48 protein-coding genes and 1 pseudogene (2 of these 49 running past the window's edge) are annotated in these 57,671 nt (G+C 49.3%); 17 read left to right on the forward strand and 32 right to left on the reverse strand.

All coding sequences use genetic code 11. The features are described 5' to 3' along the window. From DMN77_RS15715 to DMN77_RS15730, 4 genes are all read right to left on the reverse strand, one after another. A protein-coding gene (locus tag DMN77_RS15715; RefSeq protein WP_179015637.1) for a DMT family transporter crosses the window boundary here: on the reverse strand, positions 1 to 102 show its start. 378 nt of this gene lie to the left of the window's left edge; only the first 102 of its 480 coding nucleotides appear in the window; the start codon lies at positions 100 to 102; its stop codon lies off the left edge, out of view. Between the two features lie 12 nt (positions 103 to 114). Next, the gene (locus DMN77_RS15720; RefSeq protein WP_179015638.1) at positions 115 to 816 is read right to left on the reverse strand and encodes a Crp/Fnr family transcriptional regulator; all 702 of its coding nucleotides are present in this window, start codon (positions 814 to 816) and stop codon (positions 115 to 117) included. Between the two features lie 26 nt (positions 817 to 842). Continuing rightward, positions 843 to 1,268 carry a DMT family transporter gene (locus DMN77_RS15725; RefSeq protein WP_068780596.1) on the reverse strand — a complete coding sequence of 142 codons (426 nt, stop codon included), beginning with the start codon at positions 1,266 to 1,268 and terminating at the stop codon, positions 843 to 845. A gap of 434 nt (positions 1,269 to 1,702) precedes the next feature. Continuing rightward, on the reverse strand, positions 1,703 to 2,302 hold the full coding sequence (locus DMN77_RS15730) for a TetR/AcrR family transcriptional regulator (protein WP_068780595.1): 600 nt from the start codon (positions 2,300 to 2,302) through the stop codon (positions 1,703 to 1,705). A 137-nt stretch (positions 2,303 to 2,439) separates the two neighbouring features. Here DMN77_RS15730 and DMN77_RS15735 point away from each other — a divergent pair, with 137 nt between their 5' ends. Next, a complete protein-coding gene (locus tag DMN77_RS15735) occupies positions 2,440 to 3,876 on the forward strand; it encodes an MDR family MFS transporter (RefSeq protein ID WP_218652998.1) in 1,437 nt (478 codons plus the stop codon). A 219-nt stretch (positions 3,877 to 4,095) separates the two neighbouring features. On the opposite strand, the gene DMN77_RS15740 is transcribed toward DMN77_RS15735, so the two are convergent. From DMN77_RS15740 to DMN77_RS15755, 4 genes are all read right to left on the reverse strand, one after another. After that, complete coding sequence (locus tag DMN77_RS15740; RefSeq protein WP_068780593.1) at positions 4,096 to 4,929, reverse strand: carbohydrate ABC transporter permease; 834 nt, start codon at positions 4,927 to 4,929, stop codon at positions 4,096 to 4,098. A gap of 12 nt (positions 4,930 to 4,941) precedes the next feature. Next, complete coding sequence (locus tag DMN77_RS15745) at positions 4,942 to 5,832, reverse strand: carbohydrate ABC transporter permease (RefSeq protein WP_068780592.1); 891 nt, start codon at positions 5,830 to 5,832, stop codon at positions 4,942 to 4,944. 84 nt (positions 5,833 to 5,916) lie between these two features. Beyond that, positions 5,917 to 7,296, reverse strand: coding sequence for an ABC transporter substrate-binding protein (locus DMN77_RS15750; RefSeq protein ID WP_179015698.1), 1,380 nt, complete (start codon positions 7,294 to 7,296; stop codon positions 5,917 to 5,919). A 257-nt stretch (positions 7,297 to 7,553) separates the two neighbouring features. Continuing rightward, a complete protein-coding gene (locus DMN77_RS15755) occupies positions 7,554 to 10,148 on the reverse strand; it encodes an adenosylcobalamin-dependent ribonucleoside-diphosphate reductase (RefSeq protein ID WP_179015639.1) in 2,595 nt (864 codons plus the stop codon). A gap of 500 nt (positions 10,149 to 10,648) precedes the next feature. On the opposite strand from DMN77_RS15755, the gene DMN77_RS15760 reads away from it, so the two are divergent. The 3 genes from DMN77_RS15760 to DMN77_RS15770 all read left to right on the forward strand — a co-directional run bounded on the left by DMN77_RS15760 (position 10,649) and on the right by DMN77_RS15770 (position 14,594). Beyond that, entirely contained in the window at positions 10,649 to 12,412 is a 1,764-nt protein-coding gene (locus tag DMN77_RS15760) for a DEAD/DEAH box helicase (protein ID WP_179015640.1), read from the forward strand. Positions 12,413 to 12,419: 7 nt separating this feature from the next. Continuing rightward, positions 12,420 to 13,427 carry a YqhG family protein gene (locus tag DMN77_RS15765; protein WP_179015641.1) on the forward strand — a complete coding sequence of 336 codons (1,008 nt, stop codon included), beginning with the start codon at positions 12,420 to 12,422 and terminating at the stop codon, positions 13,425 to 13,427. A gap of 159 nt (positions 13,428 to 13,586) precedes the next feature. Beyond that, the gene (locus DMN77_RS15770; protein ID WP_068780587.1) at positions 13,587 to 14,594 is read left to right on the forward strand and encodes a hypothetical protein; all 1,008 of its coding nucleotides are present in this window, start codon (positions 13,587 to 13,589) and stop codon (positions 14,592 to 14,594) included. Positions 14,595 to 14,694: 100 nt separating this feature from the next. Here the strand turns inward: DMN77_RS15770 and DMN77_RS15775 are convergent, their stop codons facing one another. After that, a complete protein-coding gene (locus DMN77_RS15775) occupies positions 14,695 to 14,937 on the reverse strand; it encodes a YqzE family protein (protein WP_068780586.1) in 243 nt (80 codons plus the stop codon). A 557-nt stretch (positions 14,938 to 15,494) separates the two neighbouring features. Between DMN77_RS15775 and DMN77_RS15780 the strand changes: the two genes are divergently transcribed. Further along, on the forward strand, positions 15,495 to 16,184 hold the full coding sequence (locus DMN77_RS15780; RefSeq protein WP_179015642.1) for an N-acetylmuramoyl-L-alanine amidase family protein: 690 nt from the start codon (positions 15,495 to 15,497) through the stop codon (positions 16,182 to 16,184). On the opposite strand, the gene DMN77_RS15785 is transcribed toward DMN77_RS15780, so the two are convergent. From DMN77_RS15785 to DMN77_RS15805, 5 genes are all read right to left on the reverse strand, one after another. Further along, a complete protein-coding gene (locus DMN77_RS15785; protein ID WP_068780584.1) occupies positions 16,171 to 17,037 on the reverse strand; it encodes a divergent polysaccharide deacetylase family protein in 867 nt (288 codons plus the stop codon). The two genes, DMN77_RS15780 and DMN77_RS15785, sit on opposite strands and share 14 nt — an antisense overlap. A gap of 27 nt (positions 17,038 to 17,064) precedes the next feature. Beyond that, positions 17,065 to 17,583 (reverse strand): putative ABC transporter permease, encoded by a 519-nt coding sequence (locus DMN77_RS15790; RefSeq protein ID WP_179015643.1) that lies wholly within the window; start codon positions 17,581 to 17,583, stop codon positions 17,065 to 17,067. A 168-nt stretch (positions 17,584 to 17,751) separates the two neighbouring features. Continuing rightward, positions 17,752 to 18,627: an ROK family protein gene (locus tag DMN77_RS15795; RefSeq protein WP_068780582.1), complete on the reverse strand. Its 876-nt coding sequence runs from the start codon at positions 18,625 to 18,627 to the stop codon at positions 17,752 to 17,754. A gap of 171 nt (positions 18,628 to 18,798) precedes the next feature. After that, a complete protein-coding gene (locus DMN77_RS15800) occupies positions 18,799 to 21,483 on the reverse strand; it encodes an alpha-mannosidase (protein ID WP_179015644.1) in 2,685 nt (894 codons plus the stop codon). Between the two features lie 153 nt (positions 21,484 to 21,636). Beyond that, positions 21,637 to 22,926 carry a glycoside hydrolase family 125 protein gene (locus tag DMN77_RS15805; protein WP_179015645.1) on the reverse strand — a complete coding sequence of 430 codons (1,290 nt, stop codon included), beginning with the start codon at positions 22,924 to 22,926 and terminating at the stop codon, positions 21,637 to 21,639. 300 nt (positions 22,927 to 23,226) lie between these two features. Here DMN77_RS15805 and DMN77_RS15810 point away from each other — a divergent pair, with 300 nt between their 5' ends. Together DMN77_RS15810 and DMN77_RS15815 are read left to right on the forward strand one after the other, a co-directional pair. Then, positions 23,227 to 24,318 (forward strand): GntR family transcriptional regulator, encoded by a 1,092-nt coding sequence (locus tag DMN77_RS15810; RefSeq protein ID WP_068780579.1) that lies wholly within the window; start codon positions 23,227 to 23,229, stop codon positions 24,316 to 24,318. 35 nt (positions 24,319 to 24,353) lie between these two features. Continuing rightward, positions 24,354 to 26,543, forward strand: coding sequence for a GH92 family glycosyl hydrolase (locus tag DMN77_RS15815; protein WP_179015646.1), 2,190 nt, complete (start codon positions 24,354 to 24,356; stop codon positions 26,541 to 26,543). Between the two features lie 1,019 nt (positions 26,544 to 27,562). Here DMN77_RS15815 and DMN77_RS15820 read toward each other — a convergent pair. Together DMN77_RS15820 and DMN77_RS15825 are read right to left on the reverse strand one after the other, a co-directional pair. Next, positions 27,563 to 28,432, reverse strand: coding sequence for an AraC family transcriptional regulator (locus DMN77_RS15820; RefSeq protein WP_179015647.1), 870 nt, complete (start codon positions 28,430 to 28,432; stop codon positions 27,563 to 27,565). 160 nt (positions 28,433 to 28,592) lie between these two features. Beyond that, the gene (locus DMN77_RS15825) at positions 28,593 to 29,318 is read right to left on the reverse strand and encodes a ThuA domain-containing protein (RefSeq protein WP_068780576.1); all 726 of its coding nucleotides are present in this window, start codon (positions 29,316 to 29,318) and stop codon (positions 28,593 to 28,595) included. A 692-nt stretch (positions 29,319 to 30,010) separates the two neighbouring features. On the opposite strand from DMN77_RS15825, the gene DMN77_RS23975 reads away from it, so the two are divergent. The 4 genes from DMN77_RS23975 (at position 30,011) to DMN77_RS15840 (ending at position 32,499) form a co-directional block, all read left to right on the forward strand. Then, a complete protein-coding gene (locus DMN77_RS23975; RefSeq protein WP_256872427.1) occupies positions 30,011 to 30,142 on the forward strand; it encodes a hypothetical protein in 132 nt (43 codons plus the stop codon). A 306-nt stretch (positions 30,143 to 30,448) separates the two neighbouring features. Then, a complete protein-coding gene (locus DMN77_RS15830; protein WP_179015648.1) occupies positions 30,449 to 30,886 on the forward strand; it encodes a MerR family transcriptional regulator in 438 nt (145 codons plus the stop codon). After that, the gene (locus DMN77_RS15835; RefSeq protein WP_179015649.1) at positions 30,879 to 31,655 is read left to right on the forward strand and encodes an SDR family NAD(P)-dependent oxidoreductase; all 777 of its coding nucleotides are present in this window, start codon (positions 30,879 to 30,881) and stop codon (positions 31,653 to 31,655) included. Before DMN77_RS15830 ends, DMN77_RS15835 begins: the two co-directional genes overlap by 8 nt. Before the next feature lie 181 nt (positions 31,656 to 31,836). Then, positions 31,837 to 32,499, forward strand: coding sequence for an aminotransferase-like domain-containing protein (locus DMN77_RS15840; protein WP_372776025.1), 663 nt, complete (start codon positions 31,837 to 31,839; stop codon positions 32,497 to 32,499). A gap of 107 nt (positions 32,500 to 32,606) precedes the next feature. On the opposite strand, the gene DMN77_RS15845 is transcribed toward DMN77_RS15840, so the two are convergent. Then, positions 32,607 to 32,966 carry a PH domain-containing protein gene (locus DMN77_RS15845; RefSeq protein WP_179015651.1) on the reverse strand — a complete coding sequence of 120 codons (360 nt, stop codon included), beginning with the start codon at positions 32,964 to 32,966 and terminating at the stop codon, positions 32,607 to 32,609. A 13-nt stretch (positions 32,967 to 32,979) separates the two neighbouring features. Continuing rightward, positions 32,980 to 33,522, reverse strand: coding sequence for a helix-turn-helix domain-containing protein (locus DMN77_RS15850; protein ID WP_179015652.1), 543 nt, complete (start codon positions 33,520 to 33,522; stop codon positions 32,980 to 32,982). 224 nt (positions 33,523 to 33,746) lie between these two features. On the opposite strand from DMN77_RS15850, the gene DMN77_RS15855 reads away from it, so the two are divergent. Further along, positions 33,747 to 34,478, forward strand: a complete 732-nt coding sequence (locus DMN77_RS15855) for a class I SAM-dependent methyltransferase (protein WP_179015699.1) — start codon at positions 33,747 to 33,749, stop codon at positions 34,476 to 34,478. Between the two features lie 274 nt (positions 34,479 to 34,752). Here the strand turns inward: DMN77_RS15855 and DMN77_RS15860 are convergent, their stop codons facing one another. Both DMN77_RS15860 and DMN77_RS15865 read right to left on the reverse strand, forming a co-directional pair. Further along, on the reverse strand, positions 34,753 to 35,325 hold the full coding sequence (locus DMN77_RS15860) for an HDIG domain-containing metalloprotein (RefSeq protein WP_068780570.1): 573 nt from the start codon (positions 35,323 to 35,325) through the stop codon (positions 34,753 to 34,755). A 42-nt stretch (positions 35,326 to 35,367) separates the two neighbouring features. Continuing rightward, a complete protein-coding gene (locus tag DMN77_RS15865) occupies positions 35,368 to 36,318 on the reverse strand; it encodes a carbon-nitrogen hydrolase family protein (RefSeq protein WP_179015653.1) in 951 nt (316 codons plus the stop codon). 571 nt (positions 36,319 to 36,889) lie between these two features. Between DMN77_RS15865 and csaA the strand changes: the two genes are divergently transcribed. Continuing rightward, a complete protein-coding gene (gene csaA / locus DMN77_RS15870) occupies positions 36,890 to 37,219 on the forward strand; it encodes a chaperone CsaA (protein WP_068780568.1) in 330 nt (109 codons plus the stop codon). Positions 37,220 to 38,683: 1,464 nt separating this feature from the next. Next, entirely contained in the window at positions 38,684 to 40,120 is a 1,437-nt protein-coding gene (pdxR, locus tag DMN77_RS15875) for a MocR-like pyridoxine biosynthesis transcription factor PdxR (protein ID WP_179015654.1), read from the forward strand. Positions 40,121 to 40,193: 73 nt separating this feature from the next. Here pdxR and DMN77_RS15880 read toward each other — a convergent pair. Then, positions 40,194 to 41,021: pseudogene (locus DMN77_RS15880) on the reverse strand (COX15/CtaA family protein); the annotation flags it as partial. A gap of 246 nt (positions 41,022 to 41,267) precedes the next feature. Here DMN77_RS15880 and DMN77_RS15885 point away from each other — a divergent pair. Next, entirely contained in the window at positions 41,268 to 41,408 is a 141-nt protein-coding gene (locus DMN77_RS15885) for a hypothetical protein (RefSeq protein WP_179015655.1), read from the forward strand. Positions 41,409 to 41,448: 40 nt separating this feature from the next. Here the strand turns inward: DMN77_RS15885 and DMN77_RS15890 are convergent, their stop codons facing one another. The 5 genes from DMN77_RS15890 to DMN77_RS15910 form a co-directional block, all read right to left on the reverse strand. After that, positions 41,449 to 42,018 carry a putative ABC transporter permease gene (locus tag DMN77_RS15890; RefSeq protein ID WP_179015656.1) on the reverse strand — a complete coding sequence of 190 codons (570 nt, stop codon included), beginning with the start codon at positions 42,016 to 42,018 and terminating at the stop codon, positions 41,449 to 41,451. Between the two features lie 68 nt (positions 42,019 to 42,086). Further along, the gene (locus tag DMN77_RS15895) at positions 42,087 to 42,887 is read right to left on the reverse strand and encodes a patatin-like phospholipase family protein (protein WP_179015700.1); all 801 of its coding nucleotides are present in this window, start codon (positions 42,885 to 42,887) and stop codon (positions 42,087 to 42,089) included. 97 nt (positions 42,888 to 42,984) lie between these two features. Further along, positions 42,985 to 43,662, reverse strand: coding sequence for an Lrp/AsnC family transcriptional regulator (locus DMN77_RS15900; protein WP_179015657.1), 678 nt, complete (start codon positions 43,660 to 43,662; stop codon positions 42,985 to 42,987). 1,323 nt (positions 43,663 to 44,985) lie between these two features. Next, the gene (locus DMN77_RS15905) at positions 44,986 to 45,396 is read right to left on the reverse strand and encodes a NusG domain II-containing protein (RefSeq protein WP_179015658.1); all 411 of its coding nucleotides are present in this window, start codon (positions 45,394 to 45,396) and stop codon (positions 44,986 to 44,988) included. Between the two features lie 78 nt (positions 45,397 to 45,474). Then, positions 45,475 to 45,969: a Fur family transcriptional regulator gene (locus DMN77_RS15910; protein ID WP_068780563.1), complete on the reverse strand. Its 495-nt coding sequence runs from the start codon at positions 45,967 to 45,969 to the stop codon at positions 45,475 to 45,477. A gap of 276 nt (positions 45,970 to 46,245) precedes the next feature. Here DMN77_RS15910 and DMN77_RS15915 point away from each other — a divergent pair, with 276 nt between their 5' ends. Further along, positions 46,246 to 47,256 (forward strand): permease, encoded by a 1,011-nt coding sequence (locus DMN77_RS15915; RefSeq protein WP_068780562.1) that lies wholly within the window; start codon positions 46,246 to 46,248, stop codon positions 47,254 to 47,256. Positions 47,257 to 47,271: 15 nt separating this feature from the next. After that, a complete protein-coding gene (locus DMN77_RS15920) occupies positions 47,272 to 48,234 on the forward strand; it encodes a TIGR03943 family putative permease subunit (RefSeq protein WP_179015659.1) in 963 nt (320 codons plus the stop codon). Between the two features lie 114 nt (positions 48,235 to 48,348). Here the strand turns inward: DMN77_RS15920 and DMN77_RS15925 are convergent, their stop codons facing one another. The 6 genes in view from DMN77_RS15925 to DMN77_RS15950 are tightly spaced (at most 25 nt apart) and all read right to left on the reverse strand, a layout consistent with a single transcriptional unit that may run on beyond the window. Further along, positions 48,349 to 52,047: a cobaltochelatase subunit CobN gene (locus tag DMN77_RS15925; RefSeq protein ID WP_179015660.1), complete on the reverse strand. Its 3,699-nt coding sequence runs from the start codon at positions 52,045 to 52,047 to the stop codon at positions 48,349 to 48,351. 21 nt (positions 52,048 to 52,068) lie between these two features. After that, complete coding sequence (locus tag DMN77_RS15930; protein WP_179015661.1) at positions 52,069 to 54,102, reverse strand: VWA domain-containing protein; 2,034 nt, start codon at positions 54,100 to 54,102, stop codon at positions 52,069 to 52,071. Then, positions 54,092 to 55,030: a magnesium chelatase ATPase subunit I gene (locus DMN77_RS15935; RefSeq protein ID WP_179015662.1), complete on the reverse strand. Its 939-nt coding sequence runs from the start codon at positions 55,028 to 55,030 to the stop codon at positions 54,092 to 54,094. Before DMN77_RS15935 ends, DMN77_RS15930 begins: the two co-directional genes overlap by 11 nt. 25 nt (positions 55,031 to 55,055) lie before the next feature. Next, a complete protein-coding gene (locus DMN77_RS15940; protein WP_179015663.1) occupies positions 55,056 to 55,871 on the reverse strand; it encodes an ABC transporter ATP-binding protein in 816 nt (271 codons plus the stop codon). Next, a complete protein-coding gene (locus DMN77_RS15945) occupies positions 55,868 to 56,869 on the reverse strand; it encodes a FecCD family ABC transporter permease (protein ID WP_179015664.1) in 1,002 nt (333 codons plus the stop codon). The genes DMN77_RS15940 and DMN77_RS15945 overlap by 4 nt, the downstream gene beginning before the upstream one ends. Continuing rightward, positions 56,859 to 57,671, reverse strand: the 3' portion of a protein-coding gene (locus tag DMN77_RS15950) for an ABC transporter substrate-binding protein (RefSeq protein ID WP_179015665.1). The gene runs 210 nt beyond the window's last position; the window shows 813 of its 1,023 coding nt (coding positions 211–1,023); its start codon lies beyond the right edge, outside the window; it ends in the stop codon at positions 56,859 to 56,861. Before DMN77_RS15950 ends, DMN77_RS15945 begins: the two co-directional genes overlap by 11 nt.

Raw genomic sequence — 57,671 nt, forward strand, 5'->3', positions numbered from 1 at the left:
TGTCGTCCATATGCCCACGCCCTCATTCACTTTGCTGTTAAATACATTTTGAATCCCCACAAGCGAGCCAGCAAGAAGTGCCAATATCAAGCCTGCAATCATAAGCTTCTCCTCTCATGTCTCATATATATTATGACCTGCCAATGCACGCAATCGTTCCCGATCCTTCACATAAATAAATCCGCGATTGCGTTCAACCAAGCCCTCTTCGCAAAATTTATGAATAACCCGGTTTAGGTGTCTGTAGCTGGTCCCGAGAAAGTTGGCTACATCCCGCAAGCTGACCGTACTGAGCTGACCATTAAATCGCGGATCCGAATCGTCATACGACATGGATAAGAGATAACTGGCCAAGCGCGCCTCCACCGGATACATCAGATTAAAGTTTAATGAATCGGATTTCGTGCAAAACTTCGTCGTAATGATCTTGAGCAGAAAACGAAGCAGCTCTGCGTCATTGGCTCCGTATTGATGCAGCCAGCGATTGTGAACAGCAATCAAATGAACAGACGATACAGCCTCGACCGAATTCATAAAGTCGATCCCTTGCACATATTCAATATCCCCAATCACCTCCAGCGCTGTTTTGAACGATATGATCAGCGCCTTTCCTTCCGCTGAGGTGTTATGAACCTTCACCTTCCCTTTTACTAGAACGTACAAGTACTCGGCAGGATCGCCCTGCGAGCAGATGTGTTCCCCCTGATCATAGCTGTAAAGGGCCAAATGCGGCATGATATTCGCGTTAAATGTCGAGGCAATCTGATGTATCTGCATATAGTGAGCCAGTTGCTCACGATCCTTAATCTCTTTCATCACATGCCCTCCCCTCTACTGCAAAATTACATCTTCATGATGATCACACCGGCGACCATCATCGCGATGCCTATGAAGTGCGATAGCTTCATCTTTTGCTTCACTACCCCGAACCATCCCCTGCTGTCGATTATAAAGGTTATACCTAGCTGAGCAATCAATACGACGGCTATTGTCAATGTAACGCCGATGTGATGAATGGACGTGATATTGCCGGAAATGATGATTGCCGCCAAGGCTCCACTAGTCAAATAGAGCGGCTTCACTTGCCTCACCCTTCTCCACAGTCCGTCCCGGACGATAAGCAGAAGAAGAAAAGCCAGCAAAAATCCGGTGAACTGGGTAATCGTCGCCGCTTGCCAAGTGCCGATATCTTGACTGATCCGGGAGTTCGCCACGCCTTGCAGCGTAATAAGCGCTCCGCCTAACAATGCAAATATGATTCCTGCCATCTCTCGCTCCCCCAACCCTAAATATCGATTCACTATGTTATTATTTAAAATCAGATTGGAGCATCCGGGGAAGGACATATGTCCCAAGTGATCAAAAAAGAAAAACTGACCGCCAGCCCTTTATTAGTACATGTACAGAAACTCCCGTGTGCAGCACCGAAGCTTATGCTTCTGATGTTCGTTTTTCCAAAATACCCAGTAGGATAGAGCCAGGGGTCGAGGATGGAGCTACACGTTTTCATAGAAAACAACCACGGAAGCATGTGCATATGCATATGGCATCTGTATTTGGCAGTTGGCATAGCTTGTTTTGAAGCACGAGCCCTGAGATGTGTCCGCAAGAAACATAACTTGGTATTCCATTTGCCTAGGCCCGGCTGAATTCAAAATTTGATGCCTGGATACTTCAAAAACGGACTTTGGAACAACCTCTATTATAATTGGGCTTGTCCCGAGAAAATCGGTAAAAGGACCTCATCGACCAATTGGATCTGATACTCCTTCGTTACAGCTCCACCACGAATTATATTTTCAACCCGTAAAAAATCAAAGGGCAAACTCATTTGCATGGTTGTAAAATCATGTTGTATCTCTCCTCGTTTTTTGGCAAAACCTTCGACCTTCTTCATGACCTGCATATTGCTGTTACGCGCACCTCTTAACCATTCTCTGACACTCTCATTCTTCTGACTTAACACCAATAAAGTCGCACTAAGAACCTCTGAACTTATGGTTTCAAAAAATTGCTGATAAATTTCGACAACACTTAATAAATCCTGACGCAAACTTCCTTGATCCCGGACCAGATCAATCATATCTCCGCCAATCACCTGTCTGGATTTATAACTTACCAAAGCATGCAGCAGATCGACCTGCGTCTCATAACGACGATAGATAACTGTACGACTGGTTTCCGCCTGTTTTGCCACATTTTGAAATGTCATACTTTCATAACCTGATTTATGAATAATTTCGTAGGCCGCCTCGAGAATGGCCTCTTCTAACTCTTCGCCGCGTCTTCGTTCATTTACCATGGTAGATCCTCCCGCTTCATTACTATCCATTATTTTAACATATTTTAAGGTACATATTGTACTTTATTTAATTCGGGTGTATACTCCTAAAGCAAGATACAAATTGCATCTTATTTTGAAGGAGTGTGCAAACCTGGATGACAACAAAAATGGAAGAGAAGCTGCCAAAAGAACTGATCCGCATGGCGCTGATTCTTGTTCTTGGTGCCGTTGCACCCATGCTCGATACAACGATGGTAAACATTGCAGTCAATCAATTTGCTTATGACTTTCATAGCTCGCTTGATACTATTCAATGGGTCATTACCGGTTATGTCCTGGCAACAGCGATTGCCGTTCCCTTTTCCGGATGGCTCATCAACAGGTTTGATGGAAAACATATTTATTTAGCGGCTGAATTGCTATTTTTAATAAGCTCCATCCTTTCAGGTATTTCCTGGAGTATCGAAAGCCTAATTGCTTTCCGTCTGATTCAAGGTTTTAGTGCCGGACTGATTATCCCGTTATTAACCACATTACTAGTTAAAGCAGCCGGACAAGAAAACATGGGGAAATTGATGTCTATTGTTGGTTTGCCTATTATTCTTGGACCTATATTAGGGCCAGTCATCGGTGGGGGCATTGTCGAATATTTCTCTTGGCGCTGGATTTTCTTTGTAAACATTCCGTTTGGAGTGATTGCATTATACTTTATTCATAAAAAGCTGCCCAGCTTTCCTGCTGCCAATAAACAAGCCAAGCTTGATGGGTTCGGCAACATCTTGTTAGGTGCTCTTTCAGTCAGCTATATTTATGGAATTACCCAAGCAGCATCGGGCTCTGGATTCGGCAATGCGAAAGCCATTGCGTTTATTATCATAGGTGTAATTTTGACGGTAGTTTATGTCATTTACGCATTTTTAAAACCGAAGAAGGTCGTGGTTCCTTTAAACCTGTTTAAATATAGAAGCTTCTCTGCATCTATTATCTCATTGGTCTTAGCCGGAATTGGAACGAACGGAGCTATGCTGCTTCTGCCTTTATTCTTCCAAAATATTAGAAATGACTCCGTAGTTCTCACAGGCCTTTCCCTCATTCCGCAGGGACTGGGCATGCTGGTGGCGAGGCCGGTGATCGGAAAAATGATAGATAAAATTGGAGCAAAAATCGTGGTGATGATCGCGATCGTCATTACTTTGATTGGAACAATACCGTTCCTTTGGTTCACACAAAACACAAACTACGGGGTCATGGCGGTTGTTCTATTTATTCGCGGAATGGGTGTAGGCGGAATCACGATTCCAATCATGACGGATTCTTATACCGGTCTTTCCAAAAATCAAATACCTCAAGCCAGTATTGCGACGCGTATTATCCAAAATATTGGCGGAGCGTTTGGTTCAGCATTATTAGCGACCATTGTAGCCCAGCAAATGAATCATTTGGAACCCAGCCTTTCTAATCTAACGTCCGCTTATCATGCTGCCTTTTTGGTTTCCAGTGCCTTGACATTGGTCATGTTCATTCCTTCCCTCTTCTTAACCAATAAGGTGACCAGGAAAGCGAAGATACTAACAATAAACAATAAGTCTTAGATACACTTTGGGGCGGTTTCCTGAATTGGAAATCGCCCAGAACATAAGAAAGACGAAGCTAGAAAGCGGCAGGGCTGGTTATATTCTGTTTCAAAGATGATGTATTGCAAGCAATACAAAAAGGCCGCTGCCCATGGAGTTCCGGACAAAGGCCCAACATTTCTATTTGGGTATCGTCTATTTGATGGTGTAAAGTTCAACTTTGTGCTAAACCATTCTTCACCCCTTCGTCCCCCCCTGCATGCTGAACCCTTTGGACATAAATCGCTGAGAAAGGATGTACAGCACGATCGACGGGATCGCGTAAAGCACAGAAAATGAAGCTAATCGTCCGTAATCCACCATGCCGTATTGGCCAAAAAACTGGTACAGTTTCAAGGAGGCAGGGAAATTCTCCGGAGTTTGCAGCAAAATGTATGGAACGAAGAAATTGCCCCAGCTCCCAGAGAACGTAAAGATGGCTACTGTACAAATCCCGGGCACCATCAGGGGGGCGATGATTTTTCGTATACTAGTGAACACGGATGCGCCATCTACCCACGCCGCTTCCTCCAAATCTTCGGGAACGGAATCCATAAAATTTTTAGTCATCCAGATGCCATAAGGCATAGAAGAAGCTACATAAAAGAGCACAACCCCAAAAACATTGTCATACAGTTTAAGGCTCAGAAACAGCTGATACACCGGTACCATCACAGCCGTAATAGGCAGCGAGGTCATAAAGAGAATGGTGAGCATAAACGGCTTCTTAAACTTCAGCTGGTAACGAGACAACGGATAAGCCGCCAATAGCGCCAGCACAACCACGATAGCGGCTTGACCCAAAGACATCAAGAGACCAATGACAAAAGAACGTTGATTCTCAGGGCTGGTAAGCACATCTACATAATTTATCATCGTTAACTGCTTGGGCATTTTTAGAGATTGCATCGCATTGAGATCAACGGATGCCACCAGCACCCATAGAAGCGGCAGCAGAAAACAAATCCCTATCAACGATAAAATGGCATACGGAAGGATGCGATATATAAGCTTGCGCTGTATCGTATTCATGCGAAGTCCCCTTTACTCTTTTAACGAACGGATATAGAACAGACTGAGCACGATCCCCAGGAGCAGTAGAAGGAGTGAAATCGCCGTGCCATAACCAAGCTGATAATTCACAAAAGCCTGGTTGTACATAAAAATCGGCAATGTCGTCGTTTTGGTTCCCGGGCCGCCCCCTGTCATAGCATAAATGAGTCCAAACACGCCCAGCGTCTGCAGCGTAACAAGCATCATATTGGTGGTGATCGTCTGCTTGATATAAGGAATTGTAATCCGAAATAATATTTGCAGTTTCGATGCACCGTCCACGACCGCAGCCTCTTCGATCTCGCTTGGCACATTATCAAGCGCCGCCTGAAAGACAATCATAGAAAAGGCGGTTCCATGCCAGATATTCCCCAAAACAATAGCTAACATCGGAACGGTAAACAGCCAGGTAACCTGAGGAATAGCAAAAAGGGATAAAATCATATTCAGTGTCCCTTCATCGCCAAAAAAACTATACAAACAAAGGGCGCACACAATTTCAGGCGTAACCCACCCGGCCAACACAATCGTACCTATAAAACGCCGAAACGTCTTATTTTTATGTTTCATGAGCAAAGCGATTAGAAAACCAAGCACCTGCTGACCAATCACCGCAGAGCCGATCAAGAAAACCAATGTATTCCAAATACTGATTCTGACCGTAGGGTCATGAAACATTCGGGTGTAATTAGCAAGTCCAACAAATTTCAGCTCTTTGGCTGCCTCTCCGGTTAATGCCAGATTCGTGAAAGAATAAAAAAACGTCAGCAGGATCGGATAGATAAAAAACAGCAGCATTATCGCAATGGATGGCAGCAGAAAATAAAGCCATGTCCAATTTTTTCTTCGTAATGTCCGGGACGGGATAGAGACGACGCTCATGAATGTTTCTCCTTTCTCGGATGAATGAGACACCACATGCCCGCACTTCGCAAATTACAGCTAAGCGCAGGCATGCGGAGCTATTTATTTTTCCAGGATATGATCCTGACCGACAATTCGGGTGACGTCTTGCGCATACTTTTGAGCAGCATCTGCAGCGGAAGTACCCGAGGCAACCGATTCAACCATCGTTTGAATTTGTGTCGACACTTCCGGATATTTATCCTGGGCTGGTCTGAATTCTGCGTTTTTCAAATATTCCGTTGCAATTTCGTTAAATGGCATTTTCGTATATTCAGCATCTTTGCCCACATCAGCCCGCACCGTTATATTCCCGGACGCTATAACCAGCTTTTGAGTGTTCTCCTTATTTAGAGCAAATTGGATAAAGTCCCAGGCTTCATCCTTATGCTGTGCGTTGGCTGGAATGGACAGAGCCCAGCCTCCTGCGAGCGTAATCGAACCTGGAGCCTGCCCGTTGTTCGTAGGCATCGGCGCAAATCCAAGGACATCTTTGTATTCCGGCCACGGAGCCGCTCCATTATCCAGATAGTTGCCTGTAATCCACGATCCGTCCAACAATATGCCAAGCTTGCCTTTTGGCAAGTATTCCCGAGTTGCTGTATTGCCGGCCTGCCCGTTCAATACTTTGGATAGCGGCGGTCCCAGCTTTTCCTTTATAATCGTCTCAATAAAAGATAACGCTTCGGTGATTCCTTCACTTTTCACGATCCATTTACCGCTTGCTTCATCATATAGTCGTTCCCCTGTTCCATACAGCAGCATTTCGTAGGTTTGCATCGAGGTTGCTTCCCCCGTCGCTTTCCCCATGTTCATCCAGATAGGCACGACATCGCTGCCCGCTTTTTCTTTGATGACTCTGGCAGCCGACAGAACTTCTTCCCATGTTTTGGGGTTCCAATCTTCTGGAAGTCCCACCGACTTAAAGATCTCCTTGTTATACCAAAGTCCCCTTGAATCCGTATTGTAAGGAACACCATATATTTTTCCATCGCTAGCGGTAACGCCCTTCTTCATAGCTTCGATAAACGAACCGTTGCTCCAATCCTCCCAGCCTTTCAATCGCTCATCGAGCGGTTCGAGGAACCCCGCGCTAGCATCCGAATTCAGCATTAACGTATCCTCTGTGACGATATCCGGGGCCGTATCTTTCGATTTGAGGGCCAGGGCGATTTTAGCAAAATAGTCCCCTTCCGATGCCTGAATCGGTGTAGGTTTGATCTCTACCTCCTGATTTGGATACCTTGAAGCCACATCTTTAATCCATTGGTACAAAACTCCTTTTTCACCAATACCATCGTCGCGATAGGTAATCGTAATCGTCTTCTTGGCAGTCGCCGTTGTCCCTTTGTCGCTGCCTTCCTTCACCGGAGCCTCTGCATTGCCCTTGTCATTTGACGTTGTGCCTGAACCCCGACTTGAACCGGAACAGCCAACCGTCATCGCTAACAAAAGCGTTAGTGATAGGAGTCCCCATTTACGAGTTGCTTTCCCCATCTGTATCCCTCCTCCATAGAAAGCGTTTCCATATAAACTTATTCGCTTCTTCCGCAAATATTCAGACAAACAGTAAGTGATTCTTTTTGCAAACTAACGCTGTAGCTCTGTACCAGGGTATAATCACTTTTGGGTAAATAAAAAAGAAACCAGGCCTATCAAATAGAATAGGCCTGGTTTCTTTTTGCTTTAGTTTTACTTTCTTATCCGCACTTGCTATATCCGCAGCTGCTGCAGGTCTTGCAGCCCTCGATATTGATCAGCGAGGCCGAGCCGCAGGATGGGCACAGGTCGCGCGAGGCGGCTGGCGCATTATACCGTTGGTCGTTATCGTGATTATGGTCCTGGGTCTGCTCGTCATGCTGATGAGCTAACGTAGCAGCAACCGGAGCCGGATCATGGTCTCCGCCGAAATGGTCGCTTTGCACATGAATTTCCAACGCCTTGGCAACGGCGTCAGCAATGGATTCAACGCGATTCGGACCGAAACCGATCGCACCGGAGCCGCCGATTCCCTTCAGATGCTTGATCAGCAATTCTACCTTCTCCCCATGATCCCCATAACGGAGGAACAAGGAGCAGACACGGCCCAGCGCTTCGGCCATCGCGAATACGTCAGAACCCGCCTTGCCGACATTCAGGAAGATCTCGCCCGGAATTCCGTTCAGATCGTTAATCGTAATGTAGGCCATGCCAAACGGCGTGTTGATCTTGTACGTAGCACCGCGAAGCACTTGGGGACGTTTCTTATATTGCTTATCCTCCACCGCTTTCTTACCAACAGCGATACTAGGATTGTTGTCCTCTGCCGATCCGCCAGTCGATGCAGCTTCACTCACAGCAGTGGCCTTGGCCTCCTTGTCTTCCTTCTTCTCGGTCTGCAGAACTTGCACATCACGGCTGCCATCGCGGTAGATCGTAACCCCTTTGCACCCGAGATCGAAGGCAAGCTCATACAAACGCTTCGTATCTTCAACTGTGAAATCGGACGGGCAGTTCGCCGTCTTGGAGATCGAGCTGTCTACCCAGCGTTGGATCGCCGCTTGCACGCGGATGTGATCCTCTGCAGACAAGCTCATCGCCGTCACGTAATAATCGGGCAGTTCTTCACCCGGATGCGCATCCATCCATTCCTGAGCGATTGGCACAAATTGCTCGTCGAAGCCAAGCCGGCTTTGACGATAATATTTGAAAGCAAAATAAGGTTCAATGCCTGTCGATGTACCCACCATCGTACCTGTACTTCCGGTCGGAGCCTGTGTAATCAGGGTTACATTGCGAACCCCTTGCTCACGAATCGCCTCTTCCACCTCCGGATATACCTCCGTCATCACCTTCATAAAGCCGCTTTGCAAATATTTGTCCGCTTCAAATGCAGGGAAAGATCCTTTCTCAGCAGCAATCTCGGCAGATGCAAGATAGGCTTCCTTGGCGATAAAACCGTACAATTTATCAAGGAATTCCAGCGATTCCGGACTGCCGTAACGGATACGAAGCTTGATCATAAGCTCGGCCAGTCCCATCGTTCCCAAACCTACGCGGCGTTCCTTCTTCTGATTCTGCTCATTTTCTTCAAAGTGATAGGGCGTCCTGGTGATCACATTATCCAGAAAACGCACAGAATAACGCGTCGTAACCGCCAGTTCGTCCCAATCCACTTCATGGTTCTCTCCATCATAAAACTTGGACAAATTAATCGCCGACAGATTGCATACGCCCCAGCCAGGCAAACCTTGCTCTCCGCACGGGTTCGTGCAGATGATCGGGTTAAAATACCAGCTGTTCGACATTTGATTGTAGTATTCCATGAATACAACCCCAGGCTCAGCCGATTTCCAAGCCGATTCGATGATCGTATGCCAAATTTTCCGAGCCTTCACTGTCCGGTAATGGACAACTTTACGTCCGGCAGCTTTCCATTTATCAAGATCGCCATCCCAGACTTCAGTGTAATCGTCATCAGTGGTGTCCGGGAAGACCAATTCCCAATCCAAATCCTCTTTGACAGCCTTCATAAAGGCGTTGCTTACGCATACCGACAGGTTCGCGTTCGTGACTTGTCCCATTGTCTGCTTAACCGTAATGAAATCAAGCACATCCGGATGCCAGTCGTTGATCATAAGCATCAAAGCGCCGCGACGGCTGCCCCCTTGCTCGATCAGTCCTGTCGTATAGCTGAACAATCCGCCCCAGGATACCGCACCGCTCGATGAACCGTTAACGCCTTTAACCACCGCACGACGCGGACGAAGCGAACTGAGATTGATTCCGACACCGCCGCCGCGGGCCATAATCTCCGTCATTTCACTCAAAGTCTCCATAATACCGCCACGGCTATCCTTCGGAGAAGGAATGACGTAGCAGTTGAACAAGGTGAGCTCATCGCTGGCTCCTGCCCCTGCGGCAATCCGCCCGCCTGGAACAAGCTTCCAATCTTCCAATATACCACGAAATTTATCTGACCACTCCGCTTGCTTCTCTGGCGTTTCCTCCACCGAAGCCATCGCATGAGCCAATCGATCCCACATTTCTTCCGGTGTCTTCTCAATATTCAACGTCAGCTTCTCGACATCTGCTTCTACCAGCGCACCGCTGCGTGTCTTGACAGTAACCGACTGGCCGTCGCGAGCGATCACTTCGCCAACTTCCTTCGTCGGGAATTTAGGGTCATCCTTGGTCAGGACAAGAACAACGTCTCCAACCTTGGCATGGCTCGGATCAGGATTCTTCCAAGCGTACCTATCCAAGAAGATTTTCTCGCTTAGCCCTTCCAGGCGCTGATTTTGCTTCGTTTTCAAAGAAAACACCCTCCTAATTTATCAAAACTGTTCTGCACCTTTCAGCCGATTCTTGTCCGATTCCATCGGAATCATAAATAATAACAACTGATATAGTGTTAGCAAATTTCAACAAAAACACAAAAAAACAAGCTCAAAAAAGTAATACCGCTTAGCGGAGCTGCCGCTGACAGGAATATAACCGGAATCAAGCAGTAATTACGAGATTGAACCCTTCAAACATGGTTCCTGTTATGCATTTGCACACCTGGAATTGTTACAATAATATGTACAAATCTCAATATGTAGTGTGCTTAGTCCATTATACTACACTACATATGGTTGTCACAACGATCATTAGTTTAATTCAGACTATTATAGCTCCCCCTTCCTGTCCAAACTTCTAAATGCTCCAAATTGCTATCTATTTGGGCCCAAGTTATATCCTTTTTGTTTTTCGTCCATACTACCTACAGCAACTAGACAACGAGTCGTTAGACAAAAGGGAGGTTATATTATCAATGAACCCTCATCCCCCAAATCCGGACATGAAGCCTATGTTAGCCGGTGTTCCCATCGAATTTGAACGGAATTGGTATGAAGATCTTGATATGAGATTGAAAAAAGGCGGCCCCTGGGATGATTGGAGATTGTTCAATCTGGGTACCCAGGCCGAAGCTTCCCTGCTCGTTACCAGTTTTGAAGAGATGTTATGCCTCGGCCATCTTCAGCAATTTGACCCGCTGCCCCATCAGATTGATACGGCACAGAAGGTGATGTTCGAGATGCGCGGCAGAGCTATTCTTGCCGATGAGGTTGGGCTGGGCAAGACGATCGAAGCTGGACTGATTCTGAAAGAATATATCATTCGCGGACTTGTCAAGAAGGTTCTCATTCTCGTTCCAGCCTCGCTGGTTCTGCAATGGGTGAGAGAATTAAATCAGAAGTTCGGTATCTCTGCGGTAGCCCAGAAGAAAGAGCATTCCTGGCATAACGATATCGTCGTGGCTTCGATGGATACGGCCAAGCGCGACCCTCACAAGAAAATTCTGACTGATTATGAGTATGATATGGTCATTGTCGATGAAGCGCATAAACTAAAAAACAAAAAATCAACCAACTATCAGTTCATGCTGCAATTGCGCAAAAAATACTGCCTGCTCCTGACCGCAACCCCGATCCAGAACGACTTGAGCGAACTGTTCAACCTGATTACCTTGCTTAAGCCAGGTCAGCTTGGGGGGCAAAGCGATTTTGCGGCTAATTTTGTTCTCGACAAACGCATTGCCAAGAACGAGCAAGCCCTCAAGGGCGAGCTGTCAAAAGTATTGATCCGAAATCGTCGCGGTGAAGGCCAATTGGACTTCAAGAAGAGAATCGTGCGCAATGTGCATGTTGAGCTCTCTCCCGAGGAGAAGAACCTCTACAATGGCGTAACTTCCTTTATCAAGAACCAATATCGGGCAGCAGGCGGTGATATGGGCAGTATGTTCTCTCTGGTTACTCTGCAGAGGGAAGTATGCAGCAGCCGCGATGCCGTCTTCGTCACGCTGGTCAATCTGTCCAAGAAGCTGGCCCCGGATTCTCCACTGCGTGACGTTATCTGGGATCTGGTCGGAATTATTAAGACAATTCAAGCGAACAGCAAAGCGGAGAAGACGATGGAACTGATCCGTGAGATGAATGAGAAAGTGATCGTATTTACGGAATATCGGGCGACCCAGGAATATTTATTGAAATATTTCAGCGAGCGCAATCTTGTCTGCGTTCCTTACCGTGGCGGTATGAACCGGGGCAAAAAGGACTGGATGATGGATCTGTTCCGCGGTAAGGCCCAGGTGATGATCGCCACCGAAGCTGGGGGAGAAGGGATCAACCTGCAATTCTGCCACAATATGATCAACTTCGATCTGCCCTGGAATCCGATGCGGGTCGAGCAGCGAATTGGACGGGTACATCGGCTAGGTCAGCAAAACGATGTGAATATATACAATTTATCGACCAAAGGCACAATTGAAGAGCATATCGTGAACCTGCTGCATGAGAAAATCAATTTGTTCGAATCGGTCATTGGCCAGCTTGATGTCATCCTTGAGCGGTTCGAGAAAAAAGGCTCGCTCGAAAAGAGCATCTACAAGATTTTGCTGGAATCGAGCAGCGATGAGGAGATTGCCAAGGGTGTGGATTCCCTCGGCAACTCACTGAACACGATCAAATCCGAACTGGACCGTGAAATTTCTGAACGGGAGCAGGATGGAAATTTTGAGCAGCTGCTTGGAGGATGATTGACATATGACGATGACACAAGATCAAATACAACAGTATGTCATGACATATCTGGACGCTACAGAATGCCAAATCCTTGAGAAATCCCCGTATCATGTGACCGTCAAGCTTTCGCCGCAGGCGGATCGCGATCTGACGAATCGCCCTTACTACTGGGGATTCGTAGAGCGTACCGGCGTGGAGCCGGAGACGATGAGCTTCTCGTTTGTATTTGATGCCGAGGGGTATGAGGCGCTGCAGGAGCGGAGCGATAACACAAGCAGCGCGAAGCCTGGCGTTGGCTCAGGAGCGCCCCAGCTTGGCTCCACGCAAACTGCGGGGCAGACGCAAGCACCCGGAGCGGCGGATGACAGCGTACTTGGCCGCTATTTCGGACCCATCCGTCCTCTTCCGATCCTGGGACCCGGACGAATTCAGAAGGAAGTGCTCACGTTCGGCAGCCCACCGCTCAAGCAAATCTTCACGGCCGCCAGACAAGGAGGTCGCTGTGTCTATTTGTTTGAGGACCCCGGACAACGGCAGCGTATGACCCTCTTTCCGGCCTCTTATGAGCCGTGGCTTGGAGTTTGCTTCAAGCTGGAATTTTGCTGCGATATCAAGCGGGAGGAGATGCATTTTATCGGCATCTCTCTATTAAACGGCCGAATTGATGAGCTGTTCTCCAACCGGCTGGCAGGCATACAGCTAGTTCCCCGCTTGCCTGAGAATGTCAGTATCGAGCCATCCGAGCTGTCCCCTGCGGAGGGCAGGGATGCCCTCGAACAGAGACTTCGCGATAAGCTGTCTACCTATGATATGTCCTGGGCAGATGCAGCGGCCATCAGGCTGAGGGAGGAGCTTGAGCTCATTGATGCCTATTATCAACCTCTATTAAACGATTCTGATGAAGAACGCAAGCAAGAGATCGCCGGGCAATATGAAGCAAGGCGCAGTGAAATCCGCTGGCAGTACGAGCCGAGAATTGTCGCATCCGTCATCAACTACGGCATCTTTCACCTGCGTTCGCCGCGTTGATGACGCCGGGGCCAGAAATTGACGCTTCTCGCTAAAAGGTCACAAAAATAGAAGCAACCTGTCTCATACCCGTCTGACAGGTTGCAACACTCTTTTTGCGACAGCTTTTGTACAATGGGACAAGCGATATAAATTAATGACAGGGGTGACTCGCGTCTGATGCATGTAAATTTCCGTAAACCGATCTCACTGGTGTTGAAAATATTGCTATGTACAGGCTTTCTCCTCCCGACCGGATTTGAAGCCCAGGTATTTATTGCGCGAACGCTGGCCGCGCCAAATCAAACTTCCTCTATTCAAACGGTGGCGCCTGTTGGGCTCACGCAATTTGCCGAAGATACAATCCTTCGTCTCTCAGCGACAAAGCCGCTCGCCCACTGGAAGAATGCCGAGACGGTCATCGAGCCGCTGGGACCAGGGACTCACAGCTGGCTGGTCACCATTTGTACTGATGAACAAAGTAAATCTGCTGAAAGCCCCTCGACTTCAAATGGTTATTTGATCATCTCCGCGACCGACCGGGGCGAATACAAGCTGATCGAATATGGAACAGGTGAAGACTCCCTATTCTCGCCATCTGCACTTCAATCGGGTCTGGACAATATCGGCATTAAGCTCGACTCCAATACCAACCGCAAGATCGTTCCGCTCTATGCTGGACCTACGCTTGCAGAGTGGGGCATTGGAATTCGCAGCAAGGAAGGTTTCTCCCATTTTCTAAATGCGCTGAATGGTGAAGATTTACCGGAGACTCTGCAGAGCTTCGCCAAGCAGGCTGCCCATTATACACCTCCCGGTTCCGCCGCCGGGAGTCATCATAATTCAGATTTGATCCCAGCCCCCCAGACCGTACAAACCGCAGTCCAGTTTGATCCATATGATAATATCATGTGGATGACCAGCAAGGCTCTGGATATTAACCCGCAATCATTTGAACGGATTATTACTGCCGCTAAACGTCTCATATTTGTCTCCTCCAGCGGGGACCGCACTTATTCCGTACCGTTGCCTGTATCCGGATATCAGCTGTGGCAGCCATCTTCAGCCGATGCTGATGCTTATTCATCCTCGGAGGCATCCATTTATGTTCAGAGCGGAACGACATCCTCACCCCGATGGATCGCCCTCGAGGCCATGCTTGACGCAGGCAAATTCGTAGCTTACTGACCGATCCCCTCTCCCCTGCCGTGCTTTCGACCGGTAGGGGAGGGGCAAAACACAAACAAGCTGTCCGATTGATTCGGCAGCTTGTTTCGCTTTTTATCATTTACACATTACGTGAAGATGGGTCCCTTCCTTTGATGCGGTATTCCTTGCTTTTGATGCGTATCCGATGGAACGGAATTTGCCGTACCCAGAGCGAGATTGAGAATGGGATCATTCCAAACCAGGTCTGCGACCAGCTCTGCCTGCCTCGGGAACGTTCACGTCTGACGTCTCTTGGTGTCTCCACATAATCAACAACCCGCTCCGTAATGTATTTCACCAGCTCATCACCCTTGCTGGACATATATTCCACCTCCTTTTGGTTATAGCTATCTAAACGTAGTTTGCTCCATAATCCAGTCAAATAAACTTGGAATCGAATCTGAGGGAGATGCATGTTTTCGCTTATTTTCGCTCAATATAGATGAAGAGGTAGTTCAAATTCCGCTTTAGCTAAGAATACCAATCGGTGTCATCCAAGAATGATTGACCGCCAATCCAAAGGAAGGTTTTCTTGGGATATAGAATTTCATTAGCCGAGATAACAACAAATCCATTCTATATCTAACACGAAATGAATCAAGAAACGCTCGTATCGAAGCTTGCATTCAGTCGATTTTCTATACGAATGCTTACGAAGTCATGTTCCTGCGGAAACCTCTCAGGTGCCACGAACTCGCTACATGCATATGTTTACGAAGTCTTTTTCTGCGAAAACATGGAGCTCCACACCTCAGAATGGTAGTTTCATCCAACTGAAGCGTTTCAAGGAGAGGTTCACGGAAGCATAAGCTTCGGGCAAAAACAAACTTTTTGAACACAGACTGGAAGATAAAAACGGAAATCCTGAAAGGTGAGGTCATGAGAAGAAAACTACCTGTTCTGCTTGCCGCTGCTCTCATGCTCTTCAATTTATGGGCCGACAGCACCCCGGTCTCGGCAGATGTTGATAATTTAAAATACGCCTTTCCCGAACCGGTGATCCTAATCGATGTCGGACACGGCGGAATTGATGGTGGGACTTCCTTTGGAGACATCCTTGAGAAGGACATCAATCTTGACATCAGCCGCAGATTGTATATGCTTCTTCGAAGCCATGGGTATCGCACTATATTGAACCGGACAGGCGACTATGCCCTGAGTGATGAGAACCGCTGGTTGAAGAGCCGTTCCCGTCATATTCGGGACCTGGCCCAACGCAAGGAGCTTAGTGAAGAGGTGCCCGCTTCCATCGTCGTCAGCATGCATGTCAATTGGGGACGCAACAAAGCGCGGCGCGGCCCGCTAGTGCTTCATCAGAATGACGGTCGAAGCGCGTTCCTGGCTACTTCGATTCAGAATTCGCTTGATACGCTGTATGACAGCCATCGCTTGCCTGAAGTTGGTGAACCTTTCTATTTGCTAAGACATGTCGATTCGCCTGCAGTCATTGTAGAGACGGGTTTTATCAGCAATAACGAAGACCGCGCCATACTTACTAGCAAACGCGGTCAACAAAAGATTGCCGAGGCGATTTACGCCGGTATAGTTCAATATTTTACGGTAATGTAACCCCAAGTCCCGGATTCCCGGGATTTTCTTTTGCCTGAGCCACATCCAGCATACCTACAAAATGAATTCCCCGCTGCTTCATTTCCGGAATCGTTCGCTTCAACGCCTCTGCCGTCATAAGTCCGCCAACCCCGACATGACCAATGGTCACACATAGTTTTTGCTGTTGCAGCCGCTCTTGTACCTTCCTGAGCTGTCCTGTCACATGGCTGACCGAATGAACATCATCGAGGAAAATGTCATTTTGAAGCCGCGGCAGCCCTTTCTCATCACATATTTCACCTACGATCGAACGATAATTCGTCTTGCTGTCCACGAAGAAGAGGCCATGTTCCTTGCATACCTCCAGAATGACACCCATAATCCGCTTGTCACCGGTTATTTTGGAGCCCATATGATTATTGATTCCAACAGCGTAAGGGATATTTTTAATGGCCGCCTCCACCTTCTCCCTAACCTCCGCATCGCTCATATTGGACAGAATCGCACCTGGACCGAGCCACTCCGGCTTCCCTTGCTTCGGCTCCATCGGCAAATGAATGATCACATCATGTCCCTTCTCATGAGCCATGCGGGCATCTTTTTCACTCGTTCTAAGAAATGGCATAACCGCTACGGTAAGCTTCACCGGAAGACTGAGGATCTCTTCCGTTCCTTTCATATCGTTGCCAAAGTCATCGATAATGATCGCGAGCCTCTGCTCGGCACCTGTATTCGTCTTCGATTCGGATGGAGCAACTCCGTTCCCTGACTCCCCATCAATTCCGGATGCGTAACTTGCGGGTACAGAACTCATCATCACTACCAAAGTGAGAGCCATAACGATACTCCATCTTGCCTTGTTGAACTTCATTTTCCTGCGCCTCCACAATAAAATTTGTCAAATCAGCTCTTGCTTCCAGGCTTTGCGCCGGACCCAATAAGTCAACAGCATATCGATCATGAATAACAGCAGAAGAATTGGACCGGCAATCGTCCATAACCCCGCCATTCCGTCATAAATCCCCTGTACAACCGGATGAATAAACTGTAGAAAAACATATGACAACCCTCCCCAATACAATGAGAAGCGCAGGCATATGTACCCGTTCAGCTGAATGTGATAGTCTGAATAATCCCACCATCTTCGGCCGAATAGCTTATGCAGCAGCAGACCGCTGACATATTCAACGGCAGTAGGTATTAGCAGGCAGGCGAGCCACAGGATCGGCTTGCTCTGTACAACTTCGGACAGCATTAGCAAAAATAACGGTGCAAATCCGTACATCGGTTTAAAGGGCCCCTTTAGAAAACCTTCCTTCCAGAACACTCCCGCCGTGAACCAGCTGTACACATTCTCAAGCAGAAATCCGCAAAGAGAATATACAAAGAAATAGAACAGCCACTCATTAAGCTCCAAATTAATCAGCCTTTCTAAGATGTCCTTATCCGAAATGGGACAGCCCCAGGGCTATCCTTCCTATTATGACTGTCCATCGCTCATTTATGCGTTCGACAAAAAAGCCCGGCATCTCTGCCGGGCTTCTGGGTTATTTTCCTTTCATATTTGCTATTGCTCCATCCTGCTCTATTCTACAAGGGTCTGCTTGGCCAATGCCAAGCCACCACACAGGCCTGCATTGCTGCCTAATCCCGGCGGAACGATGTAATCGTCTATGCCGGAACTCAGGGCGGAATGATGTATATATCCATTTAGGAGCTGACTTAGCTGCTCACGAATCAAAGGAAACAATTGCTCTTGGCCCATAACGCCCCCGCCCATTACAATCTTCTTCGGCGAGAGGATAAGGATATAGTTCATTAGCGCTTGGGCAAGATAGTAGCTCTCTATCTTCCAGGCCAAATGATTCTCATCGAGCTCATGACCTTGTCTGCCCCATCTTGCTTCAATCGCTGGACCTGCCGCAAGTCCTTCCAGACAATCCCGATGAAACGGACAATGGCCTGCATAGTGGTCATCTGGATGGCGTCTGATTAGAATATGGCCCATTTCAGGATGCATCAATCCATGAATCAGATTGCCTTCGGCGACGGCTCCCGCTCCGATACCGGTGCCAACGGTAATATATAGACAGCTATCCAATCCTCTGGCCGCTCCCCAGGTGGCTTCTCCCAGCGCCGCGGCATTCACATCCGTATCAAAACCGACCGGTACGTTCAAGCTGCGCTTAATATGGTCCACCACTCGGTAGCCGCCCCAATTCGGCTTGGGCGTCTTCATCACGGAGCCGTAGGTATCGCTCTGTTTATTCACATCAACCGGGCCGAAGCTGCCAAACCCAAGCGCTTGAATTCCTTTATCCTTGAAGAACTCGACCGCTTTGTCCAGCGTCTCCATAGGCGTTGTCGTCGGAAAAGATATTCGTTCTGCAATCTCCCCTTCCTCATTTCCGATTCCGCATACAAACTTCGTTCCTCCACCTTCAATAGATCCTAATCGCATGGTTTTCCCCCGTTCTTAATCCATGGCTTGTGCATGTTCAGATATTTGTATTTTAGCAAATACCAAGCAAGGATTATAGCTTATATTAAACAAAACAGGCTCCTTAGCCGCTGTAACGGCAAATAAGGAACCTGTTCAGATGATACTCGGAAACTAACGGTATTTATTTACTTATTTGCTCCAGCTATAGCTTACAATCTCAGCCGGTTTGATCTGATCAGTGACCTTAACATCAACGGGCTCTTCCAGCAGATTGCAGCGCTGTGGAGCAAGCTCGGCGATCGACAGGCGAAGCGGCTGCTCGGTACCGGTCATATTGAAGCCTCTCGTTACGATCTCATCCGAATGCTCTTTGCGCTTGAATGCAGTCAGTGCGAAAGCGTCGCCTTCGATCTTCATGTATTGATGATCGGCGGCATATTGTCCGACATGCTTCGTGGTCTGGTAAGCGCTGAACGGAACCTGGAAGTTCATCGCTTCATGGTAAGTTCTCAGCTTATCCGCTTCATCGCCATGGAATGCAACAGCAAATCTAACGGTATGTTCGCCAAGGCATTGTGCTTCAGGTGTCGGGAAGTAACCCCAGTCGCCAAGCTCACCTACTGCGCGAAGCAGGGTCACTGCAATCGTCCCTCGATCCGACAACACTTCGTACTCATTTAGTCCGAAGTTCGCAACCGTAACGCCGTGCTCATCGTTATGAATATTAACGAAGGAATGCTGATGCTGCGGATTCGTTGGATTTTCCCAAGCCCGATCTACCTTGTTAGGACGCTGTACCACTTCATAGATGCTCTCGGCTTCATGATACGCCGCCTCGATTCCAGTCGGGAACAAGACGCGCAGGCGGTGATCCTTCATTTGGTTGTTATATGAAGTCTCGAATTGCAATTGCTTGCTGCCTTTTTGCAACTTGATCTTGGTTGAAATTTTGAAAATAGCCGTCTCTTTGGAGCGCTGAGCTTTGCGATCACGGAACTCGATTACAGCTTTCATTTCTTCTTCCAAACGTTCATCGGCCGATACTGGAATTTCCAGCTCCTGCTCGACCAGCACTTCTGCGGCGAAGGCATTTGCCGATTGAACGGTAATTTTTGCTTTTTTGCCCGAGGAGAGAATCGCTTGATCTCCGACTGGCTGCTTGAAAATATACTCATTGGCGATATCACCAACATTCTCAAATACCATCAAACCAGTATATTCCTTGCCTGTCTCTTTATTCTGTACATCCAACGAACCGTCCTCTTGAATGGTCACCTTCAGGAATTCATTTTCCAGCAGACGCCCTTGCTCCTTGACGATAGCCTCGTCCGCTTGCAAATCTGCGGCTGCACCTTCTACCAGCGCGAAAGACTCCCAAGCCATAGCAGGCATTTGCTCCATAAACATCCGTACCTTCACATAACGTCCCATATAAGGCTGGCGGAATTTATCCTTAGGGAGATCATAGCCAAAAGTAACACCTTCGTCGATAATTTCAGCCGCAACGGTCTTGCCTTGGGCGTTTACAACGGCAAGCTCCGGAAGCTTGGTCTCCTTCAGCTCATAATAGAGATTGGAAGGCTTCCCTTGTGAGAACGGCTTTCTCGTCCATTCGATCGTTACTTCTGCTACGTCCGTCTTTGCTGAACCCGCCGTATTGAAAATAACGAAAGGCTTCGAGCCTTCTGGGAAAGCGCTGGTATCGATCTGAGCCATCAACGCCTCAGCGGCTTCATCAGCTACGAATTTGCCCACTTCCTTCGCTTTTTGGAAGCGAGTGACCATCTCCTGGTGAACTTCATCGATGCTGCAGCCACAGATGCTATCATGCGGATGGTTCTGCATCAGCGTCTTCCATGCATAACGCAAAGTGTCATGCGGATACTGCTCAGCAGTGGTATAAGCCATCGTTGCCAGCGGCTCTGCGATATTTTCCAGCTGGCGTTCTACTTCGGTGTTCATCTGCTTCAGATAGACACGGGCCGAAGACGTATTAGCCAGCGTATACCAGCCATCGGTCTCTTGGCTCGTCAACTCGCCGGAAACGGTGCTCAATTCTTGCGGCAAGTCCGCTTTCAACGCTGCGATATATTCCTCGAAGCTGCTATGAACGAACTCAATCTCCGGATACAGCTCATTTGCAACGCGAATCGCAGCAGACAAATCCTTCTGTACAGGCTGATGGTCACAGCCATTCATCATCAGCAAATGACCGGTGGAAGCATATTGTGAGGCATCCGCAAGCTTGCGGTCCCAGAACAGCTTGGCTTCTTCCTTGTCTACCGGAATCTCGTTGCCGTTGCTGTACCAGTTAGCGAATAAGAGGCCGAGAATTTTCGAGCCGTCCGGACCTTCCCACCACATTTCAGAATATTGCGAAGCATATTTCTCATCATTGATCACGACATTGTTGAAGCCTGTCGGCTTCACGCCGCGGCCGAAGGCTGCGACATCCAGTCCAGCCTCGCGCATAATTTGCGGTGTCTGTCCCATATTTCCGAACGTATCCGGGAAATAACCAAGCTTGACTGGGGAGCCCCATTTCTTGCTCTCTTCAAAACCGATCAGCATATTGCGCGTGTTAGCTTCGCTGCTGATCAGGAAGTCATCCTGCAAAATATAGAACGGTCCGATTTTAAAGCGTCCTTCACGGATATACTTCTCCAGCAGCGGCTTCTTCTCCGGACGAACCTGCACATAGTCGTCGAGAATAATCGTCTGACCGTCAAGATGGAAGCTCTTGAATTCCGGATCCGTCTCGAACAGTTCCAGCAAATCATCCACAAGCTGAATCAAGCGCATATGGTGCTGCTCATAAGGCAAATACCATTCACGGTCCCAGTGGCTGTGAGATACAATGTATACTTTTTTCATCTTCTGATCGTCTCCCTTGTTTGTACAACCTCATATTTGTTCAAGAATTACTTCTTAGTTGAACCAGTTCTTAGTTGAACTGGTCCTTAGTCTAATCAAGGTTCAAAAAGTCCTATTCTCAATATGAGAAGGTTGGGCTTATTCATTATCCTCTTATTTGTTGATGCTGATGTCGAAATAATCCATGACCAACTCGCAGAACATCATATTCGCCCAAGAGAACCATTCCCTCGTATATTTCGTCGGATCATTCACATCAAAACCTTCATGCATCAGCTTAGTGCCGGCATCACACTCCACCAGCAGATTGAGGATGCGCTCCTTCTCCGCCTTATCGTCAGTTGTCATTCCTTCCATCGCCAGCGCGATAGGCCATACGTAATTCTCCGGCGTATGTGAGCTGCCGATTCCCTTCGCATAACTTCCTTCATAGAAGAACGGATTCTCGGCACTCAGCAAGGTCTTGCGTGTAGCAAGATACATAGGATCATTGCTGTCGCAGTAGCCCAAGTAAGGAGCGGACAACAGATTCGGAACATTCGAATCATCCATAATGCTATAATTTCCTAGACCGTCAACTTCATAAGCGTATACCGTCTCGCCGCTCGCATTGGAAACCTTGGCATGCTTCCGCAAGCCTTGTTCAATATCCTCACGCAGTTTGGTGATCCGTGCGATCAAGGAGTTGTCCTTCAGGATATCTTGGTAAATTTCCCGTAAATAATCGAGAACAACAACTGCAAACATGTTGGATGGAACGAGATAGCCGTAACGGCAAGCATCATCGCTCGGGCGGAAGCCGGACCAGGTCATGCCGGTAGGGGCAACTGGCGATCCCTTGCCGTCTCTGACAAGCGTATCCTCAAGGCGAGTTGTATCACGCACAAAAGTGTATGGCGAGCGGTTATGATCCTGCTCAGTCTCCCATACCTCTAGGACGTTGCGTACCGCTTGTTGGAATGTATCATTGAACTGCGCTGTACGCCCGGTTGACTTCCATAGCAGATAGCTAAGCTGGAGCGGGTAACAAAGCGAGTCGATCTCATACTTGCGCTCCCAGATCCACGGCGTCATTGCTGTATGGTCTGTCTGATGCCCGGCATTATTTCCTTCTTCATTAAAAGCATTGGCATACGGGTCCATGTTAATATATTGGAGCTGACGCTCGACCAGGCCGGCGATCATCTCTTCAAGATCGGCATCCTGCTTGGCAATGACAAGATATGGTCGTACCTGGGCAGTCGAGTCGCGCAGCCACATTGCCGGAATATCCCCGGTCAATAGGAAGGTCGTACCGTCTGGCTGACGCTTAACCGTCGTCAACAGCGTATTGGCGAAGCAGGCGTTAAAGTTCTCGGCCCAACGGGCATGCTCCTGGCCGCATAGCTCTGTAATTTGATCCATAAAGCTTTTGACCGATGCAGGAATTTCATTGTATCCCAAAATATTGGCCTCCTTAGTCTCTATCAAATCATCATTTCATATCCCTGATACGAGTGGTTGATATACCAAATCATCTTCATTTCTTATTTTATGATATACCATATCATTTGTCTAGCGTGTACATCCCTTATTTATTGCCATTAAAAATGGTTATACTACTATAACATCAGCCTATGTATTGCTGAAAAGCCTGTTCTATCGTATATTCTACATAATAACTTCAATTTTGTAGCGTTAACATATTCCTAATTGACATATCAAGCAAATAAATGATATACCAAATTTAGTGAGGAGAAAAATATGGAACAGATTCCACTATATCAACATATCGTCAACACATTGAAAGCAAGGATTGCTTCCGGAGAGCTTCAGCCCGGGGACCAGCTCCCTACCGAAGCGGAGCTCTCTAAAGAGTTCAAAGTGAGCCGGATTACATCCAAGCGGGCATTGACCGAGCTGGAAAATGCCAATTTGATCTACCGGGTACAGGGTAAAGGCAGCTTCGTCCATGCTGACCTACCTCCTCTCCGCCCTCTGCCCCGGATTGGCAAAGAGATTTTGTTCATTCTGCCATTCAGCCATAACCCGGGACTTGGTGATTATGAGAAAGGGATTAATGAATATTTAGCGACGACCGATTATACGTTAAATATTCAATCCAACACTGTGATCGGACAACGCAGGCTGCTGGAGACGGCGCTTCATAACAACCATTCAGGTCTGATCATCTATCCGGTGAGCAGCAGCGAGGATCTCGGCATTTTGTACCAATATTATCAGTCGAAGTTTCCGCTGGTTACGATGGATAAGATCATCGATGGTATTTCGTTCCCTTACGTTGTCTCCGACAATTTTGATGGCGGATACCAAGCCTGCAAGCACCTGATTGAGAACAATCATAAAAGAATCGCCTTTCTCACCCCTTCCCGAATCGAGAAGTCTTCGTCCATCCGGGAGCGTTACTTCGGTTATTTGCAAGCGCTCTACGACAACGGACTGATCGATTATAGCGTGAACGATCTGACAGAACGTTATTTATCCCATGAGGGTGGTGACGGCAAGGAGTACTACAGGGCGTTCATTCAAGCGGTTATGGACAACGGGATTACCGGGATTGTAGCGGAGAATGACCTGATCGCAATTGAGATCATGCAAATCGCCAAGGATACCGGGCTATCGATACCGGATGACTTCTCGATTGTAGGCTTCGACAATATTCATCTATCCAGCTTCGTAGAACCTAAGCTCACGACCATTTCTCAGGATTTTGCACAAATGGGCTATATGGCTGCCAAGAATCTGATTGGGATGCTCGAAGACCCGCAGCGGCCACAGGACAATGTGATCGTTCCGGTTCAACTGATCCGGCGTCAGACCGTGAAGCATCTATAAACGCCTACATCATTCAAATTTGAAGGAGTGTCTATATGCTGCATTATATTGATACCAGACAAGGCACCAACAACAAGCACTCTTATTCGAATGGGAACACACTTCCATATACATCCGTCCCGTTCGGCATGAATCACTTTGCGGTTCAAACTAACGATGAGGGAAGCTGGTTCTTTAACCCGCTGGACCGCGTCTTCCAGGGCTTCCGTCTCACCCACCAACCAAGTCCATGGATGGGGGACTTCGCCCATTTTCTAATGACACCTATTGCAGATGATAAGATTAGGGGCACCGTCTTCACCTGCCAGAGCTCATACCGGCCGGAAGAAGCGGTATTTAAGCCGAACTACGTCAGGGTGAAACAACAGCGCTACAACATTACCAGCGAACTGGTTCCAACATGTTACGGAGCTGCACTGCGCATTCAGTATCATTCTCGCCATCAGGCCGGGCTTGTGCTGAACGTGAAGAACATCAGCGAATGGCATTTGGATGCCGCTAACCGCAGACTCAACGGCTATGTCAGCAATTTTGCCGGCTGCCATGACGATCAATTCCGCATGCACGTAACGATGAGCTTCAATAAAGAGATCGATCCGGACACCTCCGGCTATTACGACGAAGAAGGCAAGCTCTATAGCGAAGCATCGGTCAGCGGTAAGGACCGTCATTTTGTTATCCGCTTCAAGGACTGTGAGACTGATTCCCTTAATGTCAAGCTGGCGACTTCTTTTATTAGCGGTGAGCAAGCTAATTTTAACCTGGAGCGAGAACTGAATTTGTCGATCGATGAGTTGAAAGAGCAAAGCGCCCAGGCCTGGAACCGATATTTGAGCAAAATTCAGGTATCGCACTCCAATGAAGAGTATTTGCGCACCTTCTACACTTGCCTGTATCGCATGTTCTTGTTCCCGCAGAAGTTTTACGAGCTGGATGCCAATATGGAGCCGGTTCATTATGATACCACAGCAAGAACGGTCAAGAAGGGTGTCCTCTATACGAATAACGGCTTCTGGGATACTTATAAGACCGTCTATCCACTCTACTCCATCCTAGCGCCGCAGGAATATGAAGAGATGCTGGAAGGCTATCTGAACTCTTACCGGGAAGCCGGATTCCTGCCGAAATGGTTGTCCCCGGATGAGCGCGGACTGATGCCGGGCACCTTGATCGACGCGGTTATCGCAGATGCCGCAGCCAAGGGAATCGGATTGAACATGATGCCTGAGCTGCTGGAAGCGATGCTGAAAGCGGCGACGACCCAGAGCGAGCAAACTTGCTACGGACGCCAAGGCACACTGGACTATATAAAATACGGTTATGTTCCGAGCAACTATCATGAGAGCGTTAACCATACGCTGGACTACGCTTATAGCGATTATTGCATCAGCCGTGTCGCCGATATACTGGGCAAGTCGGATATCGCCGACAAATACCGCGAGAGCGCGCTGAATTACCGCAATATCTTTGATTCCGAGCTTGGCTTTATGCGGGCCAAAGATCAGAACGGACAATTCCGTCCCGACTTCAACGACACGAGCTGGGGACGGGACTATGCCGAGGGAAGCGCCTGGCAGAACGGCTTCGCTGTATTCCAGGATTTCCAAGGGCTAATCGATGCCTATGGCTCAAAAGAACGCTTCTTCGCTAAGCTCACAGAACTATGTAATAAAGCGCCGGATTTTGATGTGCTCGGCTACGGCTTCGAGATTCACGAGATGAGTGAAATGGCCGCTATCGATTTTGGGCAAGTAGCAATCTCCAATCAGCCAAGCTTCCACATTCCATATCTGTTCAACTATGTCGGACAGCCGGCCTCATCGCAGGTTGTAATCAAACAGATCGTAACGAATCTGTTCAACAGCGGCTTTAATGGATATCCTGGCGACGAGGATAACGGCAGTATGGCCGGCTGGTATGTATTCAGCTCCATGGGCTTCTATCCGGTATCCCCTGGCAGCAACGAGTATGTGCTTGGCATTCCATTATTCGATCAGGTAACGATCGAGCTGCCGAACGGCAAGCAAATGCAAATCCGCACGGATAACAATAATCCGCAGTCCAACTTCGTATCCGGCGTCAAGCTGGCGGGTCAGGATTACACCAAGCTATTTATTACCCATGAAGATATTATGGAAGGCAAGACGCTCGACTTCCGTCTCGGCTTAGCTCCAACTTACCGCGACTACAAGCCGGAAGAGCTTCCTTTCTCGATCTCAAAATAAAACCACACAGGGACAGGCCGCTTCTCTCGGCCTGTCCCTGTTTTATTAAGGCGATTTTGCAGCGTTACCTGCGGCAATCTGTGAGCAATCGCTGCCGTTCTGCTACGCTCGGCAGCGTTCTGCTGCGTTCTGCTGCGTTGTGTTGCCTTTTCTGGTGTTCTGCTGCGTTTTCTGGTGTTCTGCTGCGTTCTGTAGCGTTACCTTTGGCGTTCAGCGGCGTTACCTGCTGCGCTCTTCGGCGCTCTTCCGCCTTCGGGCGCATCTGCGTAACTCCCTCCCGACGAGTTCGTTGGGTCTGAGCTTCTAAAATCCGAAGTTGTGAGGTTCTGAGATATGAACTCCGAAGATCCCAAAGTTCTGGTTTCTGGGGTTCTGAGCATCTGTGAGGTCCCAGAGCAACCTATCCCAATTCTAACGAAACTGACAATCGTTATTTGCCCAAAATACCGCCTCATAATTTTCTAACGAAACGTGGTATCGCTATTTGCCGCCAATCCCGCAGCTTGACCCCTTTTTCGCCCAAATAACGATATGGTGTTTCGTTACATTTCCAGCAGCCTCTTTTTCGCCTAAATAACGTGTCCCAGTTTCGTTAGCTAGCAAATCAAGCGAAAATATTGGCCGCTAGCCGCACCACGTAAACGCCCCGCACGTCTCCAAGTCTCCAATATGTCTTAACCATTTTCTAACGAAACTGACAATCGTTATTTGCCCAAAATACCGCCTCATAATCCTCTAACGAAACGTGGTATCGCTATTTGCCGCCAATCCCGCAGATTGACCCCTTTTTCGCCCAAATAACGGTATGGTGTTTCGTTACATTTTCAGCAGCCTCTTTTCCTCCTAAATAACGTGTCCCAGTTTCGTTAGCTAGCAAATGAAGCGAAAATATTGACCGCTAGCCGCGCCACGCAAACGCTCCGCACCATCCCCCAATATGCCACCAATCGTGGTTTCGCATAACAATAATAACCATAGGGACGGGGACGACTACAGGAAACCTGATAACCAACCGACGGTTACTCTTTGCCCGAGAGCGTCTTCCTATATTTTAGCGGTGAGAGCCCTGTTGCCTCTTTGAATAGATGATGGAACGTCTTCACACTGCCGAAGCCCGAAGCTTCCGCGACGTCAGCCATCGATCCCTCCTCGGTTAAAAGCAGCCATTTCGCCTTATTCAGGCGGTACTCATTCAGAAATGTAATGAAATTCTTCCCGGTATTTTTCTTGAACAGCCTGCTGAAATAGAACGGATCAAAGCCCATATATTCAGCCACTTCCTTCAGCGTCACCGATTCCTGATAATGCTCCTCCACATAGGAGAAGACCCGCTCCAGCTGCTCCAGTGTCTCACGGGACCGGATATTTCCGTTGCTGGCGTACTTGGCCATTTCATTACGGGGGATATCCCTGAAAATCATCGGCAGCATCTCAAATAACCGCGCCTTAACCATATACATATAGCCTTCCCGGCGCGAAACATTCTCCTCGTGCATATCCTCCACCAGGACGCGCATCCGCTCCATTACAGGGTCGGGCCATTTCCAGCTCGAATGCTCCATCTTCATAAAGGAATCGCTAATCGATTTCTTCCGCTCCGCATCGGTGGAGGAATCATAGAACAAGCTCAGATCAAATTGAATGACGATCCGTTCCCCCTCCGGTGCAGCCAGAAAATAATGGACGTCCCCGCCGGCAATGAACTGAATCTGTCCAGCATGCATCCGGATCGGAACATCGTTAATTCCCAGCTCCAGGCTGCCCTTCGTCACATATATAATTTCTATTTCTTTGTGCCAATGTGGATAACATAACCCTGCCCCAGAGTTAACAAAGCTCCTGAAGGAAAAGTCCTTATTCAACTCCGGGAGTTCCAAATAAATGCTCACATTCATCCCTCGTAGTCTTCGGTTGTCTTGTACTCACTGACTATATTAGACAATCTGGTATGGGTTGTAAACCTGCGCAAAAAAGGACGGTGCCTCCGTTATTCGCACGAGGCCCGTCCTTCATTTTCTTTTGTTATAGAGATTTGATACTACTCACTCACTAATTCTTCTTGCTTACCTGCTCCAACGCCTCGGAATGACCGTAGACCGGATAAGCGCGCTTCACAGGTTCGCACCAGCGGACTCCGTTAATGATAACCTGCTGAATATCCGGGTGGTAATACGTCGGATACGTCTCATGGCCAGGCTGGAAGTAGAAAATCTTCCCGTTGCCGCGGCGATAAGTCGAACCGCTCGGGAATACATTGCCGCCTTCAAACCAGCCGACAAAGATCAGCTCATCTGGCGCCGGCACATCGAAATGAGTACCATACATTTCTTCCTGCTCCAGCTCGATATATTCGCCAATGCCTTCCGCAATCGGATGGCTCGGATCCATAACCCACAGACGCTCACGCTCATTCGCCTCGCGCCATTTCAAGTCGCAGCTCGTGCCCATCAGCTTCATGAAGATTTTCGACATATGCGCCGAATGCAGTACGACAAGTCCCATTCCGCGCAGGACATGGCGATGCACCCGTTCTACAACCTCATCGCTTACTTCTTGGTGGGCGACATGTCCCCACCAGATCAATACGTCAGTATCGTTAAGCACTTCCTCCGTCAGGCCGTGCTCCGGCTCATCCAGTATTGCTGTCTTCACGTCCATACCCGCTTCCTTCAAGAAGCTGGCCAGTTGCCCGTGAATTCCTTCCGGGTATACCTCGCGAACCTTAGCGTCCGTCTGCTCATGACGATATTCATTCCATACCGTTACTCTTGTCATATTCGTATTCCTCCCGCTTCCTGCTCATTTAGCCCAGAATGTCTTTTTATATGTTTAGAGAGATTGTTCAAAAAGCCCGTTTCTGTTAATAAGCCAATCGAAGTTATTCAAGGCTTAGCGACCGCGATCCTAAGGTACGTTTTCTTGCGATATAGAATTTCATCAGCTCCCGCTGATAACGAATAAATTCCATACTCTAACACGAAGATTTACCAGGCGGCAACTCGGCATTGATCCTTAAATTCAACCGGGCCTAAGCAGATACTTTCGAAGGCATATTGCCTACGGTAACATCTCAGGTACTCACGTACCCTCTACCAGCAACTGCCTGTCGAGGTCGTTTTCTTCGAAAACGGGTAGCTTCGCTCCCTAGACCCTGGCTTCATCCAACAACAGAACTGTTCTGCAAAAACGCACATCGGAAGTCTCAGCTTCGGTGCTGAAAATCGACCTTTTTGAACTCCATTTATATGTCTATCATACCTAACGACCAGGCTGTTTTCTTCCTACGGTTTGTTCTATTATTCCTGAATTTTGTCTTCCAAATATTTACTGTTCCAATGGGCAGTGTCCATAAGGAAGCAGCTACCGAACACTAAAATAACGAGATAGATAGCCAACAGACAATGTATAGTCCTAAGAAATAAAGGAAAATTGAACAACAGATATATTTGAATTGGAGGGCAAATATTATGCCGAAAAGAGAACGGAATTTACGGCTTCATATCATGGTAACACATGAAGAATTAGCCGCCATACGGGAACGTATGGCAGAGGTGAACAGTCAAAATCAGAGTGCCTTTATCCGCAAGTTGGCCCTTTAACAGTATTCAGGGCTCTTAGACCACTTTGCAAAGTTGGTTGTACTTTAGGACTTCGAGCCAAGTCGGCCCGAAGTCAAATAAGGAATGAGCGACAGCGAAATGACGCAACTTAGGCCGGGTTTGGGGTGGCTACCCCAACAAGCAATTTTGAGATTTGACCGGAAGGGAAAAGCCTCAAAATGTGCAAGTGTGTGCACACTTGCCCTGCTTGCTGATTTAGCAAAACTCTTATGATCTTCAAAAAAAGCCTTGACATGGAGTGCACTCCATTGGGATATGTTAAATAGTAGGAAAGGTGGTGTAACGATGTATTCTGCTGGTGAAGTGGCAAAAAAATTAGGGCTTTCAAAGGATGGCCTTCGATATTATGAAAAAGAAGGTCTACTGCCCCCAATTAAGAGAGATGCTTCTGGCTATCGTTCTTACAGTGAGGCAGATGTTGAATGGATATTCCTTATTCGTTGTTTGCGAGACACAGATATGCCCATATTCAAAATCAAACAATATGTATCTCTTCTTATGCAAGGAGAGAATAATTCTATTCCAGAGCGTAGGGCAATACTCAAAGACCATCAAAAATTTATCGAAGAAAAGATTAGCATATATCAAATGCTTGCACGGTTGATTGATAAAAAAATCGCCTTTTATGATGAAGCTCTTAATAATTCTAATGCAAAATGTGTTGATTATGCAGAAGAATGGAACCATTTTAGGGAGGTTTTGGGAGGTATTAAGCATGACTAAATATGCAGTAGTAACAGGTTCCACCAGTGGCATTGGCAAAGCCTTTGCCGAAAAACTGGCAAAAGAAAAATACAATCTTATTCTTGTATCCCGAGATGAGAGTAAACTGTTGAATCAGCAAACGATGATATCCAAAGAATATGATGTCGTAGTGTATACTATCGCCATTGACCTTACGGAACGGGGTGCAGCCAAAAGGGTATATACGGAGGTTACACAGCGCAGGCTTGTGGTGGAGATATTAATAAACAATGCGGGCTTTAACGAGTGTGGTACATTTCTTGAAACTGACATTGAAAAGGAAGTGGCTATGATTCAGCTTCATTCAATATGTACCACTGAATTGATGAAGTTTTTCTTACCGTCTATGGTAGAAAAGAAATATGGTCGTATTATCAATTTAGGCTCAACCGGCTCTTATATGGCTTGTCCCAATGATGCTGTATATGCAGCCACTAAAGCCTATATTTTACAATTGTCAAAAGGTATTAATGCAGAACTCAAAGGAACTGGCGTTGTAGTCACAACGCTTTGCCCCGGCTCTACCAAAACCGCTTTTGCATCCAAAGCAGGGATGGAGAGTACTTTACTGTTTACACTTTTTGTCATGGAACCGGAGACCGTAGCGGACATTGGTTATCGTGCTATGCTCAAAGGCCGCACTTCTATAATTGTGGGCTTGTATAATAAACTACTGGTGTTTACATCAAAAATAACACCCTCTACCATTCTAAATTCACTGACACAAAAAATGCTAACGAAATCTTAGATACATGGTTTGTAACTGACTTCGGGCCAACTTGGCTTGAAGCCCACCATAATGAAATATGACAAAAACACTCACCGCTTATGCGGAAAAGAAAAAACCGTTATTCGGTGGGTGGATAGCTATGCCATAAAAAATGTATTACCGCCGCGGTAAGCGCTGCCGACAAATTAATTGTTGTCATGTGACTTCCTCCATTCGATTTTTAGGGGTTCGGGTTGCTAAAATCGAATGGGGTACGGCGGGGAACTCTGCAAGGGTCGGCGATGGAACCTATGTATCGAACAATAGCTGGAATGTTCTAATCAAGAACAATCATCCGGATTGGGAGAAGCACATCTCCTGCAGCATTTATGAACCGAATTTCCGGACAATCCAGCTTATTAATGAATATGGGCAGCGGGAGGATATCATCCGGCTAGGAACCGGTGAGCAGTCCCCGAAACTGCTGCCAACGGCCGCCTTACAGCGCTCTTTGCAGAACATCCCGCTTACCTCCCGGGATCTCGGTTACTCCGAACCAAAGGGGAGCAGACAGCTTCGTCATGCTCTCAGCCGATATGCCATCAAGAGAGGAATTCAAGTCACCCCAGACAGTATCATGATCGTGTCGGGCGCGCTACAGGCTCTGCAGTTGATTTCACTAGATTTGCTGGAGCCGGGCTCAACCGTTTTTCAAGAATCCCCTTCTTATTTGAATTCAGTTCGTCCTTTTCAGTCTGCTGGAATGAGGATCATCTCCCTCGATAAGGGGAACTATATCCGGCTTTCTTATGCATACGCCAGCTTCGAACAGTTGGAGACAGGTCTGAACCTTTTATATGAAGCGATTGTGGAAGGAAAATAACCGCAGGGAAGCGCCTAACGATTCACCGTATTCTTTACAATGCATCTTCAGACGCTCCCCCTTGGATGTTGCAGTGCTATTTAAGCGGGCCTATGCCAAACCAATGTCTATTGAAGTAGCCTGCAGTGTGACCTAATATCGTTCGCCAGCTGTTCAGGAGCTTCGCTCCCCAAGACGATTTTATCGAATTCAGCTCCGTCGAGGTTGAGAATTACAATTTTATGCGCATCATGATAGGCCAGAAAATATTTCTCCCTCTGGATCACAAAGCTTCCGGCTTTATAATTATTTGTCGTAATCCCTGTTCTTTTTACCGCAGTCCATGGGAACTCGAAGCTGCCCGGTTGTACATCCACGATTGAAGCATAAGGGATTTTAATCTCTTTTTTCAAAATAGCTGCCACTTCCAGACCTGAAATATTTACGATTAATTCACGGTCACCCAAAACAACTTGCACACTCATCATGATCTCCTCCTCTTTATGATTGCTCGGATTTTTGCGGAATGAACATGCCGGCAAAGAGACGTGTCTTCCGCTCCGACGAAGGCTTGTTATCCAATACCTTCTCAAGGCATTGGTTAACGGATTGAACCAGCTCTATAAATTCTTCGTCGCTCACATGAATCGGTGTGGACCAGTATCCAAACCCTTCTTCTTTGTATTTCTCAGGTGACGTATTCGCCAGATACGTGATAGCCAGCTGCAGCAAATTACTGTGAAATACGGAAAAATAACGAATGTGATCCTCAATTGAGGTCGATTCGATTTCCCCTTCGGGAACCTTCAGGTTACCTTCTCTTACTGAAAATAGACGCTCCTCCGTCCCCTTCACCTTTTGCGTGTCAGCAATCTCGATTAACTCCGCCTTGAGCAGAAGATTGACATGCCGGTATAAAGTAGCCTGAGGAACATCGCCAAGCGCTTCGGTCAGTTGGGCTATCGTTAACGGTTTACCTAACAGCAATTGTTGTACAATGCGCATACGCACGGGATGAAGCAGTACATCGGCCTTTTTAGTCATCGCTATGCCCCTTATTAATCATTATCATTTTATAAAATGATAATAACATTGTTTTCCGTAATCGTAAATAGAACAGTTTTAGTTCATCCGCCATTTATGTAATAATGATCATAACCTATGTACATTGGGGTGAGAGAAATGGTCAGACGGAGATAGGTAGCCTCCTGAAATGATTGGTTTACGGTTTTAGGAGGCTATCTTAATTTATAGGAGATGTATGTATGATGAGACAAAATAAATATGATGACGTAAATTTCTTTTCGGCTTACGGTAAAATGCTTCGTTCCGAAAAAGGGCTTGAAGGGGCCGGCGAATGGCATGTATTTAAAGAAATGCTGCCTGAGCTGCAAAATAAAACGGTGCTTGACTTAGGTTGCGGCTTCGGTTGGCATTGCCGTTATGCTCGCGAACAACAAGCAAGCTCTGTGATCGGAGTAGATATATCTGCGAAAATGCTGCAAAAAGCCGATGAAATGACGGATGACCCTGCAATTTCTTATATGAAAATGCCTATAGAGAATATCCGCTTCTCCGCTTCGCAATTTGATGTTGTCCTTAGCTCTTTGGCTTTTCACTACATCCAGTCTTTTGATGCACTCTGCAGCAAAGTTTATGCCTGTCTCAAACCGGGAGGTTCTTTTTTGTTTTCCGTAGAACATCCTATCTTCACTTCTCGCAACGAGCAGGACTGGTATTACGATGACCGCGGGAATCGTCTTCATTGGCCCGTGGATCGGTACCAATTTGAGGGGCTGCGGAACACTACATTTCTTAATGAAGATGTTATCAAATATCATCGAACGGTTTCGACTTATATGAACGACTTGATTCATGCCGGGTTTATGTTGCGGGAGGTCCAGGAACCCGTTCCATCCGAAGAAATGCTCAGCAGCATTCCCGATATGAAGGATGAACTCCGCAGACCGATGTTCCTGATGATTTTGGCTGAGAAATAAGCTGCCGCACTATACACAAAGGGAGGCCCGAACCAGGGCTTCCCTTCTTAACCTTTGATCCCGTTTTCTAACGAAACAGGAGATCGCTATTTGCACCAAAAAGTGCTGTTGGGAATTTTAACGAAACGGTGGATCGTTATTTTGCCACTTTCATGGTTTTTTGATCAAATGGAACACAAATAACGTTATGGTGTTTCGTTAGATTTAAATTAATGCTGTTTTTGCGAAAATAACGATATGGAGTTTCGTTAGAACTACAGAACCAAGTGGATCACTACAACTTGCTGCCTACACTGCTCAAGAAAAACTTCAGCGTATCCTCTCTTTGCGGCAAGAGGGCCTTCACCTTCTGCTCGGAATGGGCCAGCAGATCAGAGAGCTGCAGCTCCAGCAACGGAAGTACCAGATCTATACCTATTTTTCCGGTAATATCGTCTATGCTCTCCTGGATCGGGAACAATTCAGTATCATGGTATTTGACCAGCATACCAACCTCCCGCCGAATCGTATCGTCGAAGTCCAGACGCTGCAGGATGAAATCCCCCAGAATAACGCTAATCTCTTCATGCCCCTTGAAGCTGTCCACTCCATCCCGTGTAACCTTGGTATACGGCTTGCCGATATCATGGAATAATGCCGCTAGCTTCAGAGCAAGATCCTTCCTCACTCCATCCACTACCTCGTAAGTATGAAGAAGCACAGACAGTCGATGCGCCGGCATATGCTGCTCACAATCTTTGCAGACGATAAGTTCTGGAAGGATCGACAGCAATTCCTCTTCCGCTGAGGCTACGTCCTCATTCGTTAGCAGAATGGTCTCTAACCGTTCTCTCAAGCTTTTTTCCAATCTCTCCAACCCCTTTTTATGCTATAAAAAATTTATAGTTGTCTATTGTTTTCTCTGTACAATGTCCTGCTTCGTCTCATTCACAATCAACTGAAAAACATCCGGACGGCTATAATGCCCCACCGGATCGAAGTCAAACCGGCTCTGTACGACCTCGGAGGGATCCAGCGTTGCCACGAGCATGCCCTCCTGGTTATAGAGCGGCTCCGCAACATATTCCCCTAACGGTCCCACAATTGCGCTCCCCCCTCTACTAAGCACTTCGGGATCCTGCTCGATATCCGGATAACAGGCCAGGTCCGCGGGGTAGGATTCCCTGGTTGCGAACTGATTACAGGAGAGGACAAAGCAGCGGCCTTCGCAAGCAATATGGCGAATTGTCGACTGCCATGAATCCCGTGCATCCGCCGTCGGGGCTACATAGATATCGATCCCCTGCGCATACATCGCTGTTCGGGCTAGCGGCATATAATTCTCCCAGCAGATCAACCCACCTACCCTGCCAAAGGGGGTATCGATCACGGTTAATGTGCTGCCGTCGCCTTGCCCCCATAGCAGCCGTTCGGAGCCGGTAGGAACCAGCTTGCGATGCTTGCCCAGCAGTTCCCCGTCAGGCCCGATATAGATCATCGTATTAAATAAAGTTCCCGTACTGAACTCCTGATCGCGCTCCACAACACCGATAACAAGATGAACCCCCAATTCCCTGGCCAAATCCCCAATCTGCTTCGTCTCATTACCAGGAACATCAATGGCGCTGGACCAATAGCGTTCCCAATCTTTTCGCCCCTCGGGTGTACGGCTTCCGACGCGTGCTCCGAAGCTCAGACCGCGCGGGTATCCCGGCAGGAACACTTCAGGGAAGACGATCAGCTCCGCTCCCTGTTCAGCTGCTTCCTTCATCATCACAGCGATCTTGTCCAAGGCCGACTGCTTATTGAACAAGATGGGGGCGGCTTGAACGACTGCTACTTTCACCTGCTGATTTCTCACTTTATCATCCCTCTCTATGATCGATTCCGGCAATACATGGAGGTATCTTATCGAACCCTGAACCCTATCATAAAAGAGAGTGGACTAAATTAAACCATCCAATAGACCATAAATTGTAACCATCCACTTTTATGTTTGTGCAGCCATCCATTTGTTTATATATCGAAAAACACTTATTTATTTGGTCTATTCGATCAAAATGTTATAGTGATACTACTAACCTATTTAATATGTGTTCAAAAAGTTCTGTTTCAGTATCGAAGCTTATGCTTTGCTAGGTGCGTTTTTTCAAACACTCTGCTTGGTTCAAGCCAGGGGTTGAGGGGCAGAACTACACTTTTTTGAAAAAAACGACCTCGGAAGGCAGTTGCTTGAAGTGGGAAAAGTCATCACCATGTGCTGCTCTGCTGGTAACATGACTTCGTAAGCATTCGCTAGATCCGTGTGAATTCATGATTCGATGCCCCGAGTTGAACTGCTGCTTTGACTCACTTCGGCTCACTTTAGATCAATAGTAGACTTTTTGAACTCCTCTATTTAGGACAAATCGTTTACCAGAAGGAGATTGTTTATGGCCACCATTGAAGACTTTTTAAAACTTGATATCCGAATCGGTACCATTGTGGAAGCAGAGCCCTTCCCGGAAGCGCGCCAACCAGCCATTAAAATGAAAATTGATTTTGGAGAGCTCGGCATCAAAAGCTCAAGCGCCCAAATTACAAAGAGATATGCACCTGAATCTATCATTGGCCGCCAAGTCGCAGCTGTCGTCAACTTCCCGCCAAGGAGGGTCGCGGGATTTAAATCGGAGGTGCTTGTTATAGGTGGTGTTCCGGAGGCTGGCGATGTGATCCTGCTCAAACCTGACCACGCTGTTCCAAACGGAACCCCTGTTTCATAAGAGCATTTCCCCCTCATTGGCGAGCCTTTTTGGAGAAGATACTCTATGCGGAGGGTCCAAACAAAATTTTCATCCAGACGGGCTTTATTACCCGGCCAAACGAAATGTTCATCTGCGTATCAAAAACCGGGTTTACGTAGAAATTGTTCATAGGCTAAGTAGGTTGGATTATGTGGTGTGGCTTGAGAGCTAATGCTTAGCGGATTGGAAACCTAATACGGAAGCGAGCCTGAGGGCTAAAGGTGTAAAATCGGCCTGCCCCCTATTCCGAACTGTTGAACAGCTTGTTGACTAGCCTATACAACTTTTAACGAAACACCGTATCGCTATTTCAACCCAAATAACCAAATTATTATTCTAACGAAACCTCATATCGTTATTTGGGAGAAAAACAAGCTTTAGGCCCCTATTTGCCTTCAATAACGATACCCTGTTTCGTTAGAAATCGAGAGAGCTCTTTTGAGGCCCAATAACGATACCTGGTTTCGTTAGAGTTGGCTTTGTTCATTTATCCAACTGTAAAGCCGTCAAATGGGCGCGACAGAGGTCATCTAGATGAATCTAGCTGGCTTCTTTTCTTTTTTGTCTATAGCAGGGTGGATTAGAAGAGCAATGCAGAGTGGTTTGGAAGCCTAAGTAGAGTGGATCGGGAGAGCAATGTAGAATGGAATGGAAGACAAGTAAAGTGGATCGGGAGCTAATATAGTGTGGAATGAAGACTGAGTAGAATGGTTCGGAAGAGTAATATAGGGTAGATTGGAAGGCTGAGTAAAGTGAATCTGAGGTTAATGCTTAGCGGATTGGAAACCTAATACGGAAACGAGCCTGAGGGCTAAAGGTGTAAAATCGGCCTGCCCCCTATTCCGAACTGTTGAACAGCTTGTTGACTAGCCTATACAACTTTTAACGAAACACCGTATCGCTATTTCAACCCAAATAACCAAATTATTATTCTAACGAAACCTCATATCGTTATTTGGGAGAAAAACAAGCTTTAGGCCCCGATTTGCCTTCAATAACGATACCCTGTTTCGTTAGAAATCGAGAGAGCCCTTTTGAGGCCCAATAACGATACCAGGTTTCGTTAGAGTTGACTTTGTTCATTTATCCAACTGTAAAACCCGTCATATAGAAACGAAACAAGCTTTAGGCCCCGATTTTCCTTCAGTAACGATACCCTGTTTCGTTAGAAATCGAGAGTCCTTTTGAGGCCCAATAGCGATACCAGGTTTCGTTAGAAGTGACTTTATCTATTCCCACCATTTCGACGTTCTAAGTCTAAGGCGGGGGATCAGACTGGATTGCCTGAGCGCCCCAATCAATTTATCACGTCAGAACCCATCCATGTTCAATGGATCGCAAAAAAATTGTCAAGGTTGTGATGAAAACAGCCCCTGCAATCCTAAGGATCAGTGGTATGATAAAAGTCACAATAAGCCAGATTCACAACTGAAGGTGATGAACATGTGGAAACCCGACCGTCATAGCAAGAAACCGCTCTATGAACAAATTGCCGATCATCTGGAGAAGAGAATCGCTTACAGCGAGTTCCCCCCAGGCAGCCTGCTCCCGTCGGAACGAAAGCTGGCCGAGCAGCTCGGTGTAAATCGCAGCACCGTGATCCTTGCGTTCGCCGAGCTGCGATCGATGGGGATCATCGAAAGCCGCACGGGCAGTGGAACACGGGTAAGCCGGACCAAATGGGGCGCCACACCAAAACATACGCCAAATTGGAACCGATATGCTGAGGGCGGAAGCTTCCTGCCCAATCTGCCTTTTTTGCGCAAAATAAGGGATGCGCTTAGTCAAGATCCTTCGCTGATCGACTTTGCAAGCGGTGAATTAGCTGCAGATTTAGCCCCGCTTGATGAAATTGCCGCCCTGATGCGTGAGCATCACTACACCACATATCTGGGCTATGACAACCCGCAGGGCTATATACCGCTAAGACAAGCCCTGGTCGAGCATTTGCAGAAGTACCGGGGAATCCAGACTACGGAATCGTCGATCATGATAACCTCGGGTTCTCAGCAATCGCTATATCTGATTACGCAATGCCTGCTCTCCCCCGGGGACGCGGTGGCGGTTGAAGATCCGTCCTACTGCTACTCGCTGCCGATGTTCCAATCGGCCGGACTCCGCCTGTTCCGACTGCCTGTCGACCAATACGGCGTCCACCCCGAAGACATAAAAGAGTTATACAAGAAGCATCGGATTAAAATGGTGTTTCTGAATCCGAACTTTCAGAATCCGACGGGGGCGGTTATCAGCAGCGAACGTCGTGAGCAATTGTTCTCTGTCGCCAGTGAACTCGGGCTTCCGATCGTTGAGGATGATCCGTTCAGCCTAACAGCCTTTGAAGGAGCAGCCCCTGCCCCGCTCAAATCGATGGATGCCAACGGTAACATTCTCTACATCGGCTCTTTCTCCAAAATTGCCGCCTCCGGCCTAAGGATCGGCTGGATGGTAGCCCCGAATTCGATCGTGCAGCGCTTGGCCGATGCCAGACAGCAGATGGACTTCGGCTTGAGCGTCATTCCGCAGCAGGTTGCCGCTCAATTTATCAAATCGGACGCTTTCCAGCCTCATCTGGATCGTCTGCAAATCCAGCTCCAATTCAAGCGGGATCTGCTCATCGAGTCTTTGCGAAGGGAGCTAGGCGAGCAGATCTCATTCGTCACTCCGCAAGGCGGCCTGCATTTATGGTGCATGCTTCATCCCAAGGTGCCTGACGGCAAGCTGCTGGATGAAGCGATCCGAAGAGGCGTCGTCTTCGTGCCCGGCGGTGTCTATGGTTCGGATTCCGGCTTCGTCCGCTTCACATATGCCAGGGCAAAGACGGAGGAGATCGAGAGCGGCATCGCTAAATTCGCCGAGGCGCTGCATAGTCTGATAGACTAAGCAGCTGCAATCACCGCAGGCTTGCATAAAACAATCACCAGACTCAATGGATGGATTGAGCTTGGCGGTTGTTTTATGTCGAGCTATGGTACTTATAGGACAGGATCGCTTGGTCCGATAAAATGCAGAACAATATCGTAGCCAGTACATTGTGAAGAAGACTCGCGAACAGAAATAAATCCGGATGGCCTGCTGCTACTCCAAGAAGGGCGCCGCTGCCGATTTGAGCAATGACCAGAATAAGAGCCCAAAGCGTAACCGGTCGAAGCCCAGCCATTGCAGCCTGTTTTTTCCATCTGGCACTACGGACAAGAGCATAGAATCCAATGATAAGCAGAAGCAGGATCAGTGCAGCAGCCCGATGCGCAAACACGGTTCCTGCCGAACCGGATAAATCCGGGATCAGTTGACCATTGCAAAGCGGCCAGCCCTTGCATCCTCCCCCAGCCTGCTTATGGCGTATATAAGCCCCGAGATACACTACACCGTAACAAAATAGCCAGATTCCGCAAGCCATGAAATAACCCATCGCAGGGAGTTGCCGTGCGAAGCTCTGCTTCTCGATTCCCTTCATCCGATGGCTCCATAACACAAGCAGCATGCTGCAGGCGACCGCTAACAATGAAATTCCAAAATGAAGCGCCATAACAGCCAGTTGCTGTGGCCATATAACGGCTGCTGCCCCCATCAAGGCCTGGATAATCGTGAACAGTAGTGTGCCGCCTGCATACAGTAACGCTTCAGGATGCCTTAAATAACGCCATGTATAAATAAATGTCAGGAGCACGAGCAAACCTACTACTCCCGTTACCATGCGATGCGAATATTCGATCATCGACTCCAGCGTATAAGCGGGAATAAATTTGCCATTACATAATGGCCAATCGCTCCCACAGCCTCGTCCAGAGCCCGTCTACGTTACTAATGCCCCTGCAAGCAGTACAAGGAACATTCCAATGAACGTCCCCCAGCTCAGCAGGCGAAAGGTTTGCCATTTTTGTAAATCCATGCTTGCCACTTCTTTCGCTGTTTTCGAATGGCCCTGTGAAGCTAACTTCACAGCGAACCCTGAGTCAACCCGATCTTAGCGAATCGAAGCAAGTCCGTAACCCTCCATTTGCCACCTTTCTATACGATCCAATCTGTTATGCCTTGGCTCTCGGAGCCGAATCCGGCCCCGCTGAAATGGCTGCTGGCTGAACGCGGACATATCCGCTCCCACCGCCTGCGCCTCCCGTTGACGAATATTAGCAGTGAAGGTAAGAAAATAGGAGCCGAGCTGCGCTGAGGGATTCTCTCCTCATAACGCCTTCCGGCTCCCTATTAAACTAGCGCAGTTTAAGCCTATGCAAACCGGCTGAATGCTTGCGCTGCCATTCCTTACTGACTGAGACGCCTGTATCTATGGCGAAATAGAACAGGATGATCCAGGCCGCTGTAATATTGAACCAGGCCAGCAAAGGCGTGAGCAGCTGCAGGATAGCCGGATGGATCAACTCTGCCAGCACAAAAGCCAAGGCTCCCCAAAGCAGGGAGTATTCTACACAGACGTAACCACCGATATTCATTTTTCGGCCCTGGTAATTCCACCATTTTCGATGAAAAACCCTGTCCAGTAGCCAACCTGTAGCATATTCCAGCCAGGTGACCAACAGAGCGGACACCAAGACGATAGCCAGGCCGCGTGCCCAAGGATCATCCAGCCTTGCCCCTGCCCGTGCTGTAACGGCAAGGATCAATAACGCTGCAAAGCCATAAATGGGGCAAAAGGGCCCGCACAAAAAGCCCCGATTTACAAAACGCCGCTCTCGAATGCTTGCATAGGATGTTTCCAGAAGCCAGCCAGCGAAAGCGTAAATCGCAAACAGTACCATTCTTTGTGCCAATGCGCTGCTCATGAGTTTTCACTCCTTGATCGCTATAAATAATGAATACACAAAAGACCAAAAAACAGGGTGTCAGACCCCTAAACCACCCTTGACTGCTCAGGTTCAATACGCTGCCGGATTTCCGCCAGACATCTTTCTGCAGCCTCTTCCCCCGCCTTAATGCATTCTTCCGCTTTGGTAAAATCAAATGACGCGTAATACCCTACCTCCGGACGGATCACATAATCGGCCTGTTTGAGACTGACATGCCTTCGCCCCGCTGCCATCAAGCCGTAGGAGCGATAGACTACCTCGATCATATTGCGCGGCGGTTTTTTCTCATTCTCTCTGGCGACGTCCACGGCAATAATATAACATGCTTCCCCATCATCCAGCGCTTCCTCCACGGGCAAATTGTTAAGCACTCCGCCATCAACAAGCATCCGGTCGCCATCCATTAACGGAGCAAACACGCCGGGAAATGCGGTTGTCGCCCTCAGGGCGGTTCCCAAATCTCCATGATCCAGAACAACCTGCTGTCCGCACATCAGATCAACCGCGATCGCTTTAAACTCCATCGGGAGCTGCTCGATAAGCACTCCTTGCGTGCTGTGCTGTTGCAGCAATTCATTAATGACCTGATGAACGGCTTTGCCCGCCAGCAGGCCGCGATGGCGAATTCCCATATCAAGCAGACGATATTTCGGAGTGTTCAGAATCTTATCCTCAATCGCCTCGGCAGGCACTCCGGCTGCATACAAGCCGCCGATCGCACCGCCCATGCTAGTGCCCGCTATCCGATCGATTTTAATCCCGTTCCTCTCGAATACTTTTAGCACACCGATATGCGCCAGACCCCGCACGGCTCCTCCGCCCAATACTAAGCCGGTTTTCATAATCATCACGCTCCACCTTTAATTCCTTCACTCATCTAAAATAATTCTTCACTACACCAAATACACAAAAGACCAAAAAACTATCGAAAAGCTAAAGCCTTTAAACTAAAGCTTCATGCAGCAAATCGGACAGCATTCGCTGCTCGTTGTTGGACAGTCTGTTCAAAGTGTCCAGAAACTTGGAGACCAGCTCCGTCAGTTCATTTCCCATTTCATCGTTAATCGTCTGAATAATCGTTCCCAGAACGGTACCGACAAACAGTTGAATTCCGCTCTCGCTATGGAGTCTCTTGCTGACCAGTCCAGTGACCAAACGCTCTGTCTTGGTTCCAAGTTTCTTGATATAGATCAAAAACAGACCAAGGATATAACCGCAGAATTCCAGATTTGACGCTTTGGACGAGATTTCGCTCATGACTTTGCGAATAACCTCATTCGCATTGCTGTCCTTGACACTGCCTAGCAGCTTCCGGATATGCGCTGTCGTATGCTCCCAATCGGACGAATCGAAGTTATCCTCCCGGCTCTGCTTAAATAGATCGTTAGCCTGCTCGGTAGGAGCGAATACCACCTGCGATCTCCCGGTTTCCTTGGCGTTCACCTCATAGCTGCGGCTTACGAACCCCTGCTTCTCCATTTCCTTCATCATGTCATAGGCGGTCCATTTGCTCACACCTAAGGAGGTCGCTAATGTCTCATAATGAATAGGCAGTCTTGTGCGCTGATATAATTCAATTAATTTGTCCAGAAATTGCAGTCGACGTTTAGTAAGCTGCATGAAGTTCACCTCGATGATTTGAGCGTTATTGAACGAACTGGATTCGGTTCTTGGGTCTTTTGTGTATATGGTAGCATGACAAAAATAGATCGTCAACTTCATTGGGAACTAGCTTATGCAAGTCATGGTTAAATATCGGCCGGAGCTTTACTCAGTCTTTCAGTCCACTCTGCATTACTCTCCCGATCCACGCTACTTGGCCTTCTATACCACTCCACATAATTCTAACGACCAGCCTCTATAATAGACAAAAAAAGAAGTCATCTAGACTCATCCAGATGACCTCTGTCGCGCCCATTTGACGGCTTTACAGTTGGATAAATGAACAAAGCCAACTCTAACGAAACCAGGTATCGCTATTCGGCCCAAAAAGGACTCTCTCGATTTCTAACGAAACAGGGTATCGTTATAGAGGGCAAATTGGGGCCTAAAGCTCGTTTTCTCCCCAAATAACGATATGGAGTTTCGTTAGAATTATAATTCGGTCATTTGGGTTGAAATAACGATACGGTGTTTCGTTAAAGGTTGTATAGGTTTGTCAACTGGCTGTTCAACAATCCGGAATAGGGCAGCTGGCCAATTTTACACCTTCTTACCTTCTCGGGCTTGCTTTCGTATTAGTCTTCCCCCCACTCCAGATTACTCTTCCCATCCACCTCTACTCAGTCTCCCATTCCACTCTGCATTAGCTCCCGAACTACCCTACTTGGCCTTCCACTCCACATTACTCTCCCGATCCACTTTACTCAGTCCTCCATACTACTCTGCATTAGCTCCCGATCTACCCTACTTGGCCTTCCACTCCGCATTACTCCCCGCCTCACCCTACTTGGCCTACCCATTTCACTCCATATTACTCTCCCGTTCCACTCTACTCAGTCTTCCATTCCACTCTGCATTAGCTCCCGCCTCACTCTACTTGGCCTACCCATTTCACTCCACATTACTCTTCCGATCCATCTCTACTCAGCCTTCCAAACCACTCTACACTACTCTCCCGACCCACCTCTACTTAGTTCCCATTCCACTCTACACTACTCTCCCGACCCACTTTACTCAGTCCTCCATACCACTCCGCATTAGCTCCCGCCTCACTCTACTTGGTTTACCTATTCCACTCCGCATTACTCTCCCGCCTCACCCTACTCAGCCTATCCATTCCACTCCACACATCAGGTAGGAGGTGGCAGGGAGGTAGCTTCGGTTCAACGCGTATGACCAAGTAAATCGCCCTTTTCCACGCGTACCCCATACATCGTCAAGGATGTCCCATGGTACTAACGATAACGAAAGCTCACCACCGCCCCGGTACGGTAGCGGCGGCTAACGAACATATGCGTCGATTCCGTCCTCCGCAGGGGCAGGTGCGCCGCCAGTATGGACGATCTCCACATAAATCCGGTTTGGCACGCAAATGATCGTTTCGTTCGGACGGGAAATAAAGCCCATCTGCATGGAAATCTTCTTCGGACAATCCGCATAGATCATCTGGATTCCGTGGTCAAATACCTTCAGAATATTGTGACCGTACTTTGTCCGTATATCGATGCTCTGCTCTGCGCTATCTAAAGGCACGCTTTTATAGTGCTCTCCATCCACATTAATTTCGGCCACAAGTGTGCCCGGATCATACGATTGCTGGCTCTCCATAGCCTGGCGAAACAGGAGCCATGCCGATCCCAGCACTAACAAAATCACGATCAACAGAACATCGCCGCGTCTGAGCTTCAGCATCCATCTATCCTTCCATTCCTTCGTATTTAAACGTAAAAATTACGAATAAATACATCATAAAAGCCCATCGACGCTTTGTCAATGAGCTTCATGATTAGATTGACCGGCATCCTCTGATCCCTGCTCTAAGGATTCTGCGTCCCCAAGAGTCTGGCATTCCTCGCAAATCCCATAAACCTCAAAGCGATGGCGCAGCACCTTATAGTTCCCTGGCAGACCGGGCCCTTGATCCATAGGGCAGTAATCAAAAGGAAGTGTTTTTTCACAACTTACGCAAATCAAATGATGATGGTGATGAGCTGTACAGCTTCCTTTAAACTTCAAGCCGCCCTCCATGAAATAAAAGTGCTCCAAAACCCCCATCTCGCTTAGAATTCGAAGATTGCGGTATACCGTGTCCAGACTCATGCCCGGATAGCGGACCGACATTTGATTATATACATCCTTCGGCGATAGGTAACCATCATAATCCGCAAAAATTTGCGCCAGCGTTCTGCGCTGTTCAGTCACCCTCCATCCGTTCCGTGCCATCGTATCAAGCATCTCTTTTACTTTTGAGTGGCTTTCTTTCATAATCCGCACTTTCCCTTCCCTTTTATACAAAGCGACGAGCCTATTGATAATGAATCCGTAAAAACCTGTCCTTGTATTTTATCAAGAAAGGGGGGCATTGTCATATGATCGATTAAGCATCCCTGGCCTTACATCGCGAATATACTGTGAATTCTGCCAACATGCTCTGTTCCGGTTTATTCGTAAATTTTCTGATTAATTTCGCATAAAAGGTTATTTGCTAGAAACCCAAGCATAAAATGAGTATATATATCATTCTATCGCAGGAGGCTTTTAATGAAAGTTTCAAACTTCTATAAAATGATGCCCCTATTCTTTGTCGTCATCTTTCTTATACCAGTCCTGACCGTCTCGTACCAGAACAACGTCAGCCTCCTCGCACACCCGCAGCTGCAGCAAATTAAGACGCTCTTTATCGGTGTTTTTCTGGAGGCCCTGCCGTTCATTATTTTGGGCGTGCTGCTCTCGTCTCTACTTCAAATCGTCATAAAGGAAGAGTGGATTCGCCGCTTAAATCCAAAAAATCCGGTAGTCGGCGTACTCCTTGGTTCCATGCTGGGAATCATATTGCCTATCTGCGAATGTGGAATGATTCCCGTCGTTCGCAGATTGATCTTGAAAGGGATGCCGGTATACATCGCAGTAACTTTCATTCTCAGCGGCCCTATTCTGAATCCGGTCGTGTTGGTGGCAACCATGGTCGCGTTTCGCTCACATCCCGAAGTGATCCTGGCCCGAATGGGACTGGCTTTTGCTGTGTCGATATCGGTAGGATTAATTGTATACATGCTGTCCCCCAAACAGCCGTTAAAGCAATCTCTGCAAAGGTTCCAGCTGGAATCGGGCAGCGCGGGCTTGCATCAGCATCCCAAAACATGGGAAAGCTTCTTCGTCCATGCCGGGAATGAATTGATAGAAATGAGCAAATATTTGGTGCTGGGCGCTTTCGTAACAGCTTGTATCCAGTCTTTAGTTCCCCGTGCCGAACTGTTTGCTCTTGGAAATGGCTCTATTTCCTCCTATTTATTTATGATGGGGTTTGCTTTTGTATTATCGCTATGCTCCACCTCCGACGCTTTTGTCGCCTCCGCCTTCACACATGCCTTTTCCGTAGGTCCGCTCGTTTCCTTCCTAGTACTGGGACCTATGCTGGATTTCAAAGGCTTGCTCATGCTGCTGGCTACTTTCAAGCTCAAATTTGTTATCTTGCTTAGTCTTTTGCTGATTGTTCTAATATTTATCGGTTCTGTAGCTGTCGATTTTCTGATTCGGATGCAATTTGTATGAAGGAGTTGAACAGGGATGGTTCTCACCTTAAGATTGCGGGTCCATTATCTCTTCCGAGCCTTTTTACTCGCCGTTTTATCGTTATATATCATACATCTGAATGATACGGACTCCTTACATTATTACTTGGCCCCTTCCATGCAGAAGCTATTGCTGCTATGTCCGGTTCCTCTTCTCTTCATCGCATTCGGGATGGCATGGCATTCCGTTACAGGCAATTCGGACAAAATATGCGACTGTGATCATCCCCTGCCATTGGGCTTTTTAAAAAATGTGAATGTCTACGGGTTGTTCGCGGTTCCCCTAATACTCGGATTGCTTCTGCCTGATCAGGCGCTTGGAAGCGATATGGCCGCCAAAAAAGGCATCATATACTCCGCCCCTGATCCGGACATTCGGGATAAGTTGGCAGATGTAAAGCTGTCCTCCCCAATCGCTGAAAATCCCACAGGCGTGCCGCCCCGGGCCTCAAGCCCTGTGCAAGGCACTTTAGATGAGTTATTCATAGCAAAGGATAAATACAGCACGGAGTTCGCCGAGCTCGCCAAACGGTTGTACCTTCAACCAGTGATAGAAGTGAATTCTTCGATTTTCTCGGAAACCATCGGTGCCATCGATATGTATAAACAGCCGTTCCTGCATAAAAATATAACCCTTCAAGGCTTTGTTTATCGGGAGGAAGACATGAAGCCGGATACGTTTGCCTTGAGCCGCTTTCTCATGATGTGTTGTCCAGCCGATGCTATTCCATTTGGCGTGCTTGTTCAAAGTGACAACGCCTCCACGTTCACCAAAGATACCTGGGTCGAAATTAAGGGAACCATTCAAGCCACGACAATTGACGGCAAGGAGACATTGCAAATAAAAGCCGGGCAGATCAAAACGATTGAGCAGCCGGTTTCCCCTTATATTTTTACCAATCCTGATTCCGTGGCCGAATTTGATAAACTGCATGCAAATGAGAAATACAACCAGTAATTACGAACCATTTCCCTCCTATTCCCAAACTAAATAGCGCCATCCGGAAATGGCGCTATCGTGGGGTAGAACGCCGCAGAGCCTTGACGGCGCTGCCCCTCATTATCGCTTCATTTATGCCTCCAAATCCCCCTCCAGTTCAACGTACTTCTGCCGTAGTTGTTCCAAGCGTTCTTCGTCCGGTTGCCAATACCCCCGTTGATGGCTTTCCAGCAGCGTTTCCATTAATGCGTGATATGCCCAGCGGTTATTATCCCGCATTTGCCGGTTCCGCTCCTCATCTGCAATATATACGTCATGCATCTGATCGAACACCCAAGCCTCCACCTTGCCGGTGGTCGCGGCCAAACCCAATACATACTCAAACCGCTTGGCAATTTGCTCGGCTCCGTGATAAGGATGCTCAAGCAGCGCATCGATCCATTTCGGATTGGTCAGCCGGGTCCGCACGCCCCGGGCAATCGCATATTCTGCCGCTTCGGTCAGAGGGCGCTCTCCGGTTGTATCCGTAATATGAATTTCCGCAGGTCTTCCTTTCACCATCTCCACCGACTTGGACAAGCCGCCAAAATATTCATAATAATGATCGGAATCCGTGACCTCCCACTCGTGACTGCTGCGGATTTGCGACACAACATCGACCGCAAGCAAATGAGTTCGGTACAGCTCCGGTTCGGCGCGGCCGCGCTCCTCCAGGCTATACACATGCTGCTGACTGTCCGCATATGCCTGTCCAAGCTCGGCCTCCTGACTCCATTGCTTCGTCTCGATTAATTTGGTCATGCTCGTCCCGTACTGCCCTTGCGCCGGGCCAAATATCCGGGCATTCGCCAGATCCCGGGCCTGCCCCGGCTGATATCCGGCAGTCAACATCCCCGCTTCCGCATGCCGAGTGTGGGCTTTGAACAGATTCATATCTTCAGGCTCCTCAAGTTCAGAGACCCGGTGGAAAATCCGGTTTAAATCATCCAGCAGATTCGGGAACATATCCCGGAACAATCCGGTCATATGCACGACAATATTCAGACGCGGGCGACCCAACTCGGATAAAGGGATGATATCGTATTCCGTCCGGAACGTTCCGATCCCGCTGCTGACGCGTACGCCTAAATAATGAAGGATCTGCCCTATCGTTTCCCCTTGCGTCCGCGATGTCTCCAGCCCCCATAACACGATGGCGGTTGTACCCGGATATTCGCCATGGAGCTCATAATACTGGCGAATTGAATTCTCGGCGGTGCGGGCTCCCCGTTCCGCGGCGCTAAGACTGGGAACGGCCCGTGGATCAAATTGATACAGATTGCGTCCGGAAGGCAGCACCTCGGGGGAACGCATCGCATCCCCGGCCAGCTTGGCCGGGAGATATCGGCCTTCCAACGCCTTCAACAACCCTTCCATCTCCTCGTTGTTCATCGAGCTTGTATAGGCATGATACCCGTATTCCAGCGTACGCGACAAGGCATCCTGCCACCCCGCTGCCTCCTTGTTGCAGGAGGACGGAAGCGTTCCGCCAGCAAGATAGGCAGCAATCAGCTCTTCCGACTCACGGTCCAGCCTTCGGAGTTCAGCGGTTAGCCCTTCTCCGGCAAGCTCCTCTACCTTTAGACCCTCCCGTTCCGCCAGCAATCCCCGCAATGAACGGACTGTTCCCCGTTCATGACGAAGCACAAACCGCATATAGGCTGCGGCAGCCTCGGGCGAGTAACCATCGCCAAGCACATGCAGTCCGCTCGGAATAAGCGACCGCTGCATTCGGTACAGCTCCTCCTCCATTTCCTCCGGCGACTCCGCTGCAAAATGCAGTTCTCGGGCGGCGGCCTTCAACTTGCAGAGAATATCCTCGCAGCGGTTGGAATCAAGCTGCTGCGCCTCCCGGTATTCATGCAGCAGCGATTCGAGACCGGCCCACCTTCCGTACAGCTCCGCCTCTGCAAAAGGCGGCGCCTGATAGCCGATCAGCAGCGCATGGCTGCGACGCTTGGCGATCATCGCCTCCGAGGGATTGCCTACGTAATAATAATAAAGGTGAGGAAGCTCGCCGATAAAATCATCCGGCACACAGTCGCCGGACATGCCGCATTCCTTGCCCTGTTGAAATTCCAGTGTCCCGTGGGTCCCGATATGAACAACCGCGTCCGCTTCCCATTCCTCACGAATCCATTGATAAAATGCGGTGTATTGGTGGGTCGGGAGCAGCGAGCGATCGTGGACCGATTTCTCGGAATCCTCGTGAATGCCGCGCGCAGGCTGCAAACCGATAAAAACATGGCCGTTGACGATGCCAGGAATCAGGAAAGCATCCTGCTCCGTCATTATTTCACCAGGTGGAGGTCCCCAACGCGCTTCAGCCTCTTTGCCCCAGGAACGGGCGGACATTCTGGCCGCAAACTCGGGATCGTTGTAACGAATCATCCCGTCCGTCGTCTCCTCGCCAGCCCACTTTCCGGAATTGACCAGCCCGCCTTCCACGAACCGGCAGCGCAGTTCCTCCGCAGACATCTCAGCGACATGATATCCTTCTCTCTTCAGACGGGTAAGCAGTCTGGATAGCGAGGCAAAGGTATCGAGAAAAGTTCCCCCGAACACATTGGCTTCTCCGGGCGGATAATTGTAGCCAATCAGAGCCAGCTTTTTTTCGTGGTTTGCTTTTCTTCTCAGCTCAAGCCAGCGTTCCACACGCCCAACCAGCTTGTTAACCCGTTCGGGAATGAGCACTAGCCGGTTCAGGGCAACGTCCAATACCGGATCGTCCCCTTCGCGGCGCAAAGCTGCGATCGGAAACGTCTCGATGCTTCCATCCAACTCCGGCAGCACAACCTGAACCATCAGCTGCGAAGGATTAACCCCCCTGACCGATTTTCTCCATTCGCCTTCCGTTGTGCCGGAGAGGAAAAAGGGATGCAGCATCGGGGCCCCCAAGGCATCGAGCATATCCACCGTATCCCCGGTCCCGGATGCTGGTCCCGCTCCACCCGGGCCGATTCCCAGTCGAAAAGGAAGCAGATTGATGATCAAATCCACCGTCTTGTCTTCCCCGACCAGAAGCTCACGCAGACGCTCCATCGAAACATGCATGACGGAAGGAAAGGCGATTGGCCAAACCTCGGCAAACTCTTCAATACGGTCCATAAGCTCCCCGACGCAATCCGCGATGTCCAGCGGGTTGCCGTTGCCGAGAAACAGCAGGGCTACCGCCGGTTGCCGGCCCATGAATCCTCGGCTTTGCCGGTAGTCCGCCAGGCTGGAGAAGCGGGTTCCCCTTACGGGGTCGAACAGGCACAGCTCCTGAACAAAAACGGGGTTCGAAGCCATCGGCAGCAGATTGCATCCCCCGTATTCCCGCCCCACAAGACAAAGCAAGCCAAACATATTCTGCGCCCCGCCTCCCCGCCAATATTCTGTTATTTTGACATAGCGGTCATAATCCTGTTTCAACTCATCCGGCAACGTTACCCCTCTGTTCCCGCCCGGCCCTGCCAGAGGTGCAGCAGTCAATTGGCCAAGCCGCAGCAAGGAGCGAATTTGGGCGGCATCCCCGCCAACCGGAACCAATTGGGCCGTTCCTTTACAAAGGACCTCTTTGATTTGATCCACAATTTCCTTGTGGACACCATGCGCGTCAAAGACGACAAAGTCGGGGTCGAGCGATACAAGCTGTGTTGGCAGACCCGACAAGGGTGCGGCGGACCCGTTCTCACCAGGGTCGACAACAGCAAGCTGAAGCTGGGCTCGCTGCCCTTCACCCAACATGCGGTACGCCACCGACAAATGGGCCTGCGAGGCCTCGCTATTCGTCAATACTATGATCTTCAAGCTCTCATCTCCCTGCATCCATTAAAATAAACCAGGAACGGCCCGGTTCTGCTCCTGTACCAGATTTCTAACGGCGCGTTCGATCCGCCCGGCATCTAATTCATCCAGCCGGAAATATTGCGCCTGCAGGCAGTCCGCCAGCTTGCTGGCGTAACCAAGCCGGACGAACCCCTGCTCCGTATCGATGACCAGGGTCTGTATTCCCCCCGCCGAAATACGATGGCCAATGCGGCGGATTTCCGGCCACAGGTCAAGCCCTGGAGCCATGCCTGCGTTCGCTTTGCCATCGGTGATGACGATCATGGCCGGAATGAGCCCGCTTCCTTTGCGCAGCATCGTTCGGATCGTCTCCATTCCCTTCTCCAGCCCGGCGAGCAGCGGCGTCCTCCCCCCAACCGGCATCGACCTCAGCCGGCGTTCGGCCAACTCCACGCTGCGCGTAATGTCCAGCAGCAGCTCCGCGCCGCTGTCACGAAAAGCGACCAGACCGACGCTGTCACGCTGCCGGTAAGCGTCGTGCAGCAGCGACAGCACCGCGCCCTTGACCGCCTTCATCCGTTTGGCCGCATTCATTGATCCGCTGGCGTCAACCACGAACAGCAGCGCGGTGCCTGTCCGGCTCTCGCGCACCTTGACGCGAAGATCGCTCCGCTCGATCAGCACTCGCGGGCTCGCCTCGCCCCTGTCGCTGGCCATCACCTGCCGGCGGCGAACATGCTGATAGGGAGCCGCCGCCCGCAGCGTGGCATCCAGAGCCAGATCGGATATCGCCCCGCGCGGTATCTCCGCATGGACATAACGCCCGGTACGCCCGCCCTCCTGGGCTAGATTGCGTTTGCCCGCTTTGCCCTGGAACCCGGTACGTGGCGGAGTAAAGGCGATGCGACGAACGTCAAAGTTCCGCCCTATCGCCTCAACGACAACGCGCGCAGCGGTACCCGTATTGCTATCTTCCTCAGACGCAGAGGTGTCTGTGTTGCTGCCTGACAGTCGCTGCGGAGCGAGCGATGCCTCTTCCTCACCGCCGGCCGCCAGCGATGTCCCATCAAGCGGCTGCCCGCTATCTTGTCCATGTCCGGAATACTTCTCCTGTTCCTGAGGTGACGTTTGAGCAGGCTCCTGCCCAGCTAACTCCGAAGGCTGCTCAGGTCTCCCCGGTTGCTCTCTGTCCGCCGTTTCCTCCGCAGTTCTATCAGCCGCGCGCATGCGATGCGGCAGAATAAATTCGGCCGCCTCCTGTAAATGTGCAGAATCAACCTCCAAGCGACCTTCCCAGGCAGCCAAAGTACGGGCCAGCTCTGCCAGGAGGATGTCTGCGCGCTGTCCCGCACACCCGGCTTCCGCAGCTACTTCCGCGGCCAAGCGCAGCATCGGCTTAGCGATGCTGACGGAGGACAGCCGCCGCCGCGTCTGCACGAGCTGCTCCTGCAGCGCCGCGGATGCCGGCTCAAAGGAGCGCGCGAAATCATTCGGGTTCCGCTCGAAAGCCAGCCGGCGGCGCGTAATTTCCGCCCGCTCAACCGGATCAAGCGATGTTTCGACACGAACATACAACCCCAAGCGGTCAAGCAGGCCGGGCTTCAGCCCGGCTTCCTCCGGGTTCATCGTCCCCAACAACATAAAGGAAGAGGATTGCCAGCAAGCTTCCTCCCCATCTTTCCTTTCATATTCATAACCGCCCTGCTCAACCACTGCCAAAATGGCGTGCAGTGTCCTTTCGCCCAGCAGGTTCAAATCATCCACCATTACTATCTGACCATCGGCGCCAGCAAGCAAGCCGGGTAAGATTTTTCTTATACCATGGCGGAGGGCAGCTGCCGTATCGACGCCGCCAAAAAGCCGCTCATGATCGACATGAAGCGGGATATTGATCCGCCTTCGCTCCTGAAGGAGAGCGGCAAGACCGCGAATCAGCGTCGTCTTTGACGTTCCTGATTCACCGGCCAGCAGAACCCCCTTTAGCAACGGATTCGCAGCATGCAGCAATAACGCTTTTTTGGCGCGCTCCTGACCTACCACGGCGCAAAAAGGATAAACCGCAGCTTCAGAGTACATCCGCCACCTCCTGCAGCACAGCACCCAGCAATTCCTGAATGTTCCCCATCCCGGCTCCTCCGTCTTCAAACGGTCTTCTCCGCATCCGATGCGGCATGACCAGCATCGCCGCCTCGACCATATCCGCCGGTAGAACGCGGATTCTTCCCGCCAAAGCGGCGCGCGCCATCGCCGTCTTCAGCAGCGTAATATCCGCCCGGTGACCGTCGACCTCCAGGCGGATTCCGACCTTGGCTGTCCATTCCAGCAGCTGCGCGGAGGGCTCGATTTGCGCCAGCTGCTCGCGAGCGTGCAAGATTTGTTGGCATAATCTCGACTGCTCCTGCCCATAGCGCTCACGGAATGCCTCGGGATTCGCATCAAAGGCGAGACGGCGCTGGATGACCTCCATCCGCTCCACAATTTCCCGTTCACCGGACACCTCCAGTGAGAGCGCAAACCGGTCCAGCAGTTGCGGGCGAAGCTCCCCTTCCTCCGGATTCATCGTTCCGATCAGAATAAAGCGGGCAGGGTGCGAATGCGACACTCCCTCCCGTTCAACCGTGTTAATTCCCATAGCGGCCGCATCCAGCAGCGCATCCACGATCGCATCATCCAGTAAATTAATTTCATCCACATACAAAATATTTCCATGCGCCGCGGCCAGCAGCCCCGGTTCGAAGCGCTTCTCCCCTGCGCGGATCGCATGCTCGATATCGAGGGTGCCAACGACGCGGTCCTCGGTGGCGCTAACCGGCAGGCTCACAACCTGAAGCCCGGGCATCAGATCAGCCAGCGCGCGGACCGCCGTTGATTTCGCCGTGCCCTTCTCTCCCCGGATCAGCACCCCGCCGAGCCGCGGATCCACGAGGTTCAGCAGCAGCCCCTTCTTCATCTCCTCTTGTCCGACGATCGCCGTAAACGGAAATATATCCGGTTTTACATTCATTTTCTTTTCTCTCCCATTCTGATATCTATTTCATCTCTGTCCCGTCCGCTCCGCTGTCCGCGAGAAGGCCTGTCACAAGACAGGTCAGTCGCGCGTCTGCAGCGTTGGGCTCGATGCGCCCCCTCACGCCGAACACCTCGCCGGGCGTTCGCTCAGTAATCGTGTCCGCGGGGGAGCCGCTGGCATACACCTGTCCTTTGTCCATCACCATAATCTCGTGGGAATAGGCAGCGGCATGATTCATATCGTGCAGCACCATCAGGATCGTCATGCCGTACTTGCGGTTTATATCGGATATGAGGTCCATGATCTCCCATTGATGGCTGACATCCAGATAGGTTGTCGGCTCGTCAAGCAGCAGAAGGCGCGGCTGCTGCGCCAGCGCGAAGGCGATCCAGACCCGTTGCCGCTCTCCGCCGGACAAGGCGGACAGCTTGCGATCCGCAAACTGCAAAGTTCCGGTCTGCGTCAAAGCCCAATCAACGATGTCCTCATCCTCCTTGCTCATGCCTGCCCAGGCCGGCTTGTGGGGGAATCGCCCATAGCCAACCAGAGTGCGCACCGTCATGTCCGGCGGTTTATCCTGACTTTGCTGCAGCATGGACAGATATCTGGCAAGACGACGCCTCGTATAGCTGCCGATGGGCTCGCCGTCAAGCAGGACTGAACCCCCGGCCGGCTTTAGCTGCCCGGCAATCACCTTAAGCAAGGTGCTCTTGCCGCAGCCGTTCGGGCCGATAATGCTATAGATTTTGCCTTCGTCAGCGCTCCAGTTCAGACGCTCAATCACGGAGCGGTTATTGTATTGGACAGCTATATTATCCAGCTGCAATGCCGTCATTCTCTCTCCCTCCTTAACAAATACAGAAAAAACGGCGCACCAAGAGCCCCCAGGATAATGCCAACCGGAAGCTCAATCGGCGCGAACATCAGACGAGCCAACGTATCGCAGACGGTGACAACGGCTGCGCCGAGCAGAGCGGAAGCGGGCAGCAGCAATCGGTAATCGCTGCCGATCAGCAGCCGGGCGGAGTGTGGCACGATCAGGCCGACAAAGCCAAGCAGGCCAACAACGCTGACCGCACTGGCCGCCAGCAGCGTAGCGATAACTGTCAGCAGCAGCCGGGCGGCCTCCACTCTCATTCCCAGGCCGCGTGCATTCGAATCCCCCAGCGCAAGCAGGTTCAGGTATACCGAGCCGGAGAGCGCCAGACTGACGCCAACCAGTGAATAAGGAAGCATCATGTGCAGCTCCGGCCAGCTCTTGGCCGCCAGTCCGCCCACCAGGAACACCAGCGCTCCATTGACCCGGTCGCTGTAGAAGGTCAGCAGCGCCGAAATACCGGAGCCAAGAAAAGCGGAGACCGCCACTCCCGCGAGAATGATGCGTACCGGCTGAACGCCCTGCTTCCAGGCCAATAAATAAATGATTGCCGCCGCCCCTGCAGCACCGATAAAGGCTGCCGGCGTCAGCAGCGACCAGGCCTGCGGAAACAAAATTAGAATGATGATACCAAGCAATCCGGCTCCCGAGGAGACCCCGATGATATGCGGATCAGCCAGCGGATTGCGCATGACTCCCTGCAGAATCGCCCCGGATAAGGCAAGATTTACGCCCACCAGCGCTGCAACCAATGTGCGAGGCAGGCGAATATTCCAGATCACTTCCCTCATAGGACCATCGAAGCCGTGAAACAGATACCGCCAAATATCCCCCAGTGAAATCGAGACGGCTCCGGTGCCAATGCTGAGCGAAATCCCTGCAAGTGCTGCAACCGCCAAAACAGCGAGGACAAGAACACCTTTGCGAGCCGGTTCGCGTTTAAGATTAGTTGCCATCGGTATAAGCATCGGGATATACAAGTTTGGCCAAATATTCAACCGACTCGTTCAATCGGAAGCCCGGATTCGACAGCAGCAGATCGGAAGGCAAAATCGCCATCCGCTTTTCCTTGATCGCACGCAACGAAGCCCAAGCCGGTTGTCCTGCCAGATCCGACTCGATCTTCTTCTCTCCGTCCTCGCGAGCCCCGTGGATCAAGATAAAGACATAATCCGGATCCAGCTCCACGATTTTCTCCAGACTGAACGGTGCCGTCGATGGACTTTTTTGCGAAGCCTCCAGTGTAGCCGCTACATTCTTCATATGCAGCATCTCAGCTACTTCCAACCCTACGGTGTGCTCACGCTGCACGGAAATACTGCTTGGCGTAACGTTTAGCATAATAAAAGTGGGAGCCTGATCAGCAGGCGCTTTTGCCGTCAAGTCGGTGATTTGGCTCTCCAGCGTGGATAACGCCTCAGCGGCTTTTGCTTCTGTACCAGCCAGCTTGCCGAACAATTGCGCCTTCTCCTTCAAATCCGTGTAGGTACTGAGTGTAAAAAGAGCAAACGGAACCTTGCTTTCTTCCAAAATGCCTGCCAGTTCGCTATGAAACGAGGTCGACCCGAGCACCAGATCGGGCTTGAGAGACAGCAGTTTTTCTGTGTTGACCGTTGTCATGCCTCCAACATCCTCAATTTCCTTGGCTTTGTCCGGCACGCTTCCTCCCGTTGAAGTAGCCCGGGCGATCGCTGTACCATCTACCGCATACCATAAATCGAGAAGCTGCGGGGACAATACAACAATTCTTTGCGGCTG

The sequence above is a fragment of the Paenibacillus sp. 79R4 genome (assembly GCF_013393165.1).
GTDB lineage: Bacteria > Bacillota > Bacilli > Paenibacillales > Paenibacillaceae > Fontibacillus.

Excerpts from the sequence above, each read along its gene's own strand:
- DMN77_RS15915 (WP_068780562.1), top strand. The coding sequence starts at position 46,246 with ATGAAAGTTTCAAACTTCTATAAAATGATGCCCCTATTCTTTGTCGTC.
- DMN77_RS15795 (WP_068780582.1), bottom strand. The coding sequence starts at position 18,627 with ATGCGATTAGGATCTATTGAAGGTGGAGGAACGAAGTTTGTATGCGGA.
- DMN77_RS15760 (WP_179015640.1), top strand. The coding sequence starts at position 10,649 with ATGAACCCTCATCCCCCAAATCCGGACATGAAGCCTATGTTAGCCGGT.
- DMN77_RS15855 (WP_179015699.1), top strand. The coding sequence starts at position 33,747 with ATGAGACAAAATAAATATGATGACGTAAATTTCTTTTCGGCTTACGGT.
- DMN77_RS15725 (WP_068780596.1), bottom strand. The coding sequence starts at position 1,268 with ATGGCAGGAATCATATTTGCATTGTTAGGCGGAGCGCTTATTACGCTG.
- DMN77_RS15885 (WP_179015655.1), top strand. The coding sequence starts at position 41,268 with ATGCCTTGGCTCTCGGAGCCGAATCCGGCCCCGCTGAAATGGCTGCTG.
- DMN77_RS23975 (WP_256872427.1), top strand. The coding sequence starts at position 30,011 with ATGCCGAAAAGAGAACGGAATTTACGGCTTCATATCATGGTAACACAT.
- DMN77_RS15900 (WP_179015657.1), bottom strand. The coding sequence starts at position 43,662 with ATGCAGCTTACTAAACGTCGACTGCAATTTCTGGACAAATTAATTGAA.
- DMN77_RS15765 (WP_179015641.1), top strand. The coding sequence starts at position 12,420 with ATGACGATGACACAAGATCAAATACAACAGTATGTCATGACATATCTG.
- DMN77_RS15890 (WP_179015656.1), bottom strand. The coding sequence starts at position 42,018 with ATGAGCAGCGCATTGGCACAAAGAATGGTACTGTTTGCGATTTACGCT.
- DMN77_RS15945 (WP_179015664.1), bottom strand. The coding sequence starts at position 56,869 with ATGGCAACTAATCTTAAACGCGAACCGGCTCGCAAAGGTGTTCTTGTC.
- DMN77_RS15735 (WP_218652998.1), top strand. The coding sequence starts at position 2,440 with ATGACAACAAAAATGGAAGAGAAGCTGCCAAAAGAACTGATCCGCATG.
- DMN77_RS15920 (WP_179015659.1), top strand. The coding sequence starts at position 47,272 with ATGGTTCTCACCTTAAGATTGCGGGTCCATTATCTCTTCCGAGCCTTT.
- DMN77_RS15730 (WP_068780595.1), bottom strand. The coding sequence starts at position 2,302 with ATGGTAAATGAACGAAGACGCGGCGAAGAGTTAGAAGAGGCCATTCTC.
- DMN77_RS15775 (WP_068780586.1), bottom strand. The coding sequence starts at position 14,937 with ATGTCCAGCAAGGGTGATGAGCTGGTGAAATACATTACGGAGCGGGTT.
- DMN77_RS15930 (WP_179015661.1), bottom strand. The coding sequence starts at position 54,102 with ATGTACTCTGAAGCTGCGGTTTATCCTTTTTGCGCCGTGGTAGGTCAG.
- DMN77_RS15800 (WP_179015644.1), bottom strand. The coding sequence starts at position 21,483 with ATGAAAAAAGTATACATTGTATCTCACAGCCACTGGGACCGTGAATGG.
- DMN77_RS15850 (WP_179015652.1), bottom strand. The coding sequence starts at position 33,522 with ATGACTAAAAAGGCCGATGTACTGCTTCATCCCGTGCGTATGCGCATT.
- DMN77_RS15845 (WP_179015651.1), bottom strand. The coding sequence starts at position 32,966 with ATGATGAGTGTGCAAGTTGTTTTGGGTGACCGTGAATTAATCGTAAAT.
- DMN77_RS15745 (WP_068780592.1), bottom strand. The coding sequence starts at position 5,832 with ATGAGCGTCGTCTCTATCCCGTCCCGGACATTACGAAGAAAAAATTGG.
- DMN77_RS15770 (WP_068780587.1), top strand. The coding sequence starts at position 13,587 with ATGCATGTAAATTTCCGTAAACCGATCTCACTGGTGTTGAAAATATTG.
- DMN77_RS15815 (WP_179015646.1), top strand. The coding sequence starts at position 24,354 with ATGCTGCATTATATTGATACCAGACAAGGCACCAACAACAAGCACTCT.
- DMN77_RS15905 (WP_179015658.1), bottom strand. The coding sequence starts at position 45,396 with ATGCTGAAGCTCAGACGCGGCGATGTTCTGTTGATCGTGATTTTGTTA.
- DMN77_RS15940 (WP_179015663.1), bottom strand. The coding sequence starts at position 55,871 with ATGACGGCATTGCAGCTGGATAATATAGCTGTCCAATACAATAACCGC.
- DMN77_RS15740 (WP_068780593.1), bottom strand. The coding sequence starts at position 4,929 with ATGAATACGATACAGCGCAAGCTTATATATCGCATCCTTCCGTATGCC.
- DMN77_RS15810 (WP_068780579.1), top strand. The coding sequence starts at position 23,227 with ATGGAACAGATTCCACTATATCAACATATCGTCAACACATTGAAAGCA.
- DMN77_RS15935 (WP_179015662.1), bottom strand. The coding sequence starts at position 55,030 with ATGAATGTAAAACCGGATATATTTCCGTTTACGGCGATCGTCGGACAA.
- DMN77_RS15910 (WP_068780563.1), bottom strand. The coding sequence starts at position 45,969 with ATGAAAGAAAGCCACTCAAAAGTAAAAGAGATGCTTGATACGATGGCA.
- DMN77_RS15780 (WP_179015642.1), top strand. The coding sequence starts at position 15,495 with ATGAGAAGAAAACTACCTGTTCTGCTTGCCGCTGCTCTCATGCTCTTC.
- pdxR (WP_179015654.1), top strand. The coding sequence starts at position 38,684 with ATGTGGAAACCCGACCGTCATAGCAAGAAACCGCTCTATGAACAAATT.
- DMN77_RS15825 (WP_068780576.1), bottom strand. The coding sequence starts at position 29,318 with ATGACAAGAGTAACGGTATGGAATGAATATCGTCATGAGCAGACGGAC.
- csaA (WP_068780568.1), top strand. The coding sequence starts at position 36,890 with ATGGCCACCATTGAAGACTTTTTAAAACTTGATATCCGAATCGGTACC.
- DMN77_RS15785 (WP_068780584.1), bottom strand. The coding sequence starts at position 17,037 with ATGAAGTTCAACAAGGCAAGATGGAGTATCGTTATGGCTCTCACTTTG.
- DMN77_RS15720 (WP_179015638.1), bottom strand. The coding sequence starts at position 816 with ATGAAAGAGATTAAGGATCGTGAGCAACTGGCTCACTATATGCAGATA.
- DMN77_RS15830 (WP_179015648.1), top strand. The coding sequence starts at position 30,449 with ATGTATTCTGCTGGTGAAGTGGCAAAAAAATTAGGGCTTTCAAAGGAT.
- DMN77_RS15750 (WP_179015698.1), bottom strand. The coding sequence starts at position 7,296 with ATGACGGTTGGCTGTTCCGGTTCAAGTCGGGGTTCAGGCACAACGTCA.
- DMN77_RS15835 (WP_179015649.1), top strand. The coding sequence starts at position 30,879 with ATGACTAAATATGCAGTAGTAACAGGTTCCACCAGTGGCATTGGCAAA.